The sequence below is a fragment of the Nostoc sp. genome (assembly GCF_036917935.1).
In the GTDB taxonomy this organism is placed as follows: domain Bacteria; phylum Cyanobacteriota; class Cyanobacteriia; order Cyanobacteriales; family Nostocaceae; genus Nostoc.
This window is the reverse complement of record NZ_JBALEL010000062.1, coordinates 1-57,671: the sequence shown is the minus strand read 5'-3', so window position 1 is coordinate 57,671 and position 57,671 is coordinate 1. Positions and strand designations below refer to the sequence as shown.

Annotated in this window: 56 protein-coding genes and 2 pseudogenes; 30 read left to right on the top strand and 28 right to left on the bottom strand. The window is 42.2% G+C overall.

The genetic code is table 11. The features are described from left to right. Positions 1-209 precede the first annotated feature (209 nt). Complete coding sequence (locus V7K62_RS26880; RefSeq protein WP_334869529.1) at positions 210-914, bottom strand: PEP-CTERM sorting domain-containing protein; 705 nt, start codon at positions 912-914, stop codon at positions 210-212. Between the two features lie 552 nt (positions 915-1,466). Between V7K62_RS26880 and polA the strand changes: the two genes are divergently transcribed. Beyond that, entirely contained in the window at positions 1,467-4,412 is a 2,946-nt protein-coding gene (polA, locus tag V7K62_RS26875; RefSeq protein ID WP_334869527.1) for a DNA polymerase I, read from the top strand. A 582-nt stretch (positions 4,413-4,994) separates the two neighbouring features. Then, positions 4,995-5,930 carry an ABC transporter substrate-binding protein gene (locus tag V7K62_RS26870; RefSeq protein ID WP_334869525.1) on the top strand — a complete coding sequence of 312 codons (936 nt, stop codon included), beginning with the start codon at positions 4,995-4,997 and terminating at the stop codon, positions 5,928-5,930. A 116-nt stretch (positions 5,931-6,046) separates the two neighbouring features. Here the strand turns inward: V7K62_RS26870 and V7K62_RS26865 are convergent, their stop codons facing one another. The 4 genes from V7K62_RS26865 to V7K62_RS26850 form a co-directional block, all read right to left on the bottom strand. After that, on the bottom strand, positions 6,047-7,015 hold the full coding sequence (locus V7K62_RS26865) for an FTR1 family iron permease (protein ID WP_334869523.1): 969 nt from the start codon (positions 7,013-7,015) through the stop codon (positions 6,047-6,049). Between the two features lie 160 nt (positions 7,016-7,175). Next, positions 7,176-7,613, bottom strand: coding sequence for a ferritin-like domain-containing protein (locus V7K62_RS26860; RefSeq protein WP_334869521.1), 438 nt, complete (start codon positions 7,611-7,613; stop codon positions 7,176-7,178). Between the two features lie 179 nt (positions 7,614-7,792). Beyond that, entirely contained in the window at positions 7,793-8,830 is a 1,038-nt protein-coding gene (locus V7K62_RS26855) for a helix-hairpin-helix domain-containing protein (protein ID WP_334869519.1), read from the bottom strand. A 170-nt stretch (positions 8,831-9,000) separates the two neighbouring features. Next, complete coding sequence (locus V7K62_RS26850; protein ID WP_334869517.1) at positions 9,001-10,026, bottom strand: multicopper oxidase domain-containing protein; 1,026 nt, start codon at positions 10,024-10,026, stop codon at positions 9,001-9,003. Between the two features lie 712 nt (positions 10,027-10,738). Between V7K62_RS26850 and V7K62_RS26845 the strand changes: the two genes are divergently transcribed. The 4 genes from V7K62_RS26845 to cofH all read left to right on the top strand — a co-directional run bounded on the left by V7K62_RS26845 (position 10,739) and on the right by cofH (position 15,778). After that, complete coding sequence (locus V7K62_RS26845; protein WP_334869515.1) at positions 10,739-10,930, top strand: CbtB domain-containing protein; 192 nt, start codon at positions 10,739-10,741, stop codon at positions 10,928-10,930. 538 nt (positions 10,931-11,468) lie between these two features. Next, the gene (locus V7K62_RS26840) at positions 11,469-12,638 is read left to right on the top strand and encodes a hypothetical protein (protein WP_334869513.1); all 1,170 of its coding nucleotides are present in this window, start codon (positions 11,469-11,471) and stop codon (positions 12,636-12,638) included. A 289-nt stretch (positions 12,639-12,927) separates the two neighbouring features. After that, a complete protein-coding gene (locus V7K62_RS26835; RefSeq protein ID WP_334869511.1) occupies positions 12,928-14,529 on the top strand; it encodes a glycosyltransferase family 39 protein in 1,602 nt (533 codons plus the stop codon). A 106-nt stretch (positions 14,530-14,635) separates the two neighbouring features. Further along, positions 14,636-15,778, top strand: a complete 1,143-nt coding sequence (cofH, locus tag V7K62_RS26830) for a 7,8-didemethyl-8-hydroxy-5-deazariboflavin synthase subunit CofH (RefSeq protein ID WP_442937340.1) — start codon at positions 14,636-14,638, stop codon at positions 15,776-15,778. 129 nt (positions 15,779-15,907) lie between these two features. On the opposite strand, the gene V7K62_RS26825 is transcribed toward cofH, so the two are convergent. Further along, on the bottom strand, positions 15,908-17,593 hold the full coding sequence (locus V7K62_RS26825) for an alkaline phosphatase family protein (RefSeq protein WP_334869509.1): 1,686 nt from the start codon (positions 17,591-17,593) through the stop codon (positions 15,908-15,910). A gap of 608 nt (positions 17,594-18,201) precedes the next feature. On the opposite strand from V7K62_RS26825, the gene V7K62_RS26820 reads away from it, so the two are divergent. Together V7K62_RS26820 and V7K62_RS26815 are read left to right on the top strand one after the other, a co-directional pair. Further along, positions 18,202-18,876, top strand: a complete 675-nt coding sequence (locus V7K62_RS26820) for a response regulator transcription factor (RefSeq protein ID WP_334869507.1) — start codon at positions 18,202-18,204, stop codon at positions 18,874-18,876. 58 nt (positions 18,877-18,934) lie between these two features. Further along, positions 18,935-20,167 carry a sensor histidine kinase gene (locus V7K62_RS26815; protein WP_334869505.1) on the top strand — a complete coding sequence of 411 codons (1,233 nt, stop codon included), beginning with the start codon at positions 18,935-18,937 and terminating at the stop codon, positions 20,165-20,167. 23 nt (positions 20,168-20,190) lie between these two features. Here V7K62_RS26815 and V7K62_RS26810 read toward each other — a convergent pair whose 3' ends face one another. Beyond that, positions 20,191-20,676: a PepSY domain-containing protein gene (locus V7K62_RS26810; protein ID WP_334869503.1), complete on the bottom strand. Its 486-nt coding sequence runs from the start codon at positions 20,674-20,676 to the stop codon at positions 20,191-20,193. 303 nt (positions 20,677-20,979) lie between these two features. Between V7K62_RS26810 and V7K62_RS26805 the strand changes: the two genes are divergently transcribed. The 5 genes from V7K62_RS26805 (at position 20,980) to V7K62_RS26785 (ending at position 26,128) form a co-directional block, all read left to right on the top strand. Next, on the top strand, positions 20,980-21,747 hold the full coding sequence (locus V7K62_RS26805) for a COG4705 family protein (RefSeq protein WP_334869501.1): 768 nt from the start codon (positions 20,980-20,982) through the stop codon (positions 21,745-21,747). 134 nt (positions 21,748-21,881) lie between these two features. Continuing rightward, positions 21,882-22,625, top strand: coding sequence for a COG4705 family protein (locus V7K62_RS26800; RefSeq protein WP_334869499.1), 744 nt, complete (start codon positions 21,882-21,884; stop codon positions 22,623-22,625). Positions 22,626-22,778: 153 nt separating this feature from the next. After that, complete coding sequence (locus V7K62_RS26795) at positions 22,779-23,468, top strand: phosphatase PAP2 family protein (protein ID WP_334869497.1); 690 nt, start codon at positions 22,779-22,781, stop codon at positions 23,466-23,468. Positions 23,469-23,707: 239 nt separating this feature from the next. Next, positions 23,708-24,112, top strand: a complete 405-nt coding sequence (gene psb27 / locus V7K62_RS26790) for a photosystem II protein Psb27 (RefSeq protein ID WP_334869495.1) — start codon at positions 23,708-23,710, stop codon at positions 24,110-24,112. A 516-nt stretch (positions 24,113-24,628) separates the two neighbouring features. After that, positions 24,629-26,128: a family 10 glycosylhydrolase gene (locus V7K62_RS26785; RefSeq protein ID WP_334869493.1), complete on the top strand. Its 1,500-nt coding sequence runs from the start codon at positions 24,629-24,631 to the stop codon at positions 26,126-26,128. 114 nt (positions 26,129-26,242) lie between these two features. Here V7K62_RS26785 and V7K62_RS26780 read toward each other — a convergent pair whose 3' ends face one another. The 4 genes from V7K62_RS26780 to V7K62_RS26765 all read right to left on the bottom strand — a co-directional run bounded on the left by V7K62_RS26780 (position 26,243) and on the right by V7K62_RS26765 (position 30,118). Next, positions 26,243-26,869 carry a chloramphenicol phosphotransferase CPT family protein gene (locus V7K62_RS26780; RefSeq protein WP_334869491.1) on the bottom strand — a complete coding sequence of 209 codons (627 nt, stop codon included), beginning with the start codon at positions 26,867-26,869 and terminating at the stop codon, positions 26,243-26,245. Positions 26,870-27,051: 182 nt separating this feature from the next. Further along, the gene (locus V7K62_RS26775) at positions 27,052-27,648 is read right to left on the bottom strand and encodes a molybdenum cofactor guanylyltransferase (RefSeq protein WP_334869489.1); all 597 of its coding nucleotides are present in this window, start codon (positions 27,646-27,648) and stop codon (positions 27,052-27,054) included. A gap of 108 nt (positions 27,649-27,756) precedes the next feature. Further along, the gene (locus tag V7K62_RS26770) at positions 27,757-29,814 is read right to left on the bottom strand and encodes a thioredoxin domain-containing protein (RefSeq protein WP_334869487.1); all 2,058 of its coding nucleotides are present in this window, start codon (positions 29,812-29,814) and stop codon (positions 27,757-27,759) included. Between the two features lie 148 nt (positions 29,815-29,962). Next, positions 29,963-30,118 (bottom strand): hypothetical protein, encoded by a 156-nt coding sequence (locus V7K62_RS26765; protein ID WP_179065022.1) that lies wholly within the window; start codon positions 30,116-30,118, stop codon positions 29,963-29,965. Between the two features lie 478 nt (positions 30,119-30,596). On the opposite strand from V7K62_RS26765, the gene clpP reads away from it, so the two are divergent. After that, positions 30,597-31,208, top strand: a complete 612-nt coding sequence (gene clpP / locus V7K62_RS26760) for an ATP-dependent Clp endopeptidase proteolytic subunit ClpP (RefSeq protein WP_334869485.1) — start codon at positions 30,597-30,599, stop codon at positions 31,206-31,208. 306 nt (positions 31,209-31,514) lie between these two features. Here the strand turns inward: clpP and V7K62_RS26755 are convergent, their stop codons facing one another. Further along, the gene (locus tag V7K62_RS26755) at positions 31,515-32,399 is read right to left on the bottom strand and encodes a hypothetical protein (protein ID WP_334869482.1); all 885 of its coding nucleotides are present in this window, start codon (positions 32,397-32,399) and stop codon (positions 31,515-31,517) included. Positions 32,400-33,524: 1,125 nt separating this feature from the next. On the opposite strand from V7K62_RS26755, the gene V7K62_RS26750 reads away from it, so the two are divergent. The 3 genes from V7K62_RS26750 to V7K62_RS26740 all read left to right on the top strand — a co-directional run bounded on the left by V7K62_RS26750 (position 33,525) and on the right by V7K62_RS26740 (position 37,382). Continuing rightward, the gene (locus V7K62_RS26750; RefSeq protein ID WP_334869480.1) at positions 33,525-35,879 is read left to right on the top strand and encodes a ribonuclease R family protein; all 2,355 of its coding nucleotides are present in this window, start codon (positions 33,525-33,527) and stop codon (positions 35,877-35,879) included. Positions 35,880-35,896: 17 nt separating this feature from the next. Continuing rightward, complete coding sequence (locus V7K62_RS26745) at positions 35,897-36,517, top strand: flavin prenyltransferase UbiX (protein WP_334869478.1); 621 nt, start codon at positions 35,897-35,899, stop codon at positions 36,515-36,517. Positions 36,518-36,683: 166 nt separating this feature from the next. Beyond that, entirely contained in the window at positions 36,684-37,382 is a 699-nt protein-coding gene (locus tag V7K62_RS26740) for a LapA family protein (RefSeq protein ID WP_334869844.1), read from the top strand. 19 nt (positions 37,383-37,401) lie between these two features. Here V7K62_RS26740 and V7K62_RS26735 read toward each other — a convergent pair whose 3' ends face one another. After that, on the bottom strand, positions 37,402-37,596 hold the full coding sequence (locus V7K62_RS26735; RefSeq protein ID WP_334869476.1) for a hypothetical protein: 195 nt from the start codon (positions 37,594-37,596) through the stop codon (positions 37,402-37,404). 485 nt (positions 37,597-38,081) lie between these two features. Between V7K62_RS26735 and V7K62_RS26730 the strand changes: the two are divergent. Beyond that, positions 38,082-38,261, top strand: a pseudogene (locus V7K62_RS26730) (NB-ARC domain-containing protein); the annotation flags it as partial. Here V7K62_RS26730 and V7K62_RS26725 read toward each other — a convergent pair. Continuing rightward, positions 38,245-38,391 carry a DUF433 domain-containing protein gene (locus tag V7K62_RS26725; protein WP_334869474.1) on the bottom strand — a complete coding sequence of 49 codons (147 nt, stop codon included), beginning with the start codon at positions 38,389-38,391 and terminating at the stop codon, positions 38,245-38,247. The pseudogene V7K62_RS26730 and the gene V7K62_RS26725 overlap by 17 nt on opposite strands. 264 nt (positions 38,392-38,655) lie before the next feature. Here V7K62_RS26725 and V7K62_RS26720 point away from each other — a divergent pair, with 264 nt between their 5' ends. Then, entirely contained in the window at positions 38,656-39,201 is a 546-nt protein-coding gene (locus tag V7K62_RS26720) for a shikimate kinase (RefSeq protein WP_334869471.1), read from the top strand. Between the two features lie 192 nt (positions 39,202-39,393). Here V7K62_RS26720 and V7K62_RS26715 read toward each other — a convergent pair whose 3' ends face one another. The 5 genes and pseudogenes from V7K62_RS26715 to V7K62_RS26695 all read right to left on the bottom strand — a co-directional run bounded on the left by V7K62_RS26715 (position 39,394) and on the right by V7K62_RS26695 (position 41,077). After that, positions 39,394-39,840, bottom strand: coding sequence for a type II toxin-antitoxin system VapC family toxin (locus tag V7K62_RS26715; protein WP_334869469.1), 447 nt, complete (start codon positions 39,838-39,840; stop codon positions 39,394-39,396). Positions 39,841-39,843: 3 nt separating this feature from the next. Continuing rightward, positions 39,844-40,110: a hypothetical protein gene (locus tag V7K62_RS26710; RefSeq protein WP_334869467.1), complete on the bottom strand. Its 267-nt coding sequence runs from the start codon at positions 40,108-40,110 to the stop codon at positions 39,844-39,846. A gap of 217 nt (positions 40,111-40,327) precedes the next feature. Continuing rightward, positions 40,328-40,591: pseudogene (locus V7K62_RS26705) on the bottom strand (Uma2 family endonuclease); the annotation flags it as partial. Positions 40,592-40,698: 107 nt separating this feature from the next. Next, complete coding sequence (locus V7K62_RS26700) at positions 40,699-40,860, bottom strand: PIN domain-containing protein (RefSeq protein ID WP_334869465.1); 162 nt, start codon at positions 40,858-40,860, stop codon at positions 40,699-40,701. Continuing rightward, the gene (locus tag V7K62_RS26695) at positions 40,850-41,077 is read right to left on the bottom strand and encodes a hypothetical protein (RefSeq protein WP_334869463.1); all 228 of its coding nucleotides are present in this window, start codon (positions 41,075-41,077) and stop codon (positions 40,850-40,852) included. Before V7K62_RS26695 ends, V7K62_RS26700 begins: the two co-directional genes overlap by 11 nt. Positions 41,078-41,442: 365 nt before the next feature. Between V7K62_RS26695 and argB the strand changes: the two genes are divergently transcribed. Then, positions 41,443-42,339, top strand: coding sequence for an acetylglutamate kinase (argB, locus tag V7K62_RS26690; RefSeq protein ID WP_334869462.1), 897 nt, complete (start codon positions 41,443-41,445; stop codon positions 42,337-42,339). 82 nt (positions 42,340-42,421) lie between these two features. Here argB and V7K62_RS26685 read toward each other — a convergent pair whose 3' ends face one another. Beyond that, positions 42,422-42,841, bottom strand: coding sequence for a hypothetical protein (locus V7K62_RS26685; protein WP_334869460.1), 420 nt, complete (start codon positions 42,839-42,841; stop codon positions 42,422-42,424). Positions 42,842-43,014: 173 nt separating this feature from the next. Between V7K62_RS26685 and V7K62_RS26680 the strand changes: the two genes are divergently transcribed. The 4 genes from V7K62_RS26680 to V7K62_RS26665 all read left to right on the top strand — a co-directional run bounded on the left by V7K62_RS26680 (position 43,015) and on the right by V7K62_RS26665 (position 45,671). Beyond that, positions 43,015-43,557, top strand: a complete 543-nt coding sequence (locus V7K62_RS26680) for a tetratricopeptide repeat protein (protein WP_334869458.1) — start codon at positions 43,015-43,017, stop codon at positions 43,555-43,557. A 243-nt stretch (positions 43,558-43,800) separates the two neighbouring features. After that, positions 43,801-44,709 (top strand): DUF3153 domain-containing protein, encoded by a 909-nt coding sequence (locus tag V7K62_RS26675; protein WP_334869456.1) that lies wholly within the window; start codon positions 43,801-43,803, stop codon positions 44,707-44,709. Positions 44,710-44,721: 12 nt separating this feature from the next. Beyond that, positions 44,722-44,982, top strand: coding sequence for a hypothetical protein (locus V7K62_RS26670; RefSeq protein ID WP_334869454.1), 261 nt, complete (start codon positions 44,722-44,724; stop codon positions 44,980-44,982). A 65-nt stretch (positions 44,983-45,047) separates the two neighbouring features. Then, positions 45,048-45,671, top strand: coding sequence for an FMN-dependent NADH-azoreductase (locus tag V7K62_RS26665; RefSeq protein WP_334869452.1), 624 nt, complete (start codon positions 45,048-45,050; stop codon positions 45,669-45,671). A 76-nt stretch (positions 45,672-45,747) separates the two neighbouring features. On the opposite strand, the gene pdxH is transcribed toward V7K62_RS26665, so the two are convergent. Next, complete coding sequence (gene pdxH / locus V7K62_RS26660) at positions 45,748-46,392, bottom strand: pyridoxamine 5'-phosphate oxidase (protein WP_334869449.1); 645 nt, start codon at positions 46,390-46,392, stop codon at positions 45,748-45,750. A 138-nt stretch (positions 46,393-46,530) separates the two neighbouring features. Here pdxH and V7K62_RS26655 point away from each other — a divergent pair, with 138 nt between their 5' ends. The 3 genes from V7K62_RS26655 (at position 46,531) to V7K62_RS26645 (ending at position 50,166) form a co-directional block, all read left to right on the top strand. Next, on the top strand, positions 46,531-47,616 hold the full coding sequence (locus V7K62_RS26655) for an AI-2E family transporter (protein ID WP_334869447.1): 1,086 nt from the start codon (positions 46,531-46,533) through the stop codon (positions 47,614-47,616). 317 nt (positions 47,617-47,933) lie between these two features. Beyond that, positions 47,934-48,764 (top strand): ScpA family protein, encoded by an 831-nt coding sequence (locus V7K62_RS26650; RefSeq protein ID WP_334869445.1) that lies wholly within the window; start codon positions 47,934-47,936, stop codon positions 48,762-48,764. A 232-nt stretch (positions 48,765-48,996) separates the two neighbouring features. Further along, entirely contained in the window at positions 48,997-50,166 is a 1,170-nt protein-coding gene (locus tag V7K62_RS26645) for an NDP-sugar synthase (protein ID WP_334869443.1), read from the top strand. Between the two features lie 111 nt (positions 50,167-50,277). Here the strand turns inward: V7K62_RS26645 and speA are convergent, their stop codons facing one another. Continuing rightward, on the bottom strand, positions 50,278-52,293 hold the full coding sequence (gene speA, locus V7K62_RS26640; protein WP_334869842.1) for a biosynthetic arginine decarboxylase: 2,016 nt from the start codon (positions 52,291-52,293) through the stop codon (positions 50,278-50,280). A gap of 203 nt (positions 52,294-52,496) precedes the next feature. On the opposite strand from speA, the gene ndk reads away from it, so the two are divergent. Beyond that, a complete protein-coding gene (ndk, locus tag V7K62_RS26635; RefSeq protein WP_334869442.1) occupies positions 52,497-52,946 on the top strand; it encodes a nucleoside-diphosphate kinase in 450 nt (149 codons plus the stop codon). Between the two features lie 540 nt (positions 52,947-53,486). On the opposite strand, the gene V7K62_RS26630 is transcribed toward ndk, so the two are convergent. Together V7K62_RS26630 and V7K62_RS26625 are read right to left on the bottom strand one after the other, a co-directional pair. Further along, positions 53,487-54,209: a TerC family protein gene (locus V7K62_RS26630; RefSeq protein WP_334869440.1), complete on the bottom strand. Its 723-nt coding sequence runs from the start codon at positions 54,207-54,209 to the stop codon at positions 53,487-53,489. A 90-nt stretch (positions 54,210-54,299) separates the two neighbouring features. After that, complete coding sequence (locus V7K62_RS26625) at positions 54,300-54,440, bottom strand: hypothetical protein (protein ID WP_334869438.1); 141 nt, start codon at positions 54,438-54,440, stop codon at positions 54,300-54,302. 40 nt (positions 54,441-54,480) lie between these two features. Between V7K62_RS26625 and V7K62_RS26620 the strand changes: the two genes are divergently transcribed. Both V7K62_RS26620 and V7K62_RS26615 read left to right on the top strand, forming a co-directional pair. Then, positions 54,481-54,750: a type II toxin-antitoxin system ParD family antitoxin gene (locus tag V7K62_RS26620; RefSeq protein WP_334869436.1), complete on the top strand. Its 270-nt coding sequence runs from the start codon at positions 54,481-54,483 to the stop codon at positions 54,748-54,750. Continuing rightward, positions 54,750-55,055 carry a type II toxin-antitoxin system RelE/ParE family toxin gene (locus tag V7K62_RS26615; RefSeq protein ID WP_334869434.1) on the top strand — a complete coding sequence of 102 codons (306 nt, stop codon included), beginning with the start codon at positions 54,750-54,752 and terminating at the stop codon, positions 55,053-55,055. The genes V7K62_RS26620 and V7K62_RS26615 overlap by 1 nt, the downstream gene beginning before the upstream one ends. 6 nt (positions 55,056-55,061) lie before the next feature. Here the strand turns inward: V7K62_RS26615 and V7K62_RS26610 are convergent, their stop codons facing one another. The 4 genes from V7K62_RS26610 to V7K62_RS26595 all read right to left on the bottom strand — a co-directional run. Further along, the gene (locus V7K62_RS26610) at positions 55,062-56,102 is read right to left on the bottom strand and encodes an EH signature domain-containing protein (RefSeq protein ID WP_334869432.1); all 1,041 of its coding nucleotides are present in this window, start codon (positions 56,100-56,102) and stop codon (positions 55,062-55,064) included. Between the two features lie 18 nt (positions 56,103-56,120). Next, complete coding sequence (locus V7K62_RS26605) at positions 56,121-56,468, bottom strand: hypothetical protein (RefSeq protein ID WP_334869430.1); 348 nt, start codon at positions 56,466-56,468, stop codon at positions 56,121-56,123. Positions 56,469-56,946: 478 nt separating this feature from the next. Continuing rightward, the gene (locus V7K62_RS26600) at positions 56,947-57,342 is read right to left on the bottom strand and encodes a hypothetical protein (RefSeq protein WP_334869428.1); all 396 of its coding nucleotides are present in this window, start codon (positions 57,340-57,342) and stop codon (positions 56,947-56,949) included. Positions 57,343-57,468: 126 nt separating this feature from the next. Then, the coding region (locus tag V7K62_RS26595; protein WP_334869426.1) for a hypothetical protein at positions 57,469-57,671 on the bottom strand (203 nt) is incomplete at its 5' end.

Here is a 57,671-nt window from a genome sequence, read left to right as displayed (position 1 = left end):
CCAGTAGGGAGTCATAGAAAAAATTGGGTTCTCTAATCAACCCCATTTTTCGACAGTGAGGATGCACAGTCACACAATTAAATTGTTAAAAAATCTGGCTAATAGGCGCAACAAAAAAACCCGATTCTCAAAAAAATCGGGGATTTTCATTTAAATTAAATAGCCTGATCGATAGATGGGATGGAAAAAACCTACCTATTCAAGAAACTCTATGAATTGGACACCTTGATCCAGCTTTTTTTGCGTTGTGACAACAGACAAAGCCCAGCAATTAAACCAATTCCAAGTGTGGCAGAGGGTTCAGGTACTGATTTAGCATCGTAGTCATAAGTTACTTTGATACCTGCTTTGGCATAAGTTTCAACATAGGATCTCATGTTGCCCGAACCCGTAACTACTGAGTTGGCTAAAGCTGAGAACAAAAAGTCTATGTCGCCATTACCAGTGAAAGACTGCAAGAATTGGGTATTGGTGAAAGACTGAGTAGCAGATTGTGTGGCAGTTAAGTTAGAAATAGTCTTTCCAGAGGTGCCAAGATAATCAGTGTTACCGTCATATTTAGCAGCTTGATAACTCGATATATCTTGTGGATTGAGCGCAAACAGAGACTGATTATTTAGTTGTAAGCTGAGTAGACTGGTGAGATTTACTGTCACCTGAGTCGGGGTTGGACTCCTGTTTTCAAAACCTGCATTTCCAAGTATGTCGCCAGTAAAACTTATCGTTACACCCTTGAGTGCACCCAGAGATGAGTCAAACTTTTGGACGCTTAGAGGTGCATCAATGATATTTGTGAAATCGTAATTAGTGGAACTAGTGTATGAGAGAGAAGCGGCATTAGCTGCTCCAGATGTTGCAACAATTCCTGCCAAAGTTGTGGCAGCAGCGAGAGTGTTGAATAGTTTTGTTTTCATGAATGGAAGATGCTTTTCTGAAACAAATCATTACGGGATTCCTAACTTATTTCTAACTCTGAAACTTTGCTTGTAGTCTTGATAAATACACGTAACTTTCTGTAAAGTTATTATGTTCAAATCCCTTGGATAAATAGACTTTTTGATTGGAATATATAAAGTTTTATTAAGCCAAAGAGTTTTGATAGTGGTAATCTTATGTCGAAATATTAAGTTAGTTTTTGTTGGTTCCTGAGAAGTAAGCTAGGTCAACCTAATTAAACATAAAACGCTCAGGAGATAGATCCCCGACTTCTGGTGATAAGTTGGGGATCTAGTTACTATCTGGTTACTATGCTTATACTCACGTACTTAATTGGGCTGGTATCCCTGCCAAAAGTTGGTTCTACTTGGCTTCCGTACTAAGGCTGCAAATGCGTAGACATCACTTTGTCTAAAATTATATGCAAAAGCAATTGGTACGCCAAAACTGGGCTATTGTCGCCAAAGCCAAGGTAAACGAGCATCGGAAATTGCTAACTATGTGACAAAGCTTCTGGCTAAAATAGGGCTATGTCTGAAACTTTCACTTCTGTAACTGCAACACGCCCCACGTTCATCCTCGTCGATGGACACTCCCTGGCGTATCGTTCATACTTTGCTTTCGCCAAAGGGCGAGATGGAGGACTGCGTACCAAAACGGGCATTCCTACCAGTATATGTTTTGGTTTTGTGAAGTGCCTGCTGGAGGTAATGGCAACACAACAGCCCCAAGCAATGGCGATCGCTTTTGATTTGGGTGAGGCAACTTTTCGCCACGAAGCTGACGATACTTATAAAGCCGATCGCCCGGAAACGCCAGAAGACTTTATTCCCGACTTAGCAAACCTGCATGAGTTGCTAAATGGTTTCAATCTCCCATTTTTTACTGCCCCTGGTTTCGAGGCAGATGATGTTTTGGGAACCTTAGCACAACGAGTAACTGCTGCTGGGTATAGGGTGAAGATTCTCACTGGCGATCGCGATTTATTTCAACTAATCGACTCTGACAAAGAAATCACTGTTTTAAATTTTAGTCCAGATGCCCTAAAGCGCTCTACAAATAGCATCACGGAATTTGAAGCAGAACAAGTCAAAGAGAAGATGGGCGTTTTCCCTTCACAAATTGTTGATTTCAAAGCTCTTTGTGGTGATAAATCAGATAATATTCCTGGTGTCAAGGGAATTGGGGAAAAGACAGCGGTGCAGCTGCTGAACACTTATGGTTCACTTGAGAATGTTTATGCTGCGTTAGATGAAATTAAAGGCGCAACTCAGAAAAAACTGGCAACGGGTAAAGAAGATGCCGAGAAGTCTCGCTATTTGGCAACTATAGTTTTAGACGTTCCGATAGAATTTGATTTAGAAGATTGCAAATTAAAAGGGTTTGATACAAGTGTCTTATCACCAATTTTAGAAAAATTAGAATTCAAGTCTTTTTTAGGCAAAATAAACGACCTTCAGCAACGTTTTGGTGGCACAGTTGCAGAAAAAAAAGAAGCCAAAATAGAGGCGATTAATCCCAACTCTACTAACTTAGAATTCAGTGCTGATGAAGATAATGATTTGTGGTTTTTCAGTGCTAGTGATACAGCAGCAGTTCCACAACAATCTACTTCCCCAATTACACCACTCATCATCAACACTGAAGCAAAACTTACTGAGTTAGTGAAACTTTTGCAAAAATTCACTAATCCAGAGACTCCCGTTGCTTGGGATACTGAAACCACTGATTTAGAACCAAGAGACGCTGAGTTAGTAGGAATTGGTTGCTGCTGGGGAACGAAACCAGATGAAGTAGCTTATATTCCTGTGGGGCACAAAACTGGGGAAAATTTAAATAAAGATTTGGCGCTAGAAGCATTACGCCCAATTCTCGAAAGTGCTGATTATCCCAAAGCTTTACAAAATGCCAAATTTGACCGTTTAGTTCTCAGGTGTCAAGGAATTAACTTGGCGGGAGTGGTGTTTGATCCTATGCTAGCAAGTTACATTCTAAATCCAGATTCAAGTCATAATTTGATGGATTTGTCGCAGCGATATTTGGGATTGATAGCAAAAAGTTATTTAGATTTAGTTCCTAAAGGTAAAACTATCGCTGATATAGATATTACAGCCGTCGCCGATTACTGCGGTATGGATGCTTATTCTACCTTTGGTTTAGTGCCGAAATTGCGTGATGATCTGGAGAAAATTCCAGCTTTGTCTAAGCTATTAGTGGAAGTGGAACAGCCACTAGAAGCGGTTTTAGCCCAAATGGAATACACAGGTGTTCGGATTAATTCAGCTTATTTACAAGAACTTTCGCAGCATTTAGAAACGGAGTTAGCTAGGTTAAAAGAGGAAGCAACTGAAATAGCTGGGGAAAATTTTAACTTGGGTTCTCCTAAGCAATTGAGCCAAATTTTGTTTGAAAAGTTGGGGTTAAGTACTAGACATTCTCGTAAAATTCAAACGGGCTTCTCTACAGATGCAGCAACACTAGAAAGACTTCAAGAAGATGATAACACTGGGTTTGTTGAGGCGATCATTGAGTATCGCACCCTATCTAAATTAAAGTCTACTTATGTTGATGCATTACCTGCATTAGTGCGTCCAGATACTCAAAGGGTGCATACTGATTTTAATCAAGCAGCAACATCAACTGGCAGATTATCTTCTTCTAATCCTAATTTACAAAATATCCCTATTCGTACAGCATTTAGTCGCCAAATTCGGAAGGCATTTTTGCCAGAAGCTGGTTGGCTAATGGTGGCTGCTGATTATTCACAAATTGAATTGCGGATTTTAGCTCATTTGAGTCAAGAGCCGATATTAGTGCAAGCATATCAGCAAAATGAAGATGTTCACACTGTTACCGCGCGGTTAGTGTTTGAAAAAGAAAATATCACATCAGAAGAACGAGGGATGGCGAAAACGATCAATTTTGGCGTGATTTATGGAATGGGTTCTCTAAGGTTTTCGCGCTCAACTGGAATAGATAAGACTATTGCCAACGAGTTCATTAAGCGGTTTAATGAACGATATCCTAAAGTATTTGCATATTTAGAGCGAGTGAAAAAAGAAGCGATCGCTCTTGGTTATGTAGAAACTATTTTCGGTCGTCGTCGTTATTTTGAGTTTACTAATAACAGTTTACGCAAATTAAAAGGCAGTAACCCAGAAGAGATTAATCTGAGCAAATTGAAAAATTTGGGTGCTTACGATGCTGGTTTATTACGCTCTGCTGCTAATGCACCAATTCAAGGTTCTAACGCTGATATTATCAAAATTGCAATGGTGAGATTGCATGAGATTTTAAAGAAATATCAGGCGCGTTTATTGTTGCAAGTTCACGATGAATTAGTGTTTGAAATTCCCCCTGATGAGTGGGAAGAATTACAACTGCAAATTAAGTCGGTGATGGAAAATGCAGTCCAGTTGAGTGTGCCGTTGTTGGTAGAGGCACGTGTTGGTGAAAATTGGATGGAGACGAAGTGAGTTTGATTGGGGATTAGAACAATTACATTGAGATGGGCGTACATTTGTTTTAGCAGTTACAACAGCCCTAGTTCATATCAATTTTAAAGGATGTTTTAAAAGTATTGGGCGAATAGAATTCGCTACTACACAAAACTTAGTCCACGGAGGTGGACTAAGAAAAAATTAAGGGTTTTTAACCTGCGGAGGCAGGTTTTGTTTGTGTAGCCGCGACTTTTAGTCGCCAGGGCTAGTATGAGTTGAGACTTTATAAACAATCCGCTTAGAGGATGTTTATAAAGTGGTTGGCTGTGATTTTAGGCACTTCTAGATCCCCCCTAACCCCCCTTAAAAAAGGGGGGAACTGGAGTCAAAGTCCTCCTTGTTTAAGGGGAGCCACTGCGCCCTTGCGGTTTCCCGACTTGTACCCCTCCGGGGAAGCAAGCTACGCGCAGCGTGTCCCCTTCTCCTAAAGGGAGAGGCTAGCGCCAAGGGAGAAGCACGTGGCGTGGATTTAGGGGGATCTCAAAGTATTTGCTACCAAGAAGAGGACTTGTTCATTCATCCTCTTATACCATTCTTACCCACAGAAGGAATTTTAATATGTATCGTCGTTGGCTCTTATCTGCTTTCGCAATTTTGTTGAGTATAGTTTTAGTTGCTTGCACCACTGCAAATACTCAGCAACCACAAACCAAAGTGGAAAATACCACTGAGGCGACTAACACGAACTCTCAGCAATTACCAAAAGGATCAGCAAAAAGAGTGGTTGCTCTTTCTTCTCTTGCTGCTGATATTATCTCTCGACTCGATCAAACAAAAATTGTTGGAATCACTGGTAGTAGATTATTTAAGAATGACTCAAGGTTCAAGGATATTCCCCGCGTCAGTGAAGGTCAAAATCCGCCAAATTTAGAGAAAGTGGTAGCACTCAAACCAGATTTAGTTATTGGTGCTGAAGGTTTTTCTAATATCCCAATTCAAAAACTTCAGCAACTAGGAATTCCGACTTTGCTCACTAAGGTAAATAACTGGGAATCTCTAGAAGAACTTACTAAAAAATTGGCTGGGTTAATTAATGCTGATCCTCAGCCTTTGTTAAATCGTTATAAAACTTTCTTGCCAGATAAGCCAACTCAGGGTTTTTCTACTCTAGCACTGGTTAGTCGTCAACCAATTTTAGCGCCGAATAAAAACAGTTGGGCAGGGGATTTGCTGGCAAAATTCCAGGCGAAAAATATAGCAGCAGATTTACAAGGAAAAAGTCCAGTTGGTGGCTATGTAACGCTTTCGGCTGAGAAAGTTTTAGAAGCAAATCCAGAGGTGATAATTTTGGTTAATCCTCCGCAAGGAAATTCGGAAGCAGCGCTTTTAGATTCGTTGAAAAAGGAAGCTTTTTGGCAGCAACTGCAAGCAACTAAAAATAACCGAGTCTATGTGTTTGATTATTTTGGTCTGGTGAATCCAGGTAGTATAGATGCAATTGAAAAGGCTTGTCAGCAGCTTAAGCAAGCGTTGTTTGCACCACAGGTTAGCTGAATAAATATAATTTAAAATCTTGTTTTTAGGTTCTATTTTGATGATGAATAGGGGAGGCGGAGCCTCATAATAGGCATTCCCAGTCTGAGACTGGGAACGAGACATTGACTATGGTTTTAATCTTTTGCAGAACTAATCGGTTTTTGACCAAAGGGGATATTCTTTTTACCTTCAGGAGAAGCACCTCCAAGGCTGCGGAAATACAGTCCTCCAATGGTGAGTAAAAATGTCACATATCCCACTGCTTGCACAAGATAGAGATTGTCTCTATAGCCAAATAAAGATTTGAGAATAATGCCAGGAAACTGTTCGTCAGGCAAGATTGTGGAAGTATTGGAAACCATTGGCCCCAAAATACAGGAGTGGACTTTTGTAAAACGTTCGTAATAAAAACAAAGGTTTTCTGTGGCACGACTGCTAAGGGCAAGGTTCGCTACAGCTTCGTCAAAATGTTTCAAGGCTGAAACTACCAACCCAGCGACAATCAACACTAATAAAACGCCCATTACCTGGAAAAACTGGCGGATGTTAATTTTGACACCCCATTTAAATAGCAGCACTCCAATGGCAGATGCCCCTACCAAACCAGCAATAGCGCCCAATGCTGGCATTAATCCCTGTTGAAAATTAGCTGCAACGAAGAGAACAGTTTCAAAGCCTTCGCGGACAACGGCAATTAAAATTAAAGTAAAAACACCCCAGCCAGCATTTGAGTTTTGTGTCAGCGCTTCTGTTACTGCTCCCTCAACTGTAGCTTTCATGAATCTGGCTTGTTTAGTCATCCAGATTAGCATCCAACTGAGCATTGCGATCGCTAATACACTAAACACACCTTCTAGCGCTGGCTCAACTACGGTGGTGTATTGAGGATTCGCGGCTCCCAGTACTTGAATTATCCAACTGAATAACACACCTATTAAGGCACTGACGACAATGCCAACGCCGATACCAGCATATACCCAAGAGTTGAGTCGGGATTGTTTCGCTTTTTTCAGCAAAGCTAGCACAATGCCAACAACAAGGGCAGCCTCCACTCCTTCTCGGAGCGTTATTACAAAAGTAGGTAGAGCAGTACTAAAATTCATCTTTTGTCCTTTGTCTTTTGTCCCCAAAGTTATTATGGTCAGAAGCCAAATATTGAAAAATCCAGAGAGGAGGTTTCCTCCGCTCCGGTTTTTCGCTGCGTTCAGACTTCTATCTTTATTATTAGTCCTTAGCCAATAATTAATCACTAAGGACTAATGACTATGAACCAAAATCGCGTAGCATCTTTTTCAGTTCGAGATTATGCATCTCTTCTTGCCCAATCATGCCACGAGCGAATTCTTCAAGGTAAATGCTGGCATTGGTGACAGTATCTAGCAAATTTTTATACAGATCCAATGCCTTCTTTTCATGGGATAAGCTTTCTTCCAAGATATCCTTGACTTTATGCTGGTAGGTTTCTTCCATTGGGGCAATTTTCAGGGAGGGATGCCCATCTAAACCGGTGAGAATTTCTCCCACTTGTTCGGCATGAAGTAAAGACTCACTTGCCTGTGCTTTGAAAAAAGCCACGATTGGAATGCGGTTAGGGCCAGTCACCATCAAAGAATAATGTGTATAACGCACTACCCCTGCTAGTTCAAATTCCATGATGGCGTTTAGCAGGTCAATGGTCTTTTTCTGGTCAAGTTCTTGCATCAGTTGTTAGTTCAAGTAACGAATGGAGTGTAATTAGTTAGGAGTTAAGAGTTAGAAGTGAGGAGTTGGAAGTTAGGAGTTAGCAGATCGGGATTCATAACTCATAATTCATAACTCCTAACCCATAACTCCTAACTATTTTAAACTCCCTACCCTATACTTCCCATTAAATCAAAGTGTTATCGGTGTGCTTGGGTATTGGATTTGTCAACCACTTTTTGAGAGTTTTCCTCAATGGTTTTTACCAGCTTGGTAACATCAGTAGTAGTTTTGACTGCTTTCGCTGGTGGAATGGCGGCAGGCCAAACTTTTATGAGTTCAGTGAAACTAGTATCGATCGCTTTGTGTGCTTCGGGATCTGCTTGAGCTACTTGACTAGAAATCCCTTTGTATAATTCATTGGCGTAAAAGACAAAACCACGGGAGTCTTGATACTCAATTGGCGCGGTTACTTTACCATTTGCGATCGCAGCGCCATATTCGGAGTTGGCTGAATCTAGTAGTTCGTTAATTACCTGTAGCGCAAATCCTGGTTTTGAGCGTTGATCTGCTGGCAAAGCTGCGATCGCTCCGTCAACTGCTTGCATTGAAGAATTAAAATTAGTTTTAACTTTGCTATCCTTCGGACTAGATTTCACTAAATCTTGCAAACTCACCAATGTTGTTTTAAATTCTTTGACTTTGCGCTCATTCAATTGTTCTTCTACATCAACGTAAATCTCCTCAACTGGATGCCCAATATGAGGTTCTGCCTGTTTCGGCTGATTCTGATCCAGCAGTTCTTTTGCTACCAAAAGATGCCCTTTCATTAAGCCTAATTTAGACATATAGTCAACATCTTTGGCCTCACCTGTGAGTACCACTTCCTGAACACCAACCTGGTCTTTAATTTGGTCGAACTGTTCTTGAGTAATTACTTTTTTAGTAACTAAATCTTCTGGGCTACCATAAGGACGACTTGCCTGGATTTTGTTCGATAAAGCCGGAACACCTAGTTTGGCTTCTAACTTATCCAATTCTGACAAGATAGCAGTGTTAATGTTAATTTTTTCTTTGCTACCGTGACCACTATGACTGTTATTACTTACCGCCTCTGTAGCTTGAGGGCTAGCAACTGGTGCTGATGGATTTTCTGCGGTTGGCGTACTACTACAGGAACTCAAGGTAACTATTAAGGCTGCTGCTGCTGTTAAACAGATATAACGAAGTTTTATCATCTTTGCTCCTCACACAAATAAAAAGGTATTAATTGAAAATTTTCAAACTATTACTAGAAAGTAGTTTGTTTGACAGATTGTCATAGATTTTACTGTTGCATATAATGATACTTTTTATCAACTATTGCCGAAAAATTTCCTGAATTAATTACGAATTACTAATAATATTGTCAAGAACGTTTAACAGGATTTTGAGAGTTGGTTTGGGCAAGTACTTCAAATTGACCCATGCAACCGTTTTCTGCGATCGCATCCTGATGAGGATGGAACATATACTTACCTGGGTAGCGAAAAGCAAATTCTAAGATGTGCCTTTCTGCGACACCCATCGTAATCACATCTGCTTTCTCGCTAGGAGTCATACTCATGCCATAGCGATAGACATCAAAGAAGTTGGCATGGAGATGAAATGTCACTGCCGGATCGTATTCAATGATGTTGAGAACATACAGCCGAATCAACTGATCTTTGTAAATGCCAATGGGATGATGCATGTAATAGTGAGGCAGACCGTTGAAGGCGTAATAATCATTATGGCTATCATCATTCACGTCATACCCACCCATCACTAGGACGATTTCATCAGCCGGGGGACGGGGAGTCGGTGGATCGATGATAAACATTCCGTACAGTCCCTTGGCTATGTGGCGGGTAACTGGTTCGATATGGCAGTGGTATAAGTGAACGCCATAAGGTTCAGCATCAAATTCATAAATTGTGGCACTACCATTCCTGATGGGGCGAACACCATCCATTTCTGCCGGATGAATGCCATGAAAATGCAAAGAGTGAGAATGTCCCGCATTATTGAGAAATAGTACCCGGATGCGATCGCCCTGTTTGGCCCGTAGCGTTGGCCCTGGTATGCGATCGTTTAAATCCCAGATGTTGTAAGAGACAGCACTATTAAGTTTTATTATGGAAGTACCAGCAGTTAACTGAAATTCCCGGATAGTCCGCCCATTTTCTTGCTTCACCGTCCCATAATCAAAATCCCTTAACATCCTCATTGGGTTAGTAACGTCGTCTGGTGCTTCTATATCGAGTGGTGGCACTTTGACTATTGACTGACTTTGTAGATTTAGCATCTGCCAAAGTCCAGCTGCACCCGTTACTCCAGCACCTGCTAGGGCCAGCTTCAATAATTGACGGCGGCTCCAAGGTTTTCCGTTACCCAGAGCGAGGTTGTTGGGCATGACATTTAGTTACGGTTAGCGCTAAAAAAGAATTGCAAAAGATTTGCAATTGCTTTTAGATAGTAGAGGAATTAATAATTATTGTCAATAATTTTCCAGTGCTTCCAAGCTGCTAGTTAACTTGTTAAATCCAGATCAAGCGAAAATCAGTTCCCGAAAACTCTCGCAAAATTTTATTAATTTTAACTGTATTTATACGCTTAGTTATGTATAAATCATATTCAGATAAAACTAACTGTTTTATACCTATTCCTGATATGCTTATTGCTTCAGCAGTACTTAGAATACAAACAATCGGTATAATAGCACCTTGGATCTGGAGGCAAGCAACAAACTGTCGCTAATCTGTAGCGTATTTAATTGGCTTAGAGATAACATAAATCGCGTTTTTTCAAGAAATTTTGAATACTTGGCAACATGAGGATTTTTAATATTTAATTTTTATCTGTTACCTTCGTGTTATCAGCGCTGAAAATGCCGTCACTGAAAACCATGTGTCATTCTTTTGTTATTTGTATGGACTTTATGTGTAGATTTCTGCATCCTGATGAGCCGATGTCAAAGGATAGTATAGTATTCACTAAAGTTGAATTACACAATACATTTGATACACACTTGTCAAATACAAAGTTGATGGTATATCTTTTTGCAATCAAGCGGCGTCATGCCCTTTGATTGATGAATTCCCCAAATTTATTATAGGAGCTCAAAAATGACTACTTTTTCTCATATTTCACTATTGCAGAAGACCGCAGTTATTACGTTATCCAAGCCTGTGCAGGTAACGCTCTATATGCTCCTATCTTCTTTAGTTATCTGGACTGTTTTGTTCTCCACCTATCCTGCGGTTCATAACACAGCACACTCAGCACGTCACCACACATTAGGCGTTGCATGTCACTAAATTATCATAATCCCAAGATTTTTTAGGTGCATGAAGTCGGGGCAATTCATGAATTGCCCCAACCTAAAAATCAGTGTTTCAGCTATTGTTTGCCGTCTCTAGATCACCTGAACTTGATTTAAGAGGATGTTTGAAAAGTCCTCTTGTCGGTAGCAAAACGTTCTAGATCCCCCTAAATCCCCCGATAAATTGGGGGACTTTGATTCCAGTTCCCCCCTTAAAAAGGGGGGTTAGGGGGGATCTGAATGTGCCTAAAGTCACAGTGAAACACTTTTCAAACAACCTCTAAGATTATGTCTGATTTATGACTAATTCTTTGACTGGAATTATTCTACTTAGTAATAATCTGGAGTAACTTTCATCCACTGCTATTAAAGTTTCAGTTGTAGCTGATTTTTAACGTCATCTGGAAAAGCTCACGAAAAACCTAACCCCTAAAAATTCAAAATCTCTCTCCTTTTAAGAGAGAGAGGTTTTCCAGATTGAGAAGTCAGCAATTGCAGAAATTACATGAGGTTCAGATTTACCATAATTTTTTATGAAAAAATATCGACTTTTTGGAGTTATCAGCGCTGTTTGCATTGTTTTGTCAGTTCTTTATTCGTTTGTGGGAAGTTCCCAAATTCCTACATCCAGAGTGCTACTTTCCACCAACCCACCTTTAGAACGTATTCTTCCCTTTGAAGCAGAGGCAGAAAAACCACAATCTCCCGTTACCCTGACTTTACAAGCGGTTGATGCTGCGGGTAAATCTTTAACAAATGCCAAAATTAGTTTACAAATTCTCACACCACAGCCTAATCATTGGTTAACAACAGATTTTCCCATTGTCGAGGGAACAAAATTGTTGCAAATGAATGCTACTGCACCTGATGGTAAGCTAGAAATTCAGCAGATTTTACCCATCCGTGGTAATTACCAACTGTTAGTTAAAGTGTCACCTTTGGTAGCAAATACTTTTGCTGCTTATGAAGAAACTTTAAATCTGAATGTCCGCGAAAATCCCATCAAATATAAATATTTTGTTGTAATCGCAGCTATTTTACTGTCACTTGGATTGTTGGGTGGTTGGGTTATTGGTGGACAAGAAGAACTACAACAAGGAGAAATCGCACCACAGTCAGTCCGCCTTTTATTAAGTGCATTGACAGTAGTGGCGATAATAACCCTAGTAGTGATCAACATTAGTGCAGAAGTTGCAGAAGCTCATGGCAGTGAACACCACTCAAATAGTCGCGAAGCCGTTGCACCATCATCTCAAAAATCTCAGGGATTGGACATTAGTCTTGACGGAGATAAAAACGCAACTGTCGGAAAACTTGCGAATTTAGCGCTACAGGTAAAAGATGCCACAACCGGACAACCGATCACAGATGTAGCGTTGCAGGTGAAAGCGATCGCCACAGAACATAATTTAACAGTCTTTGACTACAAGGGTATTCCCGACGAACAAGGTAAGTTGACATGGCTTGAACAATTTTTTGATGGTTCACCCCACACAATTGAGGTGGAAGCAACTCCTCTACCAGGATCTAACCGTCAATTTACACCAGTGAAAGTAGCGCAAGAAGTGGAAGTTGAAGCGATCGCACCACCAATTTATATCCGATTGATTGGTTTGTTCTACTTTACAGCCTTTGTCGGTATCGGTATGGCCATTGGATTGCTAATACAGCGCCGACGAACACCAAAATTCCGGGAAAATTAGTAATATCCAATGCTTTAGTGAGAATTTCAGCCAATATAACAATCTGCATTAAGTAAGTAGGCAAGAATAAATCAAACTACATTACGTAATGCCAAATTAATTAAATTGGCTTGTAGTAAGCGGCTCGATCCGCTTACTACAAATTCCCTAAATTGCTATTTTATTGTTAGTTGCTCTGATGATTGCAATGGACTTGGAATTGATTAATCCTAAACATCTAAAAAACTGATTCAAAAACTGCTACTACTATACTTCCTAAACCTGCAATCTGCGGTATAGTTCGAGATTTATGATCAACAGACAATCAATACTCGCAAAATATTTTCCTCCTATTTGGCTACGATTTTTAATCATTATTTTGTTAATACTAGGGATATTTTTTCGCTTCGCCTATCTGGATCGAAAAGTCTACTCCCATGATGAAGCTTATACCTCATTACGAATTTCTGGTTACACTAAGAATGAATTTGTTCAACAAGTGTTTAATGGGCGCGTGTTTGCTGTTGGAAATATCCAAAAATATCAACAGCCTAATTCTGAAAAAGGTTTAATCAATACAATCAACTCTTTGGCGGTGGAGGATGCCCAGCATCCTCCACTTTATTACGTGATGGTTAGATTATGGATGCAATGTTTTGGCAATTCAGTAGCGACTACGAGAAGCTTGTCAGCCATAATTAGCTTAATAGCCTTTCCTTGCATTTATTGGCTGTGCTTAGAATTATTTCAGTCATCCATAACGGCATGGGTAAGCATAGCTCTTCTAACAGTCTCGCCCTTCCATGTGCTGTACGCCCAAGAAGCAAGGGAGTTCGGTTTGTGGATGGTGACTACTTTGCTAGGGAGTGCTGTACTGCTGCGAGCAATAAGACTAGGTAGCAAGCAGCTTTGGGGGATTTATGCAGTAACAGTGGCACTAGGATTGTACACCTTTTTGTTTTCTGGGTTGCTAGCGATCGCCTACGGTATTTATGTATTTGCCATCGAACGCTTTCGATTCACCAAAACCGTTAAAGCTTATCTAATAGCAACTAGTGCCGGGTTTTTAGCTTTCGTTCCTTGGATTTTAACTGTTATTAATAGCTTGTCTGAAATTGATCGCACAACAGCCAGCGCTCAAACCAGACAATCTGTGTCAGCTTTGGCTTCTGGTTGGATTAGCAATATTAGCTGTTTTTTTGCTGATTTTTGGCGCTACGAAGCATTTTTGCCAGATTTGAATTTGCCAGTTTTGCGCTGGGGTCGATTTTTAATTCCCTTAATACTAATCTTGGTAGTATATTCATTCTTCTTTCTTTATCGTCAAGCCGGAACACGAGTTTGGTTATTTATTTTTATCTTAAGTGGAGTACCTGCTTTAGCTGTCATATTGCCTGATTTGATTATTGGAGGTAAGGTCAGTCTGCGACCTAGATATGTGATTCCATGTTATGTAGGCATTCAGCTAGCTGTTGCTTACTTGCTGGCGGCTCAAATTATTTCTTCTAAGTTAATAGCCCGCAAATTTTGGCAATTAGTAATGGTAGTAGTAATTTCCAGTGGAGTTGTATCCTGTGCCGTCAGTTCTCAAGCCGAAACATGGTGGAATAAAGGCAGCAATGCCAACCCTCAAATAGCTCGCATCATCAATAAAGCTAATGATCCACTGTTAATTAGTAGTAATTATTCTCTAAATATTGGCGATCTAATGTCTCTTATTCATCTGCTAGATCATCAAGTGCAGATGCAATTGGTAATTGAACCAACTATGCCAAATATTCCTGATAGTTTCAGGAATTTATTTTTGTATAATCCTTCTAAAAAATTTAGATATGAGCTTGAGAAGAAATACAAACTAGTCAATGTTTTCCAGTATAGTAAGCTATGGCGGCTAGAACAGAAAAATAGCTAACATTTTACTCTAGCTGGGATTCTCTTGAACTTGGTGTATTTATTAAGTAAAATTTGATTATTTTCCAGATCATAAAATTAAGATTTACTGAGAAATTAAGAAAGTAATGCTGACAAAAATTACTGTTGAAAAAATTCTTGACCGTGCCTTGATGGGATACGACTTATCTCTCGAAGAGGGAGTGGTGTTGTTACAACAAACTGACCCAGAGGCGATCGCAGCAATACGTACTACATCCGACACACTCCGCCACACACAAACAGGCGATACTGTCACCTACATCATTAACCGTAATATTAACTTTACTAATATTTGTGAGCAGCACTGTAGTTTTTGTGCTTTCCGTCGAGATGATGGTGATGCCGGTGCATACTGGTTAGATTCGGCGCAAATTTTGGAAAAAGCGACAGATGCAGTAAAACGGGGTGCGACAGAAATCTGTATGCAAGGCGGATTAAATCCACAAGCGCAGATCAACGGCAAATCTTTGTCTTATTATCTCAAAGTCGTAGAAACCATTAAACAGGAATTTCCCCAGATACATTTACATGCTTTCTCTCCCCAAGAAGTGCAATTTATCGCCAGACTTGACGGACTAGAATATGCTGATGTGATTACTGCTTTGCGCGATGCTGGTGTTGGTTCAATGCCGGGAACAGCAGCTGAAGTATTAGACGATGAAGTCAGGCGGATACTGTGTCCAGAGAAGATTGACACAGCCACTTGGCTAGAAATTGTCAGCACCGCTCACAAATTAGGCTTGCATACCACCAGCACCATGTTATCTGGGCATATTGAAACCCATGAGCAGCAAATCGGACATTTAGAAAAATTGCGATCGCTCCAAAAAATTGCCATCAATCAGGGATATCCAGCCAGGATCACAGAGTTTATTTTATTACCCTTTGTTGGCCAAGAAGCGCCCAAATCGTTACGTCGCCGTGTCGGACGCGATCAACCAGTTTTAAGTGATGCGCTGTTGTTAGGAGCTGTGGCGCGGATTTATTTAGGTAATTGGATTCCCAACCATCAGCAGAGTTGGGTAAAACTGGGGCTTGCAGGTGCGACAGAATCCTTAGCTTGGGGTTGCAACGATATCGGCGGCACATTGATGGAGGAGCATATTACCACAATGGCAGGTGCTTTAGGCGGTACGTGTATGGAAGTGGAAACCTTGCAAACTGCGATCGCTTCTTTAGAAAGACCTTACCAACAACGAGATACTCTTTATCAGAAAATTAGGAGTTAAGAAAAAATTCCTCTTCAATCTCCTTACTCTGTGTTCTCTGCGTCTCTGTGGTTAAATAAATTGCTTTTAACCGTAGAGACACAAAGAGATCGGAGAGAAAAACAGATTTTGCGAGTTCAGCTTCAACGCTTAACTGATTTGCTTGCGTTGTCTCCATAGAGAGACAGTTAACATCAAGCCCATAAAAGATAACAAGCCAAAACTCGTATTTGGCTCTGGTACTGCACTGATATCAGAAATTCCTAACCCTGGTAAATTTTTAGTACCTTCCTTCACCGCACCCTGTAATAACTCAGAATTTAACCCCAACGCATCTAGAGCCGTAACAGCTACTTGAGTTGTTTTTACCGCCTGTGTTTGGATTGTACCTTTGAGTCCAGAAGCTAAAATCCCGCTAGCAGCAATCAATCCAACATGGGTATCGTCATCTGAAAAACCCCCATGTTCAGCCCTTTTTGTACTATCTGAAATCACATATCCAGGGTTCAATTTAATAATGAAATCTGGTGTCCGGTCATCTGACAAGGGATTACCAAAGCCTGCTTGTTGTAATGCATCACCAGATAACACCTGATTAATCGCCGGATTGTTGAGATTTTTTAAAAGAGTTGTCGCAGTATCAGCTTGGCTTTGATCTGCAAGCCAAAACAACCCAATATCATCTTGTGTTGCATGATTTACGGTAATTCCAGCTTTTTCTAAAACATCTGTAAATGTGTTTTCGGAAATCAGGGTAGCTGTTCCTTGACGGGGACTTTGACCGTGTTTTGCTGTCAATACCACTAATGTTGAATCAAACAAATTTTGTTGCTTCAATGCATTAACTATGTTTCCGATACTAGCGTCTGTATGTTCTAAGGCATCAATTAATCCTGTTGAAGGTGTTCCATCAGCAGCAATCCCACCATTGCTACTAGCATCTTTCTGAGCGACGCTAAGAGCTTGAAAATTCATGCCAAAAATAGCAGGAGTTCCCGGAGTAGTAGTTCCTTGAGAATCTTTACCAGCTATTTGGTTTAAAAGCGCATTTACCTTCAAATCATCATAAGCCTCTGTAAGGCTAGTGCTTTTAGTTGTCGTTTTAAATGTGAGATTGCTAGGATTTTGGGCTGTTGATCGATCGACTAATTTGCCGTTTTCCAAAGCTACTTTAGCATTGATTTCTGGAGCATAAAAGTCATCAATACCTTTGCCTGAGGGCCCATTAGCAAGGTCATAGGCAGGATGTTTATCAATAAATGCGGTGTGTAAACCGGCATCATGAGCTACCTCAAAAATTGTATTAACATTCAGGTAGTTATGAGGATAAATCGGTTTTCCTGTGCTGTCTACTGGCAACTTACTTGAATCAATGCTACCTTTGCCAAAATCACCACCTCCACTAATAAGATTTGGGTTTTTATCAATACTTTCATCAAATAGAACTCCAGTACCAGTAGGACTCCCGATTTGACTTAATAATGAGCGACTATATGAATTGTCATAATAAACCCCTGTAGTTTTTGGACTTGCTCCTGTTAAGTAGTTCAATTCACCAGGAAAAGAATCGGAGGGTGTACTAGTAAAGGCATTAGTGTAAGTAACACCATTTGCTTGCAAATTCTTAATATTCGATAAATAAGGTTGAAGCAAAGGATCGTCGATGTCAGCATCATGTAATCCATCTACTGATAAGAGCAATACATGTTGGTAAAGGCTGGCTGCTGTTGCTGCTGAGTTATTAAATTGTAAAAATGTCTGCCCGGTTAAAATAACTGTGCTAAAAATCACTGTTTTAAAAACAGTAGGTAGATGAGAATTGCTAAATCGAGTCATCCTATTTATTTCCTTTGCTGAGAAAGTACCTTATGTATTGTTCTAGGCTTGTGGGTATTAGCAATTAATAGTTTTATAACCAAACCTAACTAAGTTGCAAAAAATTGTAGGTTGGGTGGAGGCTTTGCGTAACCCAACATCCTGATATATGTTGGGTTACGCAAAGCCTCCACCCAACAAAAGTCTACGTCTAATGCACTATTAAAGCCTAGACAGTCCACTACGTACATTTCAAAAATCAAATACTAGTCCTATAGGCTTGTGGGTATTAGCAATTAATAGTTTTATAACCAAACCTAACTAAGCTAAAACAATACAAAAATTTGTGAAACATACTTGGTTACAAAGGTATTTGGTTACTAAATAGCAAAAGTGTTAATTCCTCCATTTTTCGTTACCTCTGTTGAAGTAAACATTGAAATTAGGAATTGGTCATTTGATGAATCAGCTTGATTGGTATTACATATTTTTGATTGTTCATAGGAACATTAATTAAACTAGATTAACTTCAGGTTAAGAATAGATGATAAAACATTTAAAATTAACCTTGTAGGTAGGATAATTCTGGATCGTGTTAGAAAACCTTAATAATTTATAGGTAGAGCATTATGAGAATTTTGGTAGTTGAAGATGACGATCGCATTGCGAAGCCATTAGCCGAATTTTTAAGACGACAACACCATATTGTGGATATAACAACTGATGGCTTGGCAGCTTGGGAATGGTCGCAATCAGCATTGTATGAGCTAATTTTATTAGATTTAATGCTTCCTAAATTAGATGGAATTGCTTTATGTAAGCGTTTACGCGCTGCTTCATGTAATGTTCTGATTTTAATGCTGACGGCACGAGATACAACAGGCGAAAAAATTATCGGACTCGATGCTGGTGCTGATGATTACTTGGTTAAACCATTTGAATTAAAAGAGTTAGCAGCACGCATCAGAGCTTTAGCTAGAAGAACTCCAGAGATTCGTCCCCAGATTTTAATCCACGGTGATTTGCAACTAGACCCAGCAACTCAACAGGTTACTTATGCAGGAAAAATCTTATTATTAACTCCTAAAGAATATATGATATTAGAATATTTTTTGAGAAACCCAAATCAAGTTATTACTCGTTCGGCAATTCTTGATAAATTATGGGACTTTGATAAATCTTCGGGAGAAGGAAGTGTTAAAACTCATATTACAAACTTGCGGAATAAACTTAGAGTATCTGGAAGTTCAGAAGACTTGATTGAAAATATTTATGGCATTGGTTATCGTTTAGCACATAAGTAGAATATTAAAAATTATCACTTTTTCAAATAAAAATTAACAAATTTATGGCGGACATAATGTGTTTCAAAGAATCAGATATCGTTTATTGTTGTCTTACTTAGTTGTGTTTGCATCGCTACTGGGAATATTTGCGATCGCAGTCCGATTTGCTTTCACTCGCAGCTTGACTGAACAAATCACAGATAAACTCTTAGCTATAGGGAAAGGTGCAGCTGCAAATGTAGAATTTGAAAAAGGTCGCCTGACAGTTGAAAGTGACTTTCGTCCACAAGACTTAATTGCTTCTCATCAAGCTTTGCAATGGTTTGATACTCAAGGAAATTTGATTACCCAACAAGGAAAAACTGTTTTAACTTTACCTTTTTTACCAAACAAAATAGTACAAGTTCAGACTGGTAAAATTCCTATCCAAGCAGTAACTGTACCAATTATTGCTAGCGATAATGGTCAGCTAGTTGGGTATGTGAGGGTGAGTCAATCTTTAGAAGAATTTGATGAAACCCTCCAAAAACTAGACTTGGGATTAGGTGGTGGGATTATTATAACTTTAGTTCTGAGTAGTATTGGCGGAATTTTACTAACTCGTCAAGCAATGCAACCTATTGAGGAGAGTTTTGAAAGGCTTAAACAGTTTACTGCTGATGCTTCTCACGAACTACGCAGTCCGTTAATGGCTATCAAAATTAATGCTGAGTTACCGTTAGAATATCCAGAAGAAATTGGGCCAAAAGATGCAGAAAAGTTTCAGGCGATCGCCAACGCTACTAACCAGATGACTCGCCTCACAGAAGATTTACTGATGTTAGCACGCACTGATAAAGTTTCCAATCAAAATAGGGATACTCTCAATTTAACATCAATATTAGAGAACCTAATACAACTATATAAACCTCAAGCTGAAGGCAAAAAAATTAACTTGAAATTTCAATTAATTGCTAATCTTCAGCTAATAGGTGATTCAGTTCAATTAACGCGACTGTTTACTAATTTAATTGAAAACGCACTTTACTACACACCATCGGCAGGCGCAGTCGAAATTAAAACCAGTCGTGTCGGTTCCCAGCTTTATGTCAACGTGCAAGATACAGGCGTGGGAATAGCACCAGAGTATATCGACAAGGTTTTTGAGCGTTTTTGGCGAGCAGATCAGTCTCGTTCTTATTGGTCAGGTGGTTCTGGTTTAGGGCTGGCCATCGCCCAAGCTATTGCTCAAAATCACGGTGGATTAATTAGTGTTACGAGTCAATTAGGAGTTGGTAGTTGTTTTACTGTGCGTTTACCAACTTCTTAACAATTTGATTTTAAGTTCTCTAGCTACTTGCCATCATCATTGGTTTCGCGATCGCCATCACTAGTTTCTTTAACTTGAATACTACTCTTAGGATGAGTGGCTTCATTCTTCTCATTTTGTTGATTGGCATTTTCAGCGTAGAGAACTTTCCCATTACCAGCATCGACCTTAACATCTTGCTGACCAATTTCTACAGCATAAACTAAGTTGCCATCTTCATTTTCGAGTTTGACATTTTTTGCCTTACCTCCCACAGATGCTTCAACTGCTTGCTGTGCTTGTTGTGCTGTAATTTTAGCTAGCGGTTGCAGTTTTGCCGCTTCTTGTGCATCGTCGTTTGTTTCACCGTCACCATCACTGGCTTCAGCGACTTTGGTAGCAAGATGATGCTGACGCACAATTGCTACGAAAGATTGTGGTTGTTTTGCAGAAACAACTCTCGACAATCCAGCAAATCCCAAAGTACCAACAAAAGCTGCTACCAAAATGATTTTTGTTGAAGTCTTCATACTTGTAAAATCCCTTGAAGTCTGGGTTTGTACTTTCACAGTAGGTAATAAAAGTCAAGAAATAGTCAAGATTGGTTTGAATTCAACAAATTTAATATCAAATTATGAAATTAATTTTTAATGAGACATTTCAGCTATTTCTAGTGCCTATATTAGAAGTAAATTACTTTTTCAATAAAATCTTGACTATTTCTTGACTTTTGCTGTGTAAAGTACAATCACTCAGTAATTTCTGACAACACAGGTAACTTTAAGATGTGATGTCATCTCACTTCTATGGAAAAATCAAGAGAGAGAAAGATTATGAATAAGATTTTAAACAGGGTTCCAGAGGTGACAATTTACTTCTGGATTATTAAGGTTTTGGCAACCACAGTAGGTGAAACCGCAGCAGATTTTCTGTCAGCAACCCTGAACCTTGGTTTAGGCATTACATCTTACATTATGAGCAGCGTGTTATTGATTGCGCTGTTGAATCAGTTTAAGCTTAAACGTTATGTTCCAGCAAGTTTCTGGTTTGTAGTCGTTTTGATAAGTATCGTTGGCACACTGATCACTGATAGATTGGTAGACGAACTTGGAGTTAGTTTGGTGACAACTACTGTAATTTTTAGTATTTCCTTGTTGGTAGTTTTTGCACTCTGGTATTCCAACGAAAAAACATTAGCCATGCACTCCATAAATACAGCTAAAAGAGAGCTTTTTTATTGGGTGGCTGTTTTGTTTACGTTTGCCTTGGGCACTGCAACAGGAGACCTATTAGCAGAGTCTTTGGGACTGGGTTATGTACAATCGGCACTGATATTTGGTGCTTCAATTGCAATTATAGCGATCGCTTATTATTACTTGTGGATGAATGCAGTTTTGGCATTCTGGTTAGCTTACATCTTAACTCGTCCGCTGGGAGCATCTATAGGTGATTTACTATCCCAATCTGCTACAAATGGTGGCTTTGGTTTTGGTACTGTCGGAACCAGTATGCTTTTTATTTCTATAATCGTAAGCCTGGTTATTTACTTAAGCCTTAAGCAAAAGAAATTAGCTTTACAGCCGATTGATCGACAAGACTAATTAGCGATTGATCGCCTTCTCAACTTGGGCATTTCTCTGTTTGTGACCTAGCAATTTGGTGGTAATTTGGGATCGCAGCAACAGTCAGCATTCTCTATCTACGATGACTTACTATTTTTTATTGTGAAAAAGAAATGAACAAAGTTGCAAAAGTCACAATTTCCTTTTGGATCATGAAGATCATCGCCACGACGCTCGGCGAGACGGCAGGTGACTTCATCTCAATGTCTCTTGGACTGGGGTATTACGTAGCCTTTGCCGTAACGTTCACCATTCTGGCTATTCTCCTGTTTTTCCAAATTCAATCCGACAGATATCGTCCAGCCCTTTATTGGGCAGCCATCATCGCTACAACCACAGCTGGAACCGAAGTTTCAGACTTGATGGATCGATCTTTTGGGCTGGGCTACGCAGTGGGATCGCTTATTCTGGTAGCCGGTCTTCTGAGCGTTCTTAGCATCTGGTACTACCGCGATCGGGATCTGAGTGTTTATCCGATCATCAGGAAAGATGCAGAGACGACCTATTGGCTGGCTGTCGTGTTCTCCAACAGTTTGGGAACCGCTTTTGGTGACTTTCTGACAAGTAACTTGGGACTGAGCTATATCCAGGGCGCATTTGTGACAGCCAGCGTCATTGGTGTTGTCATTGCCCTTCACTACGTAACAAAGTTGAGCGATATCCTCCTATTCTGGCTCGCGTTCATCTTCACACGTCCCTTCGGAGCCACCTTCGGAGATTTTCTCACCAAACCAGTCAAAAGTGGCGGTCTATCACTGCCAAGGGAATATGCTTCAGCGATCGCCTTTATCCTGCTGGCAGTTGTCCTATTCTTTTCCGTCCGAAAGGAGAGAAAAGTACGTCACCCAATTGAGTGATGCGTTTCAGCAGATAAAGGTGGTCTCAATTTTGGTACTATCGGCTCATCTATAAGTTCTTCTATCGATACTTGGAGTCTGTATCCTGTTCACTGCTCTAAAGCAGAGAAGACTAATGTAGTTACGCCTTCTAACGATGATTAACATTAAAGTATGCTTCGACAAGTTTCTAATTTATGGTTGCGTCATATACATCCTCGTTTAGCTCCCTTAATTACCACAATTGGTATTATTGGACTTGCTAGTTGTCTGCTCATTCTTTTTGTTTTAGCAAAACTGGCTGAAGAGGTTTTGGAGCAAGAAGCTTTTAAATTTGATACTATTTTTCTGTTATGGCTACATCAGTTCGCCAATCCAAACTTAGATAATTTAATGCTGTTTATTACAAATCTTGGTAATCCTAGTACAGTAGTTCTAGTTGCAGTAGTTACTATTTTGTTACTTTGGTGGCGACGTTACCAAGAAGAAGCGAAAGTTTTTGTACTTGCTTGTTTGGGAGGATTAATTTTAAATACAGGGCTAAAGTTGTTTTTTTCTAAACCTCGCCCTGAACTCTGGCATCGCTTGATTTCTGAAAAATCTTTTAGTTTTCCTAGTGGTCATGCACTAGGTTCTATGGTGCTTTATGGTTTTATTGCTTACGAATTGGCAACTCACTATCCTCATTTTGCCAAAGTTATTTACAGTTTGACAGTTATTTTAATTGCTGCTATTGGTATCAGCCGCTTATATTTAGGAGTTCATTGGCCTACAGACATAATTGCAGGTTATGGAGTCGGTTTTTTGTGGCTGATGATATGTATTACGATGCTGAAATTGCAAAGATTACGTAGAGAAAGTTAGTTGATTAAATCCGATCAACCTCTAATTCTATGACTTCGCAGAGAAAATATAGCGATGATAATTGTCCAATCAGATTTTTTAATCACCTGATTTTTTGCCCAGGATGCTTGTAAATGAGCGTCTTTTGGGGAATCAAACACCCCTGCTCCCTACTCCCCACTCCCTACTGCTCACTCAATTGATCCCCAAGTTACCAATCCAAGATAGGATGGACGTTGATTTACGTATTCTTTTACTTAATGCATATGAAGCGCTATTGGTCGCGTTTGCTTGCGCTGGTTTTGGTTGTAGCTATCGGCTTAATGGGTTGTTCTGGCAGTCCAGATAGTTTGACTGGGGATTATCGTCAAGACACCTTAGCTGTGGTCAATATTATGAGACAAGCTCTGGATATTTCACAAGATTCACCAGACAAAGCAGCAGTTCAAGCAGAAGCGCGTCAAAAAATTAATGACTTTTCAGCTCGCTACCAGCGGGTTAACTCTGTTTCTGGTCTTGGCTCGTTTACAACCATACGAACAGCCCTCAATTCCTTAGCTGGATACTACAGTTCTTACCCAAATCGTCCCCTACCCGAAAAACTCAAAAATCGTCTAGACAAAGAGTTGCAGCAGGTAGAGGCGGCGTTGAAACGTGGCGGTTAGCAATTAACTATTGCCTACTCCATCATCAATAGTCAGGAGTCAAAACTTTTGACTCCTGACTATTTTGTTTGTCAACTTTATTAATCCTGAGTTTGAAACTTTCAGCTAAACTTATCGACACTCTCCTAGCTAAAAGCCAATAGCTTAACCTCACCCCGATAAAGCTGTGCTTTATCTCCCCTCTTCTTAGCAAGGAGAGGAGTTAGGGGTGAGGTTTTTATATGTACTTCATGCACCGGGAAGGGCTATAAAAGAATACGGCAACGGAAATAGACCTTTGGAAGTCTTGAAAAAATAGGTTTTAAAACCCTTAGTATTTAACTATATAATTCGATACACCTTGCCCACAATTATCTGAGTTGGGATCGATGATTATCGCAAATTAAAGGGTTTAAGACCGAACGTCCGTAGTTGGAGCCACTCCGCCTCCACTCAGTTACCCTAGGGGATCTTGCTATAGTCGGAGCTTAAATCCACGTCTGAAACTCTTTTGAATTTGTTCATCTACTGGTAGGTATGTCTAACTGTCCCTTGAACGTTGCAAGATCAACATTATTTTGGCGGCGCTTGTTCGCTGCTGTTTTTACTAGTAGTTCGTTGCTCACCAACTTGGGAAGCGAACCAGCAAGGGCGCAAGTAACTGAGTATTGTCAGTTATCATCAGCGGCGGCGCAAGAAAAAGAAAACTTACGTTTGTCAGCCCTAAAAGGCAAACAAGATGCTCAAACGCGCTACCAAAGCATAGTACAAGAACAGGCGCAGAAATTAAAGGAATGTCGCACTCGGACTTGGCCGCAAACCCAAGCCATTTGGTTACGCTTGTATCCCTGCGACATTCAGCCAGGAATAATCGATCAGATTATGGATCGGATTGTTAATCGTGGCTATAACCAAGTTTATTTAGAAGTATTTTACGATGGGCAGGTATTATTACCAGCAAAAGCTAACCCGACGGTTTGGCCTGCTGTGATTCGCACCCCAGGAGCAGAAAACATCGATATACTTGCCACGGCAATTAAAAAAGGTCGGCAACGTGGTTTGAAGGTCTACGCCTGGATGTTTACCACAAATTTCGGCTATACTTACGCCCAGCGCCCAGATAGAGAAGGTGCGATCGCTCGTAATGGCAAAGGTCAAACGAGTTTATATGTGGTAGATAATGGCTCTCAACTATTTATCGACCCCTACAACCCGCAAGCAAAACGCGACTACTACCAATTGGTACAAGAAGTTTTGCGCCGTCGCCCAGATGGTTTGCTATTGGATTACGTGCGTTATCCCCGCCAAGCTGGAAGTGATTCCATCGCCACCAAAGTTTCAGATTTATGGCTATTTAGTCCCGCAACCCAAGAAGCTTTATTTAAACGGGCACAGAATTACAAAGGGCTGGACTTGATTCGCCGCTTTTTGAGTAAGGGATTCGTCAGCGCCGGAGATATCGCGGAAGTTGATAAACTTTATCCTCAAGAAGGAGAACCTCTGTGGCAAGGCCGCACTCTCCCACTAGCACAAAAGTCAATCCTGCGTACAACCGATAGACAACCACTTTTACAATGGGAGTTGTGGCAGCTTGCCGTTGCCCACGCTATGCAAGGAATTCTAGATTTTGTCACCATCGCTAGTTACCCAGCAAAACAGCAAGGTATTTCCACAGGAGTGGTGTTTTTTCCTGATGGCAACCAAACTGTCGGACAAGGGTATGATTCCCGTTTGCAACCTTGGGATCGGTTCCCTAGTACATTAGAGTGGCATCCTATGGCTTATGGGAATTGCGGTAATGTTAGTTGTATCGTGTCGCAAGTGCAACGGGTTTTGAGTATGGCAAAACCGGGTACGCAGATCATCCCTGCTTTAGCTGGTCAGTGGGGAAAATCCGTCAGTAATCGTCCATCCCTAGAAGTACAAATGCAAGCACTTCGACAATTTTCCCCCCAGCTGAAGGGAGTTAGCCATTTTGCCTATTCTTGGCAATATCCTCAGAGTGATAGCGATCGCAAATTCTGTCGAGTTAAGTAGACTTCTTGCAGAAGTAGTGAAAAGGGATTGAATTTCCCTTTCAACTTTCAACTTATTAGAATCACACACTTTACAATTCATCCCAAATCTAGTAAGCACAGTCATAACTACAGCTTAAGTATGGTGTGCAGCGAGTCGTTGGAATGCCGACGGTGCTGGACTATCTGCGAGGTGCTGGCGTATCACCTCGGCACACGCACCGGGGCTTAACAACGAGGTATCAACTTCCAAGTCATAGATGCCAGGGATGTGGACTTCACGTTGCCATAACTGAACCGGATGTGGCAACGTGAAGTCGGCTGTATTTCCCACGTTCCACCCCGTGTTTTGTCGTCGTTCCATAATGATCTCGATGGGGCAGTGAACGCCTACGAACAAGACCGGCAATCCTTTCAAACGTCGGGCACTATCGGCGAGAATGCTCCGCTCGATTGCGTAGGCGTTATGGTGTCCGACATCAACCACGACATTCAGACCCAAGCGGCTGTGGGCGGCGATAGACTCATACATGGCGCTGTAGAGAATGGGAACGAGGGGTTCGATGTCCTGGCGTTCTCCGCCTGGACGCAGACCGATCCCAGGTAGGTATCGGGCGGGAGTCATTGGCATAAACCTATCGACACCCAAGTTCATCCACAGACCATCAAATGTCTCCTGGATCACTGCGACAATGCTCGACTTCCCCGATCGCGGGACACCATTTAGGATGATAATCTGTCCTAGCTCCTGTATCTGCCCCATGATCACTCCTCGTGTGCTTAATATATATAGTTAGCAGTTCCACGTTAGGGCTAAAACGTTAAACAGGCAATTGAAAGCACAAAAAATTCTTCAAAACTAGAGAGGTGAATTCAAATCATCCGAAAAACGACTTTATTACCAGAGTTTCCGCAGGTTCAGTTCACGATTGATTAAGTCCCAACTCAACTTAAAGCCAAGTCCTCTGGTGTATTACAGTTAAAAAGCATTTCGGGTTCTGCTAAGGGCAAAACTTCTACAGGATATTGCCGAAGCCACTGTTGAAACGATCGCCCCCCTTGGTTGATAAACTCTAAAAGTTGTGGCAAACAGCGACAGCGATAAAAACCACACAGAGGTTCCCAACCTTTAGGATGTTCCGCTAAAGCTGCGATCGCATTATCCGCTACACTATCAAGTCTACTTGCCCAATCTTGCAACACCTCAACCCGCAACCTCGGCAAATCACAAGCTAGCAGCAGCACCCAATCTGTCTTTACTTCAGCTAGCGCTTGAGCAAAACCAACTAGAGGCCCGTGGGCTAGAGATTCTCCAGATAAAGGCACTTCCCGAATCAACTCACAACCAGGCAAAAGGAAATCTTGATAGCGTTCTGGCCAGGGAGTGACTATATAAACAACATCAACACAGCCTTTAGCAATCCCACAAACTCGCTGCAACAACGGTACTCCTTCAATGGGAATCAAGGCTTTATCCTGACCCATGCGAGAACTCTTACCCCCTGCTAACACAATTGCGGTTAATTCGCTTCGGTTCGTCATAGTTATACATCGAATTAGTTTCTAGGGACTAGGTGCAGAATTTCCTAAGTTCCTAGCTAATTCGCTTAAAAAACTCTGCCTACCTCAGCGCCCCTATGCGTTTAAAAATCACCCTCTATTTTGACTTTTCTGGACTTGCTGCAATAAATGCTCTACATTTTCTGCTGGTGCCAGACACTTCAAACCTTGGCAAACTAACCCAACGCTTCCCTCTGGTAAATCAGATGTTATGGCAAACACAGCCGCCGGTAGATGCTTGGGGATCAAAGCGTTTATCTGCTCAGTTGTGCTGCGAATCAAGGTAGAATTACGATACCAATCCAAAGCTGTAAACAAGCTGGGACAGGCTTGGGGAGCGCGATGCATCACACTTCTAAAAGCTTTTAAACCAAGTTCCGCTAAATCCAAATAATCTAGATTATCGGTGAGTAGGGCCAGACGCACAAGGTTAGCGATCGCAATTCCATTAGCTGATGGTGTCGCATTATCTGCATAACTACGCTCTCTAACAATTAAATCTTGACTCGAATCGCTAGATGTGTTATAATAACCACCTAACTCTACACTCCAGAGAAATTCGTTGAATTCATCTTGGATAGCGATCGCTTTTTCTAGCCATTGCTTCTGCTCAGGGTTAGAAGCTTGTAAATCCAAGAGAGCTTTAATAAACAAAGCGTAATCTTCAGACTGCGCTAAAACGGTTGCTTCTCCTTGATAGTTGAGTCTCTGGAAACGCCCATCGACAAACTGATTTTTCCAGATAAAATTCGCCGCTCGTGCTGCTAATTCCAGATATAACGGTTGTTGGAAAACCCCAGCAGCCCTAGCCAGCCCAGAAATCATCAAGCTATTCCAGGCGACAATCATTTTCGTATCTGTGACTGAGGGAATGCGACCTGGCCAGTTAGTGGTTTTTGCTTCCTGATTGTTACGAGCCGGAGGGAAAGTTTCTAGGGACTCAAAATTAACGCCATAACGAGCAGTAAACAGCTTGCTCAGTGCCGTTTCTAGCGTTGCACTCAGTTGAGCTGAATGGCGTCTTTGCAAAACATTACGTCCTTCAAAGTTACCGTTAGGGGTAACAGTAAACTGCTGCTGTAATTCCGTTAATTCTTCAGGCGTTAACAGTTGTTGTAGTTCGCTGTAACTCCAGACGTAAAAAGTTCCTTCTTCTGGTTCTACCGCCGTGGCTTGGGTGAAGCTGTCGGCATCTTGAGCAGCATAGAAGTAACCTTCCGGCGCGGTCATTTCCCGCTTCAGCCATTGTACAGTACCAGCAATTGCCCTCTCAAACGCTGGCTCTTGTATTCCTGTACTCCATAAAGAAGCCAGAAACTCCACAATCTGTCCATTGTCGTAGAGCATCTTTTCAAAGTGGGGCACTGTCCAAGTCGGGTCAACAGTATAGCGATGAAAACCACCACCCACGTGGTCGTAAATGCCTCCCAGGGCTAAGTCTAGTCCTCGCTGGGTACAAACTTGCTTGCCATCGTAGCGATATTCAAAATTAAATCGAGATCCCCGCAATGCTAATTCTGTGTAGGGAATCATCGGAAAACTGTTGCCAGATTGACTAGAAGTAATTACGCGTGTGCTGGTTTCCCAACCTTGGCGGAGTAATTCATGGTCTTCAAGCTCAGTTGTTGTACCGTCTTCCAACACCGCAGACGTGAGCAGAGACTCAATAATTAAGGCTTTGCGTTGCTGTAAATCCGCTTTTTCTGTATCGTAATAACGGCGAAGTGCTTGCAACACCTGCAAAAATCCCGGACGACCATAGCGCGGGTCTACAGGGAAATAAGTGCCAGCATAAAACGGCACTAAATCTTCTGGGGAAAGAAAAATATTCAAAGGCCAACCCCCTTGACCGCTCATCATCTGCAAAGCTTGCATATAGATGCTATCGAGGTCAGGTCTTTCTTCCCTGTCTACTTTGATGGGAAGATAATTGGTATTCATGTAGTGTGCGATCGCAATATCAGAAAAAGCTTCGCCTTCCATGACAGTACACCAGTGGCAACTAGAGTAACCAATGGAGAGAAAAATCGGTTTATTTTGCGCCCTTGCAGTTGCAAGTGCTTCGTCACACCAAGGCCACCAATCAATTGGGTTTTCGGCGTGTTTGCGGAGATAGAGGCTCTTAGCTTCAGCAAGGCGATTAGTCATGATCAAACGCAAGTAGTTGCCTTCTTTGCTCAGTCTACCCTGTTCCCAGGAATCTTACTCCTTTTACCTTGTAGGGAAGGGGTTGGGGGTTAGGTCTGTATTGGATTTATTTGCGCCGACTTACACCTATGCAACTTATGAAACATTCTTATTGAAAAGATCGCAATAGCAAGCTAACAATATTTGGTGGCGTTTCTTGCATAGGTGATGCTGTCTTTGTCTGAATTAAAGTATTTGGGCTAAGTCCTGCTATCAGATGGAGCAAAAAGGTGATGATGGCGGCTTGTATAAGTTTTTCCAGCATGGCACGTCTCTCTCTGAGTGGATAGCATTTCAAGTATGACTGGTTATTCTAAATACACCTCGTACTATATACTTACTGAATCTAACAAAAATAACTTGATAATTGCTGAGGTAAATCCTAAAAAAATGTTTAAAATGTTACCGAAAATTAACATAATTCCCTAAGCAATTCGGATTTCGGTTATCGGTCTAATCACCACATCGCCAAGGTTGTGCAGCAAAGTCCGAGATATAAGATTAGCGACAATTGAAGTTTTTTGATTTATTCTTCCCTAAATCGGGATATTCTCTTAGACAGCTTTTGTCGCTAAAAAGTGCCCTTAGAGGTTGAATCTATTGCAAAAACACATTTTGCTCCTTAGTTGAATAAGACAGAATAGCCAAGATTTACTTATATCTACCTGGGAATAGTAGAGATCAGCCCCAGTTTCGTGCTGTCACCGATAAAATGTATTTAAAGTAGCCACAAACACGCTTCCATGATTCCTATCGTTATTGAACAATCGGGTCGAGGTGAACGCGCCTTTGACATCTACTCACGGCTGTTACGTGAGCGCATCATCTTTTTAGGACAACAAGTTGATAACAACATTGCTAACTTGATTGTTGCCCAACTGCTGTATTTGGATGCTGAAGACCCGGAGAAAGACATATATATGTACATCAATTCTCCCGGTGGTTCGGTGACGGCTGGTATGGGCATTTTTGACACTATGAAACATATTCGCCCTAATGTCTGTACAATTTGTACCGGATTGGCGGCGAGTATGGGCGCTTTTCTCCTCAGTGCTGGTGCTAAGGGTAAGCGGATGAGTCTACCCCATTCTCGGATTATGATTCATCAACCTCTAGGCGGCGCTCAAGGACAGGCGACTGATATTGAAATTCAGGCGCGGGAAATTCTGTACCACAAGCGGCGGCTAAATAACTATTTAGCTGAACATACTGGTCAACCAATTGAGCGGATTGCTGAAGATACTGAACGCGACTTTTTCATGTCGCCAGAGGAAGCCAAGGAATATGGTTTGATTGACCAAGTGATTGACCGTCACGCTGCCGGTAGTCGCCCAGCAGTTGCTCTTGTTAATTAATAGTCACGATTGGCAAATGGTGATTTACCACTTTTAATTCTCTAAAACCCTAAAAATAACCCCTCTTCACTTATGAAAAGGGGTTATTTTTGGAATGGGTGATCTGTTCAAGTACTTAATATTCCGCGTCAATATCCGTGGGGTATTCTACTGTACGTTGAGATTCTAGGTAGTTGAGGAATAATAGTAGTTCTTCTTTATTGACACTCCCCCCTTTTCTAAAGGGGGGAGTGTCAATGTTTCAACAGCCTACGTTATTAGTCATTAGTCCTGACAAATGACTAATGACAAATGACCAATGACAAATCAAAATCCCGCTATTGGGTCTGGCTGAGATTGGAGGTATTTGAGGAATCCGTGTAATTGTTCTTCACTTAGTAAAGTACGCCCCCGCTTACCGTATGTTTCTATCAGATATTCCCGTCCCTGTTCTGGTGTCCAGCCTAAACGCTGAAGTTCGACATCTGTTTTAGCAATGACATCCGATAAATCCACGGGTTCAGCTTTCTTCTTTCTCTTTCCTGTCACTGAAGGGGTAGCGACATCCTCTTGAGGGCTGTAACTCCGAGGTGTAAACGGTGTGACATTATTGGCAGAAATTGCTGGAAAGGTTTGATTTTCCACCTGGTTATCAAAGGTTATTTCCAAGTTTTCAACTGGAGGATCAAATTCTAGCTCCCGATGGGGAGTCACAGGAAAGTTTTGACCTAAATCTTGGCTATAGGTATCGCTTGCTAGGGGCGCAGCATTGCTGTACCCGTACTGTTCGTTACTTGTTACTACTTCTGGTTTGATATTCCGTACTCTGGAGGGTGGGATAGATATTTCTTTGTCGCTGGCCACTGGCCATTGACTACTAACAAAATCCTCATCTTTTGCAGAGGAATAGGCAGCAGGTTCATTTAACCCACCTTTGGTATTCAAGGAAGGATTTAGCTGTGCCGGGGAAATTGGATTTGAGGTCAATGCCACTGATTCTTGTGGCGCGTTTGTAATACCCAAAACTATCAGCGCCCTGGTTCTGGCTTGGTCTTCTGCTGCTTCTACTGTTTCTGCCGCTGCCATACCCGTAGCACGGGTTACGCCTTCAATATGCACGCTTGCCCGGACAATATATTTTCCTTGAAAAATTTGCACTAATTCAGAAATCAGACTACCTTTGGGATACAAGCTCTGGAATTGAGCCAACATAATACTGCTACCAATCTAAATCTTTTGGGGACTGGGGACTGAGGACTGAGGACTAGGGACTGAGGACTGGGAAAGAATTATTTTAATCCTAATCCCTAAGATCCAATCCCTAATACCCAATCCCCAGTCCCTTTTAAAGTAATATTCTTGCTTTGCCTTATGTCCTAATTGTAGCAGTAGGTGTTTTTTGACGAAACTTTTAGCAAGTGCTAACTTACCTGTGTAGTCTTGCCTGCAATGCTATACTGATTACCCAACTCGATATCTAGAACTATTTTCTGGAAGTGCGCTCTAAATCTACAATAATGGAGATAAGGTTCGCCCTCACTGCTTATTAAGCTGCTTACCTAATTGTTACCGATTCTACATGTGGGAAAATTGGGTTCACCGGCAGTTCCTCCTAGTTAAAAATCAGAGTCTAATGGCGTAAAATTACCTTTTCGCTAGACAATCAAACACCTGTAGTTTCCACGCCACTTGCTCCACTTGGGGAGACCCCAGACGCTCGCAGACTCGCTAACGCTTTTAGCGTCTCCCCTTCTCCCAAAGGGAGAGGCTAACGCCAAGGAAGAAGACCCTCCGGGTTCGGCAGTCCCCCAGACGCTCGTTCCGACGCTCGTTCCTCGCTAACGCTGCGCTATCGCTACCGCTAGCGCTAACGACGGGAACCGCCATCGCGCTTCGCGTCTTTGCTAACGCCAAGGGAGAAGACGGGGGCTGCCTCACCGCAGTGGCTCCGCTGCATAGCGCTTTTGGGCAGTATGGATTCTCTAAACCCAGCTTCTCAAAAACCCGTCGCGTAATTACCTAGCGGGGCTAAATCTGAAATCAGGCGTGCAATCTGAAGTTTGGTTAGGTGAAGGGACTTGAACGCAGGCGAATTCTGAGAGCATCATGCAGTGAGAAGTTCGTAGACACCCAGAGTTGTCCGTGGGTCGGCTTCTTTGCAAAGGAACTGCGGGAGTAGTTTCCCCCTCTTGCTGGGTCGGGCTTCCTTTCCTTAGAACTTAGGAAGCTTGCTTCAGGGCAATTAGTTTCCAGCTTGTTTCTGTAAGCCGTGAGGGTATACAGAAAAGAACCAGATTAAACAACAAATGATGTTTTGACCAAAGGTCGGTTCACTGCATGGAATTTTCAATCGCTACACTCCTTGCCAATTTCACCGATGATAAATTGGTAGCTCGGAAGGTTTTAGAAAAGAAACTTGGCTGTGAAGATGAAAAAAGTTTACAAAAACTTCACATTGCCTTAGATGTTCTGGAAAAAATCGGTATTTTAGTGAAGGAACGGGGCAAGTACCGCCGTCTTTCAGAAGAGGGAATAATTGAGGCAAAACTCCGTTGTTCTAGTAAGGGCTTTTGCTTTGCTATTCAAGATGTAGAAGGCGCTGAGGATATTTACATCCGCGAAAGTCATCTGAGTAATGCTTGGAATGGCGATCGCGTTTTGGTGAGAGTTCTCAAAGAAGGCAGTCGCCGTCGCTCTCCTGAAGGTGAGGTGAAACTAATTCTCGAACGTTCTAACCACACTTTACTGGCACGAATTAAGCAGGTGGAAACTGGTTTTCGGGCTGTGCCTTTAGATGATCGATTGCTGTTTGAACTCAAGATTCAACCTAACGAAGCAAAGCTGGAAGAAGCGATCGATCACCTGGTTCATGTAGAAGTTTTGCGTTACCCGTTGGCACAATATCCTCCCCTTGGTCGAGTGGTGCAAATCCTCGGTAGCGATGCCGAAGCTGCTGCTGATATAGATTTAGTTACGTGCAAACACGACCTTTCCCGGACTTTTCCTGATAATGTCTTAGATGCAGCCGCCAAGTTACCCAAAAAGCTGCTGAAAGCAGACCTGAAAAATCGCCTAGATTTACGTAATTTGTTTACTCTCACTATTGAAGGGGTAAATGGCGATACCAAAGTTATCGAAAACGCTTTTAGTTTAGAAAAAAACTTAGCCGGAAATTGGCTTTTGGGCGTTCATATCACTGATGTTTCTCATTATGTCCAACCTGATGAACCCCTAGATAGAGAAGCACTCAAACGGGGCAAATCCGTGTATCTGGGAGAATTGGTGTTGCCAATATTACCTACAACGGTGGCAGAACGCTGTTCTTTAGTACCTGGGAGCGATCGCTTAACCATCTCTTTTTTAATTACCATTGATCCCCAATCTGGGCAAGTGCTGGAGTGGGAAATTCAACCCAGTGTAATTAAGGTCGAGACTGCACTGACTACAGAACAAGCTCAAGCAATTCTTACAGGTGAAGCTGAAGATAAATCACCACAGGTTTCCCAAATACTGCAAGATCTCCAAGCCTTGCAAACAGCTGTCAAACAAGTACGTTTGACTCGTGGTAGCCTCCAGTTGAATCTGCCGCCCAGTCAAAACGCCTACTATGATGAGGGGATTCTAGGGACTGTAGCGGTGAATGATTTACCAGTGCGATCGCTACTCACAGAGTTGGTACTGTTAGTTAACCAACTGTTTGCAACTCACTTAAATGCCCTTGGTATTCCCGCCATCTGGAGAGTCCAAGGTACTCCCGATGTTGAAGATGTCCAGGAAATGCTGAAATTGGCAGTCAATTTAGGCGTTGACCTCACACTAGATCCGGAAGTCGATATCCAACCCTTAGATTATCAACATTTGACCACAGCTTTTGCGGAATCTCCCTCGGAGCAAGTTCTTACCTATTTGTTACAAGATACACTTAAGCCATCTGCGTACAGCACCACCAAAGGATCTCACTTTGGTCTGGCATTACCGCAATATGTCCACTTTAGCGCTCCCTTGCGGCGTTACCCAGATTTGCTCATGCAGAGAGTGTATTACACGCTACTCGAAAACGGACGCGATCGCCGCAATACCCGTGTGAGAGAGCGCGTTAACCTGCGCCACTCCTCCAGCCATGAGGAAATTAACTGGAACGTTTTACCCCCAGAATTGCAACAAGAACTGCAAAGCGATTTAACTAGGGTAATTGTCCAAATCAACGACCGAGAAAAAGAAGTCCAAGAAGCTGAAGCCGATTTAGCCGGACTGCAAAAAGCCCAACTGATGAAGCAACGCATCGGTCAGGTATTTCAAGGTGTGATTACCGGGGTTCAATCCTACGGTTTCTTTGTGGAAATTGAAGTGCCAGCCGCCGAGGTGGAGTCCAGCAGTAATCCTGGTGTGCCTTTGCGGGTGGAAGGATTGGTACACGTCAGTTCTCTCAAAGATGATTGGTATGAATATCGCGCCAGACAACAGGCACTTTTTGGTCGCAAAAATCGCGCTTCTTATAGACTAGGCGATCGCGTCGCCGTGCAAGTCAAGAGTGTCGATTACTACCGTCAGCAAATTGATTTGGTAACAGTCGGCAGCGATGGCGTAGCCAAAAATTTAACTGGCAATGATTCCCAGGAGGAGCTTTCAGACCTCTACTTACCAAATGACATTGAGCCTGATGACCTAGACCCTTACTCGGAGGATGAGTAAAATTAAGTAAAACTTCCGTGTCAAATAACACTAAACCTTTAATTTTAGGCGTATCGGGCGCATCTGGTCTGATTTACGCTGTTCGCGCGATCAAATTTTTGCTAGAAGCGGAGTATAGTATTGAATTGGTTGCCTCTAAATCAACTTACATGGTTTGGCAGTCAGAACAGGAAATTCGGATGCCACCAGAACCAACCGGGCAAGAATTATTCTGGCGAGAGCAAGCTGGAGTTCCACTTTCCGGGAAACTCCGCTGTCATCCTTGGAGTGATGTTGGAGCCGGGATTGCCAGTGGTTCCTTTGCCACTCTGGGGATGATGATTATTCCATGCAGCATGAGTACAGTGGCAAAGCTAGCAGTGGGTTTGAGTTCCGATTTACTAGAACGGGCAGCTGATGTCCAACTCAAAGAAGGGCGAAAGCTGGTCATCGTCCCACGTGAAACGCCTTTTAGCCTCATCCACCTACGTAACTTGACCTCTTTAGCAGAAGTTGGAGTTAGAATTGTCCCCGCTATTCCCGCCTGGTATCATAATCCCCAAACCATTGAGGATTTAGTTGATTTTGTAGTTGCCCGTGCTTTAGATCAACTAGATATTGACTGCATCCCAATTCAGCGGTGGCAAGGCCGTCGCTAACGCCCTCAGTGGATTTATTGTAAATTTCACAATAGTCCTAAAAGGGTAATGATAGAGATGGCTGATAGTGTCAGTAGTCAGTAAGCAGTAATTAGCGAAGAATAATCAGACTGATAACTGACCACTGACAACTGACCACTGATAAATGACAACTGACAAAATTGCTATGGCTGTAATTCGCTTAATTCTATTGGTGGCAGTACTGGGAGGACTAACGCTGTTGTTAGTCCAAAATTTCTCACCTGCCCTATCGCTAGTATTTTTGGGCGTGCGAACTCAACCATTACCACTAGCGATATGGATTTTGTTCAGTACTGCCACTGGTGCTTTCACATCTATATTGATTGCTACCTTATTTAACTTATCCAATTATTTTGTGGGAGGACAACGCCAAACTTTTAACAGAGCAACCGCCACTTCAACTCGTGTCAAGGCAACCCGGAGAGCAGAACCGACATCTCGTCCTGCCAGTCCTCCACCACCAGCTAGTAAAAAAGAAGAGCCTAGCAATGAGGTATTTGATGATTGGGAGACAAATAGCAGTGGAGATGATTGGAACTTTGATGAACAGTCAGAGTCAGCGCCTACTCCGAATCCTCAAGCTCAACAGCCTAGAGATTCAACAACTTACGAACGTCAATCAGAAGCCAAAAGCAGTTCTCGGTCTGGTTCAGTTTACTCCTACAGCTACCGCGAGCCAAAAAATACGGCGGCGGGAAAAACGGAATCAATTTACGATGCTGATTACCGGGTAATCATCCCCCCTTATCAGCCGCCGACTACCAATCAAGCTGATGATGATGATTGGGAATTTTTTGAGGATGATGATGATTTTGAGGATGATGGTAAACGCCCCCGTCGGTGAGATGTAGCGGGCTACGTCTCTACTTGATGCCACACCGCTCTCTAGACTCCTGCTTGACCTTACCAGTCATGGCAGCTTCCTGCAAAGTCATGAAAGCATTAAAATCTTCTAAGTCATATCGGGTAGTCAACAGTTGTCGTAGTTGCTCTTCAGCTTCCACTGTCAAATAGCCAGTTGCTAAAGCTTTTTGTACAACGTCACGAATTCGAGTCATAGTTGACACCTCATTCATACTATATTTATTCATTCAGGCTTAATGGGGTGAAATATGCAGTAGTCTTTGTGTCAAAATTTCAACTTTGCAAAGTTTTTTTTAGCGATCGCGGTAAATCAGTCATTATTTACACCTTTATTAGAAACATTTAATTGAGCGGGTCTTGTTATAACTGAACTTTTAGAATAACGACCATGTGCTGTTAAAAACACAGTATTGTGTATACTTAAAATTGCCCACCAGAGTAGAAATCCTGATTATTTAGATAGACAGAAATTGTTTGGATAAAGTTTCAAACAAGCTATGTTAATTTTTTTGTTAAGCATAGCGATCGCTATGCAGCAATTACCAAGTTACTTGAAATTCATCATTTATTATTTATGGTAATTTCACAGAAGAATCGTTAATCTATTGCCTAAGTTACTTTAGATACATTCAGGACGGCAGTTGATTCGTTTTAATTTGTAGAAGTTAAAAATAATTGAAAGTTAGAAAAGTTAGATGTAAATTTGATATCCGCAAAGGGAAAAGGCTTGATATCCGTTTAAAAGAAATTTCTCTGATGTTTACTTTGTGGTTGTATTCCGGCGGAAATTACTAATATCGGTTATCAAAGTCGTAGTAGCAGTACTGTTAGAGTTTATTTTTCTAATGGATTATATAAATAGATAGAATAAATGCTGAGTAATAAGCTAGAGCAGCATAGACATCAGCTAAAGTGATACTGGGATAATGATAAATAATTTCGTCAGGGGAAAGCCCTATCCGTTCGTGCCAAATAACAATATCTTGCACTGTAATTCGGTGTCCAGCAATACGCGGTTTCCCCCCACACACTCAGAGTAATTTCAATGTGTTATGAGATTACTGGTATCTGAGACATTTTATCCAAGAACACTCCTATAAGAAGAAAATTATATTATAAGTTATCGGTTTATTAGCGATCGCTCATCTGTAATTGAGACTGAGGAAGTGCGATCGCTTGAATATGCATATATGAGTCTTGGGTTTATAATTTGAAACTGTGACTCAGAACTCATAATTGGAGCGAAGCAACTGATGAGCAGCTTATTACAAGGAGTCAACCTGTACTTAATTGGTATTATGGGCGTTGGTAAGACGACAGTAGGGCGCTTACTAGCAAAGGAACTAGGTTATGGGTTTGTAGATACCGATGATGTCATTGCTCAAGCAACAGGTAAATCTATCAATCAGTTATTTGCACAAGTTGGTGAAGCAGGGTTTCGCCAGTTAGAAAGCGACGTGCTTTCACAAGTTTGTGCTTTTACAAAGTTGACTATAGCAACTGGTGGGGGCATTGTAATGCGGCGAGAAAATTGGGGTTACTTGCACCACGGTTTGATAGTGTGGCTAGATACGCCAGTGGAGATAATTTACAGCCGTCTAACTGAGGATACCACAAGACCACTGCTGCAAGATGCTGATCCTCAAGGTAAATTGCGATCGCTCCTCGAACAACGAACACCACTTTACTCTCAAGCCGATTTGCACATCACCGAGCGGGAGGGAGATACACCTGAAGGCGTTGCCCAGCGAGTACTTGAGGCAATTCCTAGCGTTCTCAAAACACAAGTTTCTCATTAACAGAAAACTTATAAGTAAGTGGGTCAAATTAAATATAAAACCTCACCCTGCCTCCGGCTTCCCTCTCCGAACTCACGGAGAGGGATTGAGGGTGAGGTTTGATCTTATATTTAATTACTAAGTAAAAATGTTGATTTTGAGAGAAACCCAGTTTCAAGAGGATTTTGTAAATATGACAAATATCTGTACTTTCTAGCGAGATGCAATTTCTGTAGGATGTACAGCAGTTATTTCGGCGTAGCGAGTAAAATCTCTAATATTAAATGTCATAATATGCGTTAGTCCATGTACTAACATTGTTGCGACTAATCTGGCATCATGTACATTAACTCCCATAACTCCGTAGTTAACAACCAATCGACGCCACTGTTCGTAAATATCCGGTATGTCTGGTAAAATCGTAAACACGTCTTCCAAATCTGTTAACGCAGCATCAGTATCAGCAATTGTCATCCCCAAACCATTTCTGTCAGTTGGACGAGTACAGGTGCGCCAATATTCAATTAAGTTTTGTGGTGTTAAATAATAATCTTCTCCTTGCGTTTTTAGTATACTCAGAGCATTTAAAGAATCAGCACGCATTGGATGTTCTAGCTGTGCTAGACGGAGAATAATATTTGTATCAATTAGAAATGCCATGCTTTAATCTTCTTCATAGATACCGCCACGGCTTACACCATAATCCGACAACATCGGAATATTTTTAGGATGACGCTCTGACCACTTTTGCAATTTATTAGTCCATTGTTCTAAATCATTATTCTTTTCTGATGAAGCTAATATTTTAGACGACTTTACACTGATATTTTCATTAATTTCTGTCTTGATTTTTTCTTCTAGCAGCATTTTTTCCTCTAATGTGAGAGATTTGATAATATGTGCTAGTGAGTCTATTAGCTTCACATTCATAATAACTCCTTGTTTCGTTGATATAGCGTTTCCCATTCAGATGCGGTACATCATAGTCCCCTCTCGAAGAGCGGGGAGGGGGTTGGGGGTGGGGTTCTTGTACCTCACTCAACCGAGAACCGCTATAACAAAGATTAGAACATACATTTCTGTTATTATAGACCTGAAGACGTTGCCAAGCGAGTACTTGAGGCAATTCCTAGCGTTCTCAAAACATAAAACCTGTACTGGAGTCAAAGCCTATGCCAGTGCCATCTTGTTCAGTCCAATACCCAAGCTGTGCAGCAATGTTAAAGTTACGGTTGCCCGTATCTGAAAAAGCTGCGGAGATAATGATGACTTACCCACTGGCTGTACGCTCAATTCGTAAATCTCCATTGGCTTGACAAAATTCGTAGAACTGCTCATTTGTCATCTGCACAAGGGAGGGGAAATTTACCGTTAGAGGTGTGCTTTCAGTTTGAATTAGCAGCGTGGTCATTTTCATTCCTTAGCTTCAGCCGAATGATTTCAATTTTAGAGGTTTGAAGGAGCGATCGCTGTTATGTTGCGTCAGATAATGTGGGAATAGTTAATTTGTAGGGTGCGTTACTTCGTTAACGCTGATTTTCTTGCACCGTAAAACAGTTCACCAATAGCAACACTAGGAATAAATATTTCTTCTGCATTTACCAGCTGATTATTTACTCCTATATCATTTGCAAATAAAGCAATAATAATATTAGTGTCAAGTAGATATCTAGCAGTCATCTATATCAACCCGTTCGCAACCTTGTTCAATTGCTTCGCGCATCAACTGAATATCATTTGGCGATATTGTTCCTGCAAAATTTAATAATTGTTTACCTGGAACACCATGAATTTGCGAACCTACTAAAGTTCTGGCAAACTCCAGTACTCGATATTGCAAGTCTTCAGGCATAACTTTTAATTCTTCAATTAGCCGATCGAGAATCGGCGTATCCATATTTATCCTGATAATTTTCGATTCTGGTTGCTAGTCTTTATTTTATGGTAGTAGAATCGCAATTCCTTGTAGGTTGGGTGGAACGGAGTGTAACCCAACATTAAGCAGTTTATTTATAATGTTGAGTAGAATCGCAATTCCTTGTAGGTTGGGTGGAACGGAGTGTAACCCAACATTAAGCAGTTTATTTATAATGTTGAGTTCCGCTAACACGGCACTTAATCTTGTATCTTAAAAGTAGGTTTTCGTGAGTGATACTTATACAAAAAGCTTATTTTGGTCTTGGCAGCTATGAGACATTGTTACAGGTTACAAAGTCTTCTACACTGACTGGAATAGGTTTTAACTCTTAACGGCGGCTCCTCATGACGGACAACGATTCTGAATACATCAGGCAAGATGAAGCCACTCGTGTGCGTGTACTAAGCGAAGCACTACCTTATATTCAACAATTCGCCGGTCGCACTGTTGTTGTCAAATACGGTGGCGCAGCGATGAAAGATAGCACACTCAAAGACAAAGTTATCCGTGACATTGTATTCTTATCCTGTGTGGGCTTGCGTCCAATTGTGGTACACGGTGGTGGCCCAGAAATTAACAGTTGGTTAGATAAGCTGGGCATCGAACCACAATTTAAGAATGGTCTGCGAGTCACTGATGCCGCCACAATGGATGTGGTAGAAATGGTTTTAGTTGGTCGAGTTAACAAAGAAATTGTTGCGCTAATTAATCAAGCTGGTGGATTGGCTGTCGGACTTTGCGGTAAAGACGGTAATCTATTTACAGCCCGTCCCCAAGGTCAAGAAGGCATCGGTTTTGTGGGGGAAGTCAGCAATGTGAATATCAAGATTTTAGACACCCTCGCTAGCAATGGCTATATTCCGGTGGTGTCTAGCGTCGCCGCAGACGAGACAGGGCAAGCTTATAACATTAACGCCGATACTGTAGCTGGAGAAATCGCTGCTGCACTAGGAGCAGAAAAGTTAATTTTACTGACCGACACCAGTGGAATTTTAAAAGATTACAAAGACCAATCTACTTTGATTCCGAAAGTAGATATCCGCGAAGCCCGCGAGTTGATTGCCGATGGTATAGTTAGCGGTGGGATGATTCCCAAAGTGAGTTGTTGTGTGCGATCGCTTGCTCAAGGAGTCCGTGCAGCACACATCATCGATGGTCGCATTCCCCACGCCCTGTTACTAGAAATCTTTACTGATGTTGGGATCGGAACAATGATTCTCGGTTCGCAATTTACATCATAGAGGAAGATGAGAGCAGGAGAGGATGATTTGTAACTGTAATTTTGTGTAAATTAACGTGAGCTTCCCCTGCTCCCCCACTTCCCTACCGGGGATAGGTAATAATAACCCGCGTAGGTGCAAAGCAGCTTGTCGTCAGACATCGCCCGCCGCTAAATGGTGTACGACGCCATGAATTATTGATAATCACCGGATTAACTAGGGTTGAATCGCGAATTATGGGATTAATCAGGGTGGAATTTCTGATGTTTTGCCTTACGTGGGGATAGGAATAATCGCGGTAATGATTGCGTTGTGGCATGAGTCCCGTTGTTGGGTCTACAGGCATAGGCATGGGAATCGGACTACCATAAATAAAGGAACCCACAGAAGGCGAGAGCCTAACTCCATAACCACCATCAATCACGATCGCACGCTGGGCGGTAGCTGGAGCAATGCTTACACCCATCACTGCTAAAGTCATACCTGCGAAGAGCCAATTCAGTTGCGAATGCTTGATTTTCAAGATAATTTTGCTCACCTGCATAAGATACCAAAATTTTTAATCAGAAAATAGTCGCAGCTACTTAGTTAAAATTTTAGAAGTTTATCCACTTTCCGATTGCCAGCTTTTGAAAAGATTCCAAAAAGATTGCTGGCATTGGCAAAATAAAAACAGTGCTAATTTTTGTATAAGACGTGAGTACAGAAAGTTTAGAAATTGCTAAAACCCGCTACCAGACTGGGAAATTTGCCTTTGAAAATGGGCAATACCGCGAAGCTGTAGAAAATTTGGAAAAGGCCAGCGCCCTGTTAGCTCGTAATTCTCGCCTTGGGGGGGAAGTAGAAATTCATCTAGTGACAGCTTATGAAGCGGCTGGACGCACCGATGATGCGATCGCTCTTTGCGAAAGACTCAAACGCCATCCCTATCTTGAAACCAGCAAACAAGCGCGACAGATGCTTTACATCTTAAAAGCACCAAAGCTGAAAAGACCCAGCGAATGGATGACCGAAATCCCCGATTTGGCTGCATTAGCCGATAATGAACTCAAAATTTCTGTAGCTGCTAAGTCTACTAAATCTTCTGTGCAGCAAAAGCCTAAATCTACCGAACCAGAATTAATTGACCTGAGTCAGGTCAATACCAGAGATAATCGCTTTATCTGGGTGGCACTAATTGCCATTGGTTTAACCATCTCGTACTTGGTTTGGTTGAGTTTTTCCGGAACCCCTGGCTGATAACAATTTGGGATTTGGGATTTGGGATTGGGGACTGGGGACTAGGGATTGGGAAGATTTGAATGAAGATTCAGACCCAAACCAAATCTTACTCATATTTTCTTCCCCATTACCCCTTATCCCCAGAGGGGGCCCCACCTGACCCAATCCCCATTCCCAGAGTGACCAAAATGCTGTTCCAGGAATCTCAAACAATACGAAGAAGTCAAGATTAGTTAAAAAGTTTGACTTTTGGGAAAATTTATGGTTTCAACTTCTTCAATTTTCGGAAAGATTTTCTTGTGGTTAATCAGACCATTTAGTTTTGTGTTGGCAAATATGAAATTTCTCTCACCACTGAATGGTCGAAATCGAATCAACCGGGTCTTTCACATCCGAAATCCGATTCTGTGGCTAGTGCTGTTAACATCGCTACTACTATCCGGCTGTGTGAAGTACGATGTGGGGCTTAATTTTGATAATTCAAATAGCGGCGAACTAGTACAGCATATTAAGTTGGGAGAACGGCTAACTAGTTTTAGTGGCGATTCTGTATACGAATGGTTGAATAGCATAGAACGCCGCGCCCGTCAACTTGAGGGTAAAGCACAGCGAGTTTCCCAAGAAGAAATCATCGTCACAATTCCTTTTAGCAGTGGTAGGGAATTGCAAGAGAAATTCAACGAATTCTTTAACTCCCATGCGAATCAACCCTCTGAGTCTGTGCAGAGCGAATCTGACTCAGAACTGCCGAAAATTGAATCAAACGTCCTCTTAGAGCAGAATAATTTTTTACTTTTAGTCCGAAATCGGTTGATTTATGATTTGGATTTGCGATCGCTATCTCTAATTGCCAGTAAAGGTAACGTCCTGGCTAATGCTGGTTCAATTCTCGACTTGGAATTTAGCTTGAAGACTCCTTGGGGAGCCAAAAATATTCAACTAACTGAAACTGCGATAGAGCCAGAAAAAAATGGCAGTCGATTAGTGTGGAAACTCCAGCCTGGTGAGCTAAACCACATAGAAGCTGTTTTCTGGCTTCCCAGTCCCCTTGGTATTGGTGGGTTGTTAATTATCCTGTTTGTCTGGGGAGGATTGTACTTGAGATACAATTTCATGCCAGATCCTAGAATTCAGTTTCCTCCCAAAGCCGCTGCGATTCAGGAACAGTAGACTATTCATCTGTTGAATATTGTTAGCAAAGCCGATGTATTCTCCATCGGCTTTTTTAGACTTTCCGCAGCTTTTTTTGAAGACGTTATTACAACAGGTGGTCAAGTTGTAAAAAGTACAGAAGCGCTGCGGAATGCGGGAGCGATCGCGGACTTCGTAATTTGCCTCATCTGGCGCGGAAGTAAACAAGACAACAGCCTCGAAAAAGCTGGTATTCAAAAACTTCCTCTGTTTGACATGGAAGAACTTTCGGCATGGATGCAACTATCTTGAAGCTTGCAGTTACAATATTTTTGAACAACGACCCGAAAAATACTTAGCTAATCAGGAGATATTTGGTGGTAAACATTCTACATATTGATTCCAGTCCCCGTGGTGAACGCTCGCACTCCAGAGAACTATCTAAGGAATTCGTCAGTGGTTGGAGGGCAGCCCATCTCGAAGATGCGATCGCCTATCGAGATTTAGGGCATCACCCAGTTCCTCACGTTGATGAAGCTTGGGTTGCAGCATCATTTTCACCACCAGAAACCCATACCCCAGAATTAACTGAGGCAATCAGGATTTCTGACGAACTGATTGATGAGTTTTTGGCTGCCGATCGCTACGTTTTTGGAGTGCCAATGTATAACTTTAATATACCTTCAACTTTCAAGGCTTACATAGACCAAATCGTTCGCCCTAACCGGACTTTTGCTATAGATGCTCAAGGCGGTTATAGAGGTTTAGTTGAGGGTAAAAAGGCAGTTGTCATCACATCTCGCGGCGGTGACTTTAGCGCGACATCTCCTGCTGCTGCTTATGACTTCCAAGAACCATACCTGCGGACGATTTTCGGCTTTATTGGGCTTACAGACATTCAATTTATCAACGCTAATAGTATGAATGAAGGTGATGCTGCCCGTACCCAATCTGTATTAGAAGCACGGACAGCAATTCAAGATGCGATCGCCCAGTGGTAGGGGACGCAGGGGGCACGGGAGCAGGGGAACAGAGAAGTTGTATTGTTTGTCCCCAATGCCCAATGCCCGCATCTTCTTATGGTGACAATCGCTCAATTTTCCAAGTGCTATTATCTAAACGGCTATAGAGCAAGCGATCGTGCAGACGGCTAGGGCGTCCTTGCCAAAACTCAATTTCTGTGGGGATCACTCGTAAACCTCCCCAATGAGGCGGTCGAGGAATCTCCTGATTTTCATATTTGCTGTGGAACTCCTGCAAGCGTCGCTCTAGGACTTCTCGGCTTTCTATCACCTCACTTTGATTAGATACCCACGCACCCAGGCGACTATTGGCAGGGCGACTGTCAAAATATTGGTCAGACTCAGTTTCAGAAACTTTCTCCACATACCCGGAAATTCGGACTTGACGTTCCAGTTCTGCCCACCAGAAGACTAAAGTCGCCTGGGGATTTTCTGCCAGTTGTTGTCCTTTGTGACTGTTGTAGTTGGTAAAAAAAGCAAAGCCCCGTTCATCAAAATCCTTGAGTAACACCATTCTGGCTGAGGGCTTACCATCTGGTGTAGCAGTGGCAATGGTCATAGCATTGGGTTCGGGGAGTTGTGCTGCTAGAGCCTGATCGAACCATTTTTGAAATTGGATAAAAGGATTGAGGTCTACTTCTAGTTCGCTCAAACCTTCCAAGGTGTAGTCTTTGCGAAGGTCAGCTACGGTTTTGTCCATTGTGATTTGTTTCCTTGCTATCAGATACGCTTATATATGTCTTTGTTAAAAATATCTATGATGATGATCAGATAATGATCATCGCCATCAGGAATTTTACAAATTCTCTCAAAGAATATATAAAATAGGTTGCATAAGATGCGCCGTTCGGCTTCCCTTCGACGCCTGTTAATTTATGGTCTGAGCGGTCCGATTATCGCTCTCAATGTCTGGCTGCTGTCTGTGCTTTTCCGCTATTTTCAGCATCCCATTACCGTCTTGAGCATTGCAGCGATTCTGGCTTTTCTGCTAAATTACCCGGTTAAGTTCTTTGAACGTGCTCGGATCACCCGCACTCAGGCGGTGATCATAGTTTTACTTGCAACATTAACCCTGCTTGGGATTCTGGGCGTCACCCTAGTGCCGTTGATCATTGACCAAACAATCCAACTGTTAAATAAGATCCCTGATTGGTTAACCGCTAGTCAAGCAAACCTAGAGCAGTTTGAGATGGTGGCAAAGCAACGACGCTTGCCAATTGATCTCAGGGTTGTGAGCAGTCAAATTAATGCCAACATTCAGAATTTAGTGCAACAGCTAGCTTCTGGTGCAGTGGGATTTGCTGGGACACTGCTGTCTGGATTACTTGACGTAGTGTTAGTCATTGTGCTTGCATTTTATATGCTTTTATATGGCGATCGCGTCTGGCATGGTCTAGTCAATCTTTTGCCCTCTAATATTGGAGATCCCCTGACCGCATCCTTGCGCCTAAATTTCCAGAACTTCTTCCTCAGCCAGTTGTTACTAGGACTGTTCATGGTGCTAACCCTGACACCAATTTTCTTGGTGATGAAAGTGCCCTTTGCCTTGTTGTTTGCCATATTAATTGGTATCTCAGAACTCATTCCCTTTATCGGGGCGTCTCTAGGCATTGCTCTGGTGACGATTTTAGTACTACTGCAAAATTGGTGGTTAGCAGTTCAAGTTGCCATAGCGGCAATTGTCATGCAGCAGGTTAAAGATAACCTGTTAGCGCCCAGGTTACTCGGCAACTTTATTGGACTGAATCCTATCTGGATTTTTGTGTCTATTTTGATGGGATTTGAGATTGCTGGCTTGTTAGGGACGCTTGTTGCTGTTCCGATTGCTGGTACTATCAAAGGCACTTTTGATGCGATTAAGAGCGGCAAGCCGAGTGATTTTGTCTCAACTGTCACTATTGCCGATGACTCACCCCCTGATTAAGACAGAAGGTCAAAAAGAGGCAGAGGAGCAGAGGAGTACAGGAGAAGTTGCAGTAAGTTTTTCCCCTCTGCCCCTTTGCACCTCTGCCTCTTGTACCCAATTCCCAATTCCCAATGCCCAAGTGAAAAGTTGCACAATCTAATCTCACAATTCACAATGGTGATTGATTATAAATTTCAGAGGATACTGCCACCAGGCAATTTCTGAATAAAAGAAGCGCAAGCGAATGTATAGAGTACACGCTTTGCCAATAGTCAATTAGTTTAGTGTTGAATTTACAGTCTTTTGATTCTCATTAATTAACTTAGAACCTGTTGATGGAAGCTTCCGAGCTGTTAGAAACAATCACATTTTTGATTTACCAAGCCGAGCAGGGGGAAATTGATCCTTGGGATGTCCAAGTGATTGAGGTGATTGACCGCTATTTAGAACTGATGGCACCGGGGGCAATCACAAGAGGCTATGAAGCGGACTTGTCTCAATCTGGACAGGCATTTTTATCAGCATCAATGCTGGTATTATTCAAAGCTAATACCTTGATGCAATTGTCAACAGTAGGAGATGCACAAGATGGTATAGAAGATGATCCCCTATTGTTAGGTGAAGACGGTGTATCACATCAGGGTCATCGTCTACCATTAGAGAGGCAATTGCGTCGTCGTCCAGCGGCAATGCCGCCACCAAAGCGCCGGGTGACTCTGCAAGAGTTAATCAAGCAATTGCAGATTATGGCAAACCAACTGAAACTGGTAGAAAAAGTCAGCAAACCTATCCGTCCCAGGCGTCAACCTAGCATCCAAAGTATGCGGGACGCACTGGAGTTAGCTCACCAGGAAAATCTGACAGAAGTCGCTAGGGAACTGGAGCAGGTGTTGAATTTATCGGCAAGAGAGCTAAGTTTAGAACAAACTTGGTTGAATTTAGAACAACTTGTAGAGTTGTGGACTAAGACAAAGCTTCTTAACCAAAATGTGTCTGGACATGAGTCTAAACATAGTAACCTAGTTAGCGTTTTCTGGGCGCTACTATTACTCTCGGCTCAATCGAAAGTAGAGCTATTTCAAGAGGAGTTTTATCATGAGATTAAAATTCGCTTAATTAGAGATTCAGCTAATATCGGCAAATCTTTTGAGCACCCAATGAACTAAGAAAACAAAAAGTAGCCGTACAGATAATTTACAGATTTTTGATTCAGCCCCAAAATCCGAGTAAATTGAAAAGATAAGCGATCGCTTGTCATCTAAGTATACCGATGGTTGCAATAACCACTAAATTCCTGTTATCCCTATTTTGAGGGATGACTTAGAGTAGAAATAAAAACTGATGATTAAGTATCACTCGATGAAAGTAAACTGGCTTGTGGTTGAGGAATAAATTTTTATGAAAGCGATGATTCTCGCGGCTGGCAAGGGTACTCGCGTGCGTCCGATTACCTATACAATTCCCAAACCGATGATTCCCATCCTGCAAAAGCCAGTGATGGAGTTCTTGCTAGAACTATTACGCCAACATGGATTTGACCAAATTATGGTCAACGTTAGTCATTTGGCTGAGGAAATAGAAAACTATTTCCGTGATGGTCAGCGGTTTGGGGTGCAGATTGCCTATTCCTTTGAAGGGAAAATTGATGACGAGGGGAAACTGGAGGGGGAAGCAATCGGTTCTGCTGGAGGAATGCGGCGCATCCAAGACTTCTCACCCTTTTTTGATGATACTTTTGTGGTTTTGTGCGGTGATGCTTTGATTGACTTGGATTTAACTGCGGCGGTTAAATGGCATAAAGCCAAAGGGGCGATCGCTACTATTATCACAAAATCTGTCCCCAAGGAAGAAGTTTCTAGCTACGGTGTAGTTGTGACTGACGAAGATGGTCGCGTCAAAGCTTTCCAAGAAAAACCTTCAACTGAAGAAGCCCTCAGCACGAACATCAACACAGGTATTTACATCTTTGAGCCAGAGGTTTTTGATTATATCCCCTCTGGTATCGAGTATGACATTGGTAGCCAATTGTTTCCCAAATTGGTAGAAATCAAAGCTCCCTTCTACGCCATCCCTATGGACTTTGAATGGGTAGATATTGGTAAAGTCCCAGACTATTGGCGGGCGATTCGCGGTGTGCTGCTGGGTGAAATCAAAAATGTCCAAATTCCTGGTCATGAAGTCGCCCCTGGCATCTACACTGGCTTAAATGTTGCCGTAAATTGGGACAAAGTGGATATCACAGGCCCCGTTTATATTGGCGGTATGACGAGAATCGAAGACGGAGCTAAAATTGTCGGCCCAGCGATGATTGGCCCCAATTGTTGGATATGTAGTGGCGCAACAGTAGATAACAGCGTGATTTTTGAATGGTCGCGCCTGGGGCCCGGAGTTCGGTTAGTCGATAAGCTGGTATTTGGACGTTATTGCGTCGATAAAACTGGGGCTGCGATTGATGTTCAAGCGGCTGCTTTAGACTGGCTGATTACCGATGCCCGTCAGACAGTGCCATCACATACCCCTGTTGAGCGACAAGCGATAGAGGAATTGTTGGGGACAAACACAATTTAGGGAATGGGGAGCAAGAATTTTAGATTTTAGATTTTGGATTTTAGATTGAAATTTAATCCAAAATTTAAAATCCAAAATCCAAAATTGAATTGCCCAATCCCCAGTCCCTAACTAACTATTTAAGTACGTATATCTTCTAAGACTCTGCTCGTAGGTTTGCAGCAGTCGCTGAGATTCCGCTAAGGTGATGCGCTTTTCTTCTAATGCTTTCTCACAACGCTGGCGAATGTTTTCCACCATATCTTCGGAGTCATACTGCACATAGCTCACCACTTCGCTCATGGTGTCACCTTTGACAACGTGTTCAATCTGGTAGCCTTTGGGCGTCAATTGGATGTGAACGGCGTTGGTGTCGCCAAATAGGTTGTGCAAATTGCCCATGATTTCCTGGTAAGCTCCATTCAAGAACATCCCCAAATAATAGGGTTCTCCAGGCTTGTAGGTGTGCAACTCTAAAACCGATTTGACATCACGCAGGTCAATAAAACGATCGATTTTACCATCACTGTCGCAGGTGAGGTCTGCTAAAATTCCCCGCCGCGTTGGTTCTTCATCCAAGCGGTGGATTGGCATGATCGGGAATAGCTGGTCGATCGCCCAGCAATCTGGTGCCGATTGAAACACAGACATATTAACGTAATAGATGGAAGCCATGATTTTTTCTAGGTCTTCCAGTTCATCGGGTACGTATTCTTGCTGTCTGGTAATATCCAGAATTTTCTGACAACAAGCCCAGTAGAGCCGTTCGGCCTTGGCTCGTTCTCTGAGGCGTAAAATTCCTAAGTTGAAGCGGCTGATGGCTTCTTCTTTGAATTGGGCAGCGTCGTGGTACAACTCTTGGTAATTCTCTTGGTTGATGGATTGGTAGCTTTCCCAAAGATAATTAATAATTGGGGATTCTCCCTCTTGTGGAGGTTCTGGTGCGTCGAGGGGGACATCGCTAGTACTGAGAACATCAAAAATCAGCAGCGACTGATGGGAAGCGAGCGCTCGTCCACTTTCACTAATCAGTGTTGGTACGGGAATCTGCCGTTCAGCACAGGTATCTTTTAACTCTGCCACGATGTCGTTGGCATAGTTCTGCATGTTGTAATTTTTCGATGCATAGAAGTTGGTTTGGGAGCCGTCATAATCTACGCCCAAGCCGCCACCAACATCAAGGTATTTCATATCCGCCCCCAGCATCGACAATTCCACATAAATGCGGCTGGCTTCTTGGATGGCATCTTTGATCACATTGATGGCAGAAATTTGTGAGCCGATGTGGAAGTGCATCAACTGCAAAGAATCGAGCAGGTTAGCTTCTCGTAACTTGTCAACAGCCTCGATTACTTCAGGCATTGTCAAACCAAATTTAGCGCGATCGCCACTAGAGGCTCCCCAACGTCCCATGCCTTGGGTACTGAGTTTAGCACGAACACCTAATATCGGCTTAATACCTAACTGGCGATTGGCATCAATCACCAAATCAACCTCTTCAATCTGTTCTAAAACGATGACTGGTGTTTGCCCTAGTCTTTGGGCTAACATTGCCGTTTCGATGTATTCTCGGTCTTTGTAGCCGTTGCAAATTAACAATGCTCCTGGTGTATCCAAGACAGCCAGAGCAATCATTAATTCTGGCTTGGAACCAGCTTCTAAACCAAATTGATGGGGCTTGCCAAATTTGACTAAATCTTCAATCAAATGCCGCTCTTGATTGCACTTTACGGGAAACACGCCACGGTAGACACCAGGGTAGTTGTAGCGGGCGATCGCTTTATTAAAACAGGCGTTCAAGCGCTCAATCCGGTCTTCCAAAATATCGGAAAAGCGAATCAACATCGGAAGTCCCAAGTTGCGATCTTTCATGGCGTTGACCAATTCAAACAAGTCTAGAGATCCCCCGCGATCGCCCTTGGGTGCAACGGTGACGTGACCAGCAGCGCTAATGGAAAAATAAGGTTGTCCCCAACCTTCAATCCTGTATAACGCTTCGCTATCCTCAATTTTCCAGGAGCGAGGTAAATCTCCTGTGGTAGGACTAGGTGGTAAGAGTTTTTTTTGCTTATGATTTTTCACTTCTAATTTTTGTCCATTGGACGGTAGTACCACCTCGTCAGATGTAGCAGTTGAATCAACACCCATTTCTTCCTGACCTCTGTTTTTCACCCACAAATTACCAATTTAGCGCATTCATTTGAGAACGTATATGCACCCAAAGATAATTTCTGAGATAAACTCTGATTGGTCATTAGTCATTGGTCATTAGTCATTAGTCATTAGTCCAAAACCTCTGGACAAAGGACAAATGACTAGATAAAAACTTTATTAAGCTTTGGGAAACAGCAATGGAACGTACATTCTTAGCAATTAAGCCTGACGGAGTACAACGGGGATTAGTGGGGGAAATTATCCGTCGCTTTGAAACTAAAGGTTTTACCCTAGTTGGTTTAAAGTTCCTGAAAGTCAGTCGGGAATTGGCTGAACAACACTATGATGTTCACCGAGAACGTCCCTTTTTTGGTGGTTTAGTCGAATTTATCACTTCTAGCCCAGTGGTGGCGATGGTATGGGAAGGTGATGGCGTTATTGCATCTGCCAGAAAGATTATTGGTGCGACAAACCCCTTAACAGCAGAGCCAGGAACGATTCGCGGTGATTTTGGTTTGAATATTGGTCGCAACTTGATCCACGGTTCTGATGCTCCAGAAACCGCGCAAGGGGAAATAGCCCTGTGGTTTAAGGATGAAGAATTGGTAAGTTGGCAACCACACTTAACGCCTTGGTTGCACGAGTAAGACAGTAGGGAGTGGGGAAGGTGGGGTCCCCTCTGGGGATAAGGGGTAATGGGGAGAGCAAATGAACAATTATTATTCTTCCTCATCTCCCTCATCTTCCTCTTCTTAGAGGATCTTTGAAAAGTCCTCTTATCGGTATCAAAAGTTTTAGATCCCCCTAAATCCCCCGATAAATTGGGGGACTTTGAGAGAGGTTGCCCCCCTTTTTAAGGGGGGTTAGGGGGGATCAACAAGTGCCTAAAATCACAGCCAAAGACTTTTCAAACAACCTCTTAGGAACGTGGATTAAATAAAATGCAAAACTTCAATCCTCACCCTCGATCCCTCTCCTTTATAAGGAGAGGGATTGAGGGTGAGGTAAGATGGGGACATAAATTGTATGTTATTTAATTTTTATATCATGTCCGCCAGATTACCCATAATAAAACAACCCCACCCCCAGCCCCTCCCCGCAAGCGAGGAGGGGAGACAGAGCATAGCTTTGGCGGGGTGGGGAACTCCTGAGTTTAATAAGTAATCAAGCGGACATGATATTATTCCTTACTTCGAGACTTCGCTCTTTTCCGGTTCTACTTGGGGTAATTGGGTGCCAATACGCTTGGAAAATCCCCAGCCTAAAATTAGGAAGATCGCAGGAATCATGATCCATTCTGGTGGAACTAAATCATCGTTCACCACTTTTAACAACAGGCGCAAGCCCACTAAGGCTACAGTTACATAGCCTGCATCCTCTAGGTTTTCAAATTCGTCTAGCCAACGGATAAACAATCCCGCCATAAATCGCAGCGTAATAATACCAACTGTTGCACCCGTCAGCACCAACCATTTTTCTTGAGAAACTGCGATCGCAGTTGTCACGCTATCCAAAGAAAATGCCAAATCTGTAAATGCAATCACGGGTATCGCTTGCAACAACGAATTAAAACGCGGCTCGTGATGTCCATCATCTTCACTCTCTTGAGAGCTAAAGTGTTGAAATACTAACCACAACAGGTAAGCAGCGCCCAATAATTCAAATTGCCAGAATTGTTGCACCCAGGTGGCGGTAAGAATTAGGGTGATTCGCAGTATATATGCAACGACTAAACCAAAGTTGAGGGCCTTACGCTCAAGTTCTTTGTCTTCCAGCCCTTGAGCGATCGCAGCCAGGGCGATCGCATTGTCGGCAGATAACACCGCCTCTAAAAATATCAGGATCAGCAGAACTATTGGGGCTTCAAGGCTGACATGAAAGTTGAGGTAATCAAAAATTTGGTCTAGCATTCCAGGTTTCTCAAGCAGAAAAAATTAAAATTTGACAAGAACAGAGGTTTTCATGTTAAAAAGCGCAATAAATTGCTACTCTAATCCAGCTTAACGTGGTTGTGGTGGATTTTGAAGAGGGCTGAATGGATGCGATCGCCGTACATCTGGGGTGTATTGTGTGTTATTCAATACGCCAAAAGTTTTAATATTTAGTGAATGCGATCGCAATGGACTGCTGTCAGTTCGCATCTAGAATTAGAATATGAGAACAAAAATATGGTAATAATTCATGAATATTTCCTTAACAACCCAGCTTGAGCAGTTTATTCAAAGTCAGGTTGCAAGTGGGAAGTACACCTCATCAGAAGAAGTGATTCTTGCAGGTATTAGGCTGTTGGAAGAACGGGAACGTATTTATAAAGGTCGGTTTGAGGAACTGCAAAGGGAAATTATGATTGGGGTTGAGCAACTTGATAGCGGAGAACGACTCGACGGTAGAGAAGTAATCGAGCAACTGCGTCAAAAGAACCAAGCTTTGAGAAAGGCTCAGGCGCAATAATGAGTTTATATTTTTTATCGCCCCAAGCTGCCCAAGACTTACAAGAAATTAACGATTACCTATTTGCTGGTAATCCAGATGTTGCAGATAGATTGCTCACACTCATCACTCAAAAGTTGGATACTTTAGCACAGTTTCCCAGTATGGGACGTAGACGGGATGAACTTTTACCTGCGCTGCGTAGCTTTCCAGTTGATGATTATTTGATATTTTATCGGTCAATTGCAGAGGGGATTGAAGTTGTGCGGGTAGTGAGTGGCTATCGTGATTTAGAGACGCTGTTTTTAGATGATGATTCAAGGTAATAATTTTCAGTCTATTAAAAAACAAATCTTGTTACAGTAGTCTTTAGCTTCCCGTTCTAGACGTTCAATTTCTCTTTTCCACGGCTCAAGCTTGTTTTCTCGCTTTTGTAATTTATCTGCTGTCGGGTTTCTGGAAGGCTGGGTATTTGGATTAGGCAGAATTCCATGATTATTAAGCCAAGTGGGGGAAAATTCCTGCCAAAGATAAAGATGATCGTGTCTATCGCCACCTAGACAACGAATCCGCTTGACTGAAAGAGTGGATTCACCAAAAAGGATTTGCTCATTTCTGGAATTTTTCGGAAACAGGCGCGTCTCACTACCTCCTCCACGAAAGAATTCGACTACAAACCACTCACCAAAATCGAATATACAGACTTCTGTTAGGTCGCTACCATCATCCTCTAGTAGATCAACATCATCTTGAATTTGATACCCGATGGCAATTTGTGATGTTTTAGGTAACAAGATGCGAAGCCGTTCAAAGCGGTTACTGTAATTAGCCCAAAAGTCTCTGCGTCTACGTAGCTGATTTGACTCGAAGTCTTGTAAATCCAGCCTATTCAATATAAGATTTACCAACTTTTGGAAGTCACCATAATTGATACCTCCAATCCACTCTCTAAGTTTTTGCCTTGCTGGATCTAAAAGTTTATACCACTTTTCACCATTTCTATAGTTATTTCGCAACCAATCAACCAGTAAAGAATGATTGGTTGCTATATTATTGGAAACATTAGTGAGTAAATAACTAACAGCTTTTATTTGCTGAGTATCTGACATTTCATCTAAACATATTAACAGCCATTGTACCTGCTGATGATTTGGAGAAGTAATTGTAGAGAAATAGGGAGTTATATCTTCTATGAATTGGCTAAACAATGGAATATAAGCAGGTAAAACGTCTCGGATGTTGTTTAGCAATCCAGTTCGATTAACACGTTTTTCGCAAGCAATTTTCGCTAATTCTCTACCTGCTTGTGTACTGCGAAGCGCCCGAATAATTTGAACTGGTAGCCCCAGACTTTTGCTATATCCACGCTGCACCCCTCTTGTTTCTCTTGGTTATATCTTTTTGAATTGCTCTAATTCTTTATCTGCAAGAACTTCTTCAGCTATCCGCATTGGGAGATGTTCTGCATACAGGCGGTTTCCTATAGGTTCCCGGAGACGTAAGCTATAAACTGGCTCACCTTCTGCCTTTTTGTCCTCAATTAGATAAACCTGTTCTGGTGCATAGCTTCGCAATAAACGCACCTGCAAACAGGTTTTTAAATCCCGTGAAGAAGTAGATAGGGGTGAATCATGCCCAAATAATTCACAAGCGACTTTCCAAGCGTGGTTAACCGCCACAATTTCTTCAACCAATTTCTCCACCGACGGGTACAAAAGTTCCGCAGTTTCACTAATCAATGCTTTTGACCTACTTGTCTGAGCTTCAATAGGTCTATAGTTCCCAAAATGAAAATTTATTTAACTTTTCTTGATAAAGCTATAAAGATTTAGAGCCTCAGCAGGCTGAAGCTTTAGCTAAAGCAGTTGGTTATCTTCCCCTGGCATTCTTTTGTTGCAGTTGCTCATCGTTAAACTATAGCGGTTCTCACTTCAGTGCAATACAGTCTAAACCTCACCCCGTATTTGAGTAAACCTCACCCCCAACCCTCTCCTTGCTAAGGAGAGGGTTGGGGGTGAGGTTTAAAAATGTACTTCATCCAAACGAGAACCGCTATATTTAAGCTAGGGTTGTAGCAAGATCCACGAAGTGGTAAAGAGTGAAACCTAACAAAGCCCTGAAAATGTTGGGTTACATTCCTCAACCCAACCTACACCAAAGTGATTTTTTAGCCAAAACCTACACAGTATTGCCTCATGTCCCCCTGCTTCCTGCTTTCTATGCAGTTTTAGCATTCTCGTTTAATGCTTGCTCTGTAACATTTTTCAAGCGGCTCGACTTGATTTTGCGGATGCGATCGCTATTACGAACACCGCCCGCCATCTCATATTCGCGGCTGTCTTTGCCGTATTTGATCGCAACTACCATCAGCATCTTCTCAGAAAGCTGACTCAAATTTTTTTCCATCTCTTCAATTTCAGTTTTAGAAGAGTCAACCACAGACAGAGCAGTATTATAAACATCGAGTTTATTTCGTAACAGATCAATTGACTCAATCATTTTTTCCAGACTATAATATTCATCAAATTTGATGTTTGGAACAATCGATTTCAGTCCAGAGGATCTTAACTGAGCTTTTTCTAAAATGCGGGATGTACGTTTTTGACGAGACATAAAATTACTCCTTTAAAATGCTGCTATAGCTAGTTTGCCTCAATTAAACCGCATTCCGGTTCAGCAAAACTCGCAATTTTGTCTGATAAAAGTTTCAGGTTATATCGGTAATTGTTCGGTATCTAATCAGTAATGTAAGAACGCACGAGTTAGACCGCTCCGGTCACGAGCCACACCGCTCCGGTCACGAGCCACACCGCTCCGGTCACGAGTCACACCGCTCCGGTCACGAGTCACACCGCTCCGGTCACGAGTCACACCGCTCCGGTCACGAGTCACACCGCTCCGGTCACGAGTCACACCGCTCCGGTCACGAGTCACACCGCTCC

Coding starts and splice junctions, on each gene's coding strand:
- V7K62_RS26880 (WP_334869529.1), bottom strand. CDS start 914: ATGAAAACAAAACTATTCAACACTCTCGCTGCTGCCACAACTTTGGCA.
- polA (WP_334869527.1), top strand. CDS start 1,467: ATGTCTGAAACTTTCACTTCTGTAACTGCAACACGCCCCACGTTCATC.
- V7K62_RS26870 (WP_334869525.1), top strand. CDS start 4,995: ATGTATCGTCGTTGGCTCTTATCTGCTTTCGCAATTTTGTTGAGTATA.
- V7K62_RS26865 (WP_334869523.1), bottom strand. CDS start 7,015: ATGAATTTTAGTACTGCTCTACCTACTTTTGTAATAACGCTCCGAGAA.
- V7K62_RS26860 (WP_334869521.1), bottom strand. CDS start 7,613: ATGCAAGAACTTGACCAGAAAAAGACCATTGACCTGCTAAACGCCATC.
- V7K62_RS26855 (WP_334869519.1), bottom strand. CDS start 8,830: ATGATAAAACTTCGTTATATCTGTTTAACAGCAGCAGCAGCCTTAATA.
- V7K62_RS26850 (WP_334869517.1), bottom strand. CDS start 10,026: ATGCCCAACAACCTCGCTCTGGGTAACGGAAAACCTTGGAGCCGCCGT.
- V7K62_RS26845 (WP_334869515.1), top strand. CDS start 10,739: ATGACTACTTTTTCTCATATTTCACTATTGCAGAAGACCGCAGTTATT.
- V7K62_RS26840 (WP_334869513.1), top strand. CDS start 11,469: ATGAAAAAATATCGACTTTTTGGAGTTATCAGCGCTGTTTGCATTGTT.
- V7K62_RS26835 (WP_334869511.1), top strand. CDS start 12,928: ATGATCAACAGACAATCAATACTCGCAAAATATTTTCCTCCTATTTGG.
- cofH (WP_442937340.1), top strand. CDS start 14,636: ATGCTGACAAAAATTACTGTTGAAAAAATTCTTGACCGTGCCTTGATG.
- V7K62_RS26825 (WP_334869509.1), bottom strand. CDS start 17,593: ATGACTCGATTTAGCAATTCTCATCTACCTACTGTTTTTAAAACAGTG.
- V7K62_RS26820 (WP_334869507.1), top strand. CDS start 18,202: ATGAGAATTTTGGTAGTTGAAGATGACGATCGCATTGCGAAGCCATTA.
- V7K62_RS26810 (WP_334869503.1), bottom strand. CDS start 20,676: ATGAAGACTTCAACAAAAATCATTTTGGTAGCAGCTTTTGTTGGTACT.
- V7K62_RS26805 (WP_334869501.1), top strand. CDS start 20,980: ATGAATAAGATTTTAAACAGGGTTCCAGAGGTGACAATTTACTTCTGG.
- V7K62_RS26800 (WP_334869499.1), top strand. CDS start 21,882: ATGAACAAAGTTGCAAAAGTCACAATTTCCTTTTGGATCATGAAGATC.
- V7K62_RS26795 (WP_334869497.1), top strand. CDS start 22,779: ATGCTTCGACAAGTTTCTAATTTATGGTTGCGTCATATACATCCTCGT.
- psb27 (WP_334869495.1), top strand. CDS start 23,708: ATGCATATGAAGCGCTATTGGTCGCGTTTGCTTGCGCTGGTTTTGGTT.
- V7K62_RS26785 (WP_334869493.1), top strand. CDS start 24,629: ATGTCTAACTGTCCCTTGAACGTTGCAAGATCAACATTATTTTGGCGG.
- V7K62_RS26780 (WP_334869491.1), bottom strand. CDS start 26,869: ATGGGGCAGATACAGGAGCTAGGACAGATTATCATCCTAAATGGTGTC.
- V7K62_RS26775 (WP_334869489.1), bottom strand. CDS start 27,648: ATGACGAACCGAAGCGAATTAACCGCAATTGTGTTAGCAGGGGGTAAG.
- V7K62_RS26770 (WP_334869487.1), bottom strand. CDS start 29,814: ATGACTAATCGCCTTGCTGAAGCTAAGAGCCTCTATCTCCGCAAACAC.
- V7K62_RS26765 (WP_179065022.1), bottom strand. CDS start 30,118: ATGCTGGAAAAACTTATACAAGCCGCCATCATCACCTTTTTGCTCCAT.
- clpP (WP_334869485.1), top strand. CDS start 30,597: ATGATTCCTATCGTTATTGAACAATCGGGTCGAGGTGAACGCGCCTTT.
- V7K62_RS26755 (WP_334869482.1), bottom strand. CDS start 32,399: ATGTTGGCTCAATTCCAGAGCTTGTATCCCAAAGGTAGTCTGATTTCT.
- V7K62_RS26750 (WP_334869480.1), top strand. CDS start 33,525: ATGGAATTTTCAATCGCTACACTCCTTGCCAATTTCACCGATGATAAA.
- V7K62_RS26740 (WP_334869844.1), top strand. CDS start 36,684: ATGGCTGTAATTCGCTTAATTCTATTGGTGGCAGTACTGGGAGGACTA.
- V7K62_RS26735 (WP_334869476.1), bottom strand. CDS start 37,596: ATGACTCGAATTCGTGACGTTGTACAAAAAGCTTTAGCAACTGGCTAT.
- V7K62_RS26720 (WP_334869471.1), top strand. CDS start 38,656: ATGAGCAGCTTATTACAAGGAGTCAACCTGTACTTAATTGGTATTATG.
- V7K62_RS26715 (WP_334869469.1), bottom strand. CDS start 39,840: ATGGCATTTCTAATTGATACAAATATTATTCTCCGTCTAGCACAGCTA.
- V7K62_RS26710 (WP_334869467.1), bottom strand. CDS start 40,110: ATGAATGTGAAGCTAATAGACTCACTAGCACATATTATCAAATCTCTC.
- V7K62_RS26700 (WP_334869465.1), bottom strand. CDS start 40,860: ATGACTGCTAGATATCTACTTGACACTAATATTATTATTGCTTTATTT.
- V7K62_RS26695 (WP_334869463.1), bottom strand. CDS start 41,077: ATGGATACGCCGATTCTCGATCGGCTAATTGAAGAATTAAAAGTTATG.
- argB (WP_334869462.1), top strand. CDS start 41,443: ATGACGGACAACGATTCTGAATACATCAGGCAAGATGAAGCCACTCGT.
- V7K62_RS26675 (WP_334869456.1), top strand. CDS start 43,801: ATGGTTTCAACTTCTTCAATTTTCGGAAAGATTTTCTTGTGGTTAATC.
- pdxH (WP_334869449.1), bottom strand. CDS start 46,392: ATGGACAAAACCGTAGCTGACCTTCGCAAAGACTACACCTTGGAAGGT.
- V7K62_RS26655 (WP_334869447.1), top strand. CDS start 46,531: ATGCGCCGTTCGGCTTCCCTTCGACGCCTGTTAATTTATGGTCTGAGC.
- V7K62_RS26650 (WP_334869445.1), top strand. CDS start 47,934: ATGGAAGCTTCCGAGCTGTTAGAAACAATCACATTTTTGATTTACCAA.
- V7K62_RS26645 (WP_334869443.1), top strand. CDS start 48,997: ATGAAAGCGATGATTCTCGCGGCTGGCAAGGGTACTCGCGTGCGTCCG.
- speA (WP_334869842.1), bottom strand. CDS start 52,293: ATGGGTGTTGATTCAACTGCTACATCTGACGAGGTGGTACTACCGTCC.
- ndk (WP_334869442.1), top strand. CDS start 52,497: ATGGAACGTACATTCTTAGCAATTAAGCCTGACGGAGTACAACGGGGA.
- V7K62_RS26630 (WP_334869440.1), bottom strand. CDS start 54,209: ATGCTAGACCAAATTTTTGATTACCTCAACTTTCATGTCAGCCTTGAA.
- V7K62_RS26625 (WP_334869438.1), bottom strand. CDS start 54,440: ATGCGAACTGACAGCAGTCCATTGCGATCGCATTCACTAAATATTAAA.
- V7K62_RS26620 (WP_334869436.1), top strand. CDS start 54,481: ATGAATATTTCCTTAACAACCCAGCTTGAGCAGTTTATTCAAAGTCAG.
- V7K62_RS26615 (WP_334869434.1), top strand. CDS start 54,750: ATGAGTTTATATTTTTTATCGCCCCAAGCTGCCCAAGACTTACAAGAA.
- V7K62_RS26600 (WP_334869428.1), bottom strand. CDS start 57,342: ATGTCTCGTCAAAAACGTACATCCCGCATTTTAGAAAAAGCTCAGTTA.